Source organism: Pseudomonas sp. YeP6b, from assembly GCF_025642995.1.
Classification (GTDB): Bacteria; Pseudomonadota; Gammaproteobacteria; order Pseudomonadales; family Pseudomonadaceae; genus Aquipseudomonas.
Map to the genome: position 1 here is coordinate 1,008,247 of NZ_CP080090.1, position 56,599 is coordinate 1,064,845.

Annotated in this window: 49 protein-coding genes (2 of these 49 running past the window's edge); 21 read left to right on the forward strand and 28 right to left on the reverse strand. The window is 61.7% G+C overall.

Features of this window, described 5'->3' with window-relative positions; all coding sequences use genetic code 11:
- The 8 genes from dusB to KZH41_RS04460 form a co-directional block, all read right to left on the reverse strand.
- A protein-coding gene (gene dusB / locus KZH41_RS04425) for a tRNA dihydrouridine synthase DusB (RefSeq protein WP_242154184.1) crosses the window boundary here: on the reverse strand, positions 1-824 show its 5' portion. It extends 190 nt beyond the left edge of the window; 824 of the gene's 1,014 nt are visible here — the first part of the coding sequence; it begins with the start codon at positions 822-824; its stop codon lies off the left edge, out of view.
- A gap of 183 nt (positions 825-1,007) precedes the next feature.
- A complete protein-coding gene (locus tag KZH41_RS04430; protein WP_263274439.1) occupies positions 1,008-2,228 on the reverse strand; it encodes a DUF3426 domain-containing protein in 1,221 nt (406 codons plus the stop codon).
- A 30-nt stretch (positions 2,229-2,258) separates the two neighbouring features.
- The gene (prmA, locus tag KZH41_RS04435) at positions 2,259-3,137 is read right to left on the reverse strand and encodes a 50S ribosomal protein L11 methyltransferase (protein ID WP_263274440.1); all 879 of its coding nucleotides are present in this window, start codon (positions 3,135-3,137) and stop codon (positions 2,259-2,261) included.
- 298 nt (positions 3,138-3,435) lie between these two features.
- The gene (gene accC / locus KZH41_RS04440; protein WP_094949796.1) at positions 3,436-4,797 is read right to left on the reverse strand and encodes an acetyl-CoA carboxylase biotin carboxylase subunit; all 1,362 of its coding nucleotides are present in this window, start codon (positions 4,795-4,797) and stop codon (positions 3,436-3,438) included.
- A 17-nt stretch (positions 4,798-4,814) separates the two neighbouring features.
- Positions 4,815-5,273 carry an acetyl-CoA carboxylase biotin carboxyl carrier protein gene (gene accB, locus KZH41_RS04445; RefSeq protein ID WP_094949797.1) on the reverse strand — a complete coding sequence of 153 codons (459 nt, stop codon included), beginning with the start codon at positions 5,271-5,273 and terminating at the stop codon, positions 4,815-4,817.
- A gap of 24 nt (positions 5,274-5,297) precedes the next feature.
- Positions 5,298-5,753, reverse strand: a complete 456-nt coding sequence (aroQ, locus tag KZH41_RS04450) for a type II 3-dehydroquinate dehydratase (protein ID WP_094949798.1) — start codon at positions 5,751-5,753, stop codon at positions 5,298-5,300.
- Positions 5,754-6,049: 296 nt separating this feature from the next.
- Positions 6,050-8,011 carry a methyl-accepting chemotaxis protein gene (locus tag KZH41_RS04455; protein ID WP_094949799.1) on the reverse strand — a complete coding sequence of 654 codons (1,962 nt, stop codon included), beginning with the start codon at positions 8,009-8,011 and terminating at the stop codon, positions 6,050-6,052.
- Positions 8,012-8,064: 53 nt separating this feature from the next.
- Complete coding sequence (locus tag KZH41_RS04460) at positions 8,065-9,735, reverse strand: response regulator (protein ID WP_094949800.1); 1,671 nt, start codon at positions 9,733-9,735, stop codon at positions 8,065-8,067.
- A gap of 300 nt (positions 9,736-10,035) precedes the next feature.
- Between KZH41_RS04460 and KZH41_RS04465 the strand changes: the two genes are divergently transcribed.
- The 5 genes from KZH41_RS04465 to KZH41_RS04485 all read left to right on the forward strand — a co-directional run bounded on the left by KZH41_RS04465 (position 10,036) and on the right by KZH41_RS04485 (position 15,287).
- Entirely contained in the window at positions 10,036-11,103 is a 1,068-nt protein-coding gene (locus KZH41_RS04465; protein WP_094949801.1) for a DUF2333 family protein, read from the forward strand.
- A 2-nt stretch (positions 11,104-11,105) separates the two neighbouring features.
- On the forward strand, positions 11,106-11,642 hold the full coding sequence (locus tag KZH41_RS04470) for an NUDIX hydrolase (protein WP_094949802.1): 537 nt from the start codon (positions 11,106-11,108) through the stop codon (positions 11,640-11,642).
- A gap of 182 nt (positions 11,643-11,824) precedes the next feature.
- A complete protein-coding gene (locus KZH41_RS04475) occupies positions 11,825-12,196 on the forward strand; it encodes a translation initiation factor Sui1 (RefSeq protein WP_094949803.1) in 372 nt (123 codons plus the stop codon).
- Between the two features lie 144 nt (positions 12,197-12,340).
- Positions 12,341-14,254: an arginine decarboxylase gene (gene speA / locus KZH41_RS04480; RefSeq protein ID WP_094949804.1), complete on the forward strand. Its 1,914-nt coding sequence runs from the start codon at positions 12,341-12,343 to the stop codon at positions 14,252-14,254.
- 169 nt (positions 14,255-14,423) lie between these two features.
- On the forward strand, positions 14,424-15,287 hold the full coding sequence (locus KZH41_RS04485; protein ID WP_242154188.1) for an alpha/beta hydrolase: 864 nt from the start codon (positions 14,424-14,426) through the stop codon (positions 15,285-15,287).
- A gap of 17 nt (positions 15,288-15,304) precedes the next feature.
- On the opposite strand, the gene KZH41_RS04490 is transcribed toward KZH41_RS04485, so the two are convergent.
- Positions 15,305-15,679 carry a hypothetical protein gene (locus KZH41_RS04490; RefSeq protein WP_094949806.1) on the reverse strand — a complete coding sequence of 125 codons (375 nt, stop codon included), beginning with the start codon at positions 15,677-15,679 and terminating at the stop codon, positions 15,305-15,307.
- Between the two features lie 210 nt (positions 15,680-15,889).
- On the reverse strand, positions 15,890-17,239 hold the full coding sequence (locus tag KZH41_RS04495; RefSeq protein WP_094949807.1) for an MATE family efflux transporter: 1,350 nt from the start codon (positions 17,237-17,239) through the stop codon (positions 15,890-15,892).
- A 299-nt stretch (positions 17,240-17,538) separates the two neighbouring features.
- Between KZH41_RS04495 and KZH41_RS04500 the strand changes: the two genes are divergently transcribed.
- The gene (locus KZH41_RS04500; RefSeq protein ID WP_263274441.1) at positions 17,539-22,434 is read left to right on the forward strand and encodes an alpha-2-macroglobulin family protein; all 4,896 of its coding nucleotides are present in this window, start codon (positions 17,539-17,541) and stop codon (positions 22,432-22,434) included.
- Between the two features lie 140 nt (positions 22,435-22,574).
- On the opposite strand, the gene KZH41_RS04505 is transcribed toward KZH41_RS04500, so the two are convergent.
- Complete coding sequence (locus KZH41_RS04505) at positions 22,575-22,865, reverse strand: hypothetical protein (RefSeq protein ID WP_094949809.1); 291 nt, start codon at positions 22,863-22,865, stop codon at positions 22,575-22,577.
- 205 nt (positions 22,866-23,070) lie between these two features.
- On the opposite strand from KZH41_RS04505, the gene pbpC reads away from it, so the two are divergent.
- The 6 genes from pbpC (at position 23,071) to KZH41_RS04535 (ending at position 30,070) form a co-directional block, all read left to right on the forward strand.
- A complete protein-coding gene (gene pbpC, locus KZH41_RS04510; protein ID WP_263275079.1) occupies positions 23,071-25,383 on the forward strand; it encodes a peptidoglycan glycosyltransferase PbpC in 2,313 nt (770 codons plus the stop codon).
- A 210-nt stretch (positions 25,384-25,593) separates the two neighbouring features.
- Positions 25,594-25,902, forward strand: a complete 309-nt coding sequence (locus KZH41_RS04515) for a MazG-like family protein (RefSeq protein ID WP_083355457.1) — start codon at positions 25,594-25,596, stop codon at positions 25,900-25,902.
- Positions 25,895-26,644: a methyltransferase gene (locus KZH41_RS04520; RefSeq protein ID WP_094949811.1), complete on the forward strand. Its 750-nt coding sequence runs from the start codon at positions 25,895-25,897 to the stop codon at positions 26,642-26,644. Before KZH41_RS04515 ends, KZH41_RS04520 begins: the two co-directional genes overlap by 8 nt.
- Positions 26,645-26,668: 24 nt before the next feature.
- A complete protein-coding gene (locus KZH41_RS04525) occupies positions 26,669-27,271 on the forward strand; it encodes a DUF4136 domain-containing protein (protein WP_094949812.1) in 603 nt (200 codons plus the stop codon).
- Between the two features lie 44 nt (positions 27,272-27,315).
- Positions 27,316-27,873, forward strand: coding sequence for a DUF4136 domain-containing protein (locus KZH41_RS04530; RefSeq protein ID WP_094949813.1), 558 nt, complete (start codon positions 27,316-27,318; stop codon positions 27,871-27,873).
- 214 nt (positions 27,874-28,087) lie between these two features.
- On the forward strand, positions 28,088-30,070 hold the full coding sequence (locus KZH41_RS04535) for a pilus assembly protein TadG-related protein (RefSeq protein WP_263274442.1): 1,983 nt from the start codon (positions 28,088-28,090) through the stop codon (positions 30,068-30,070).
- Here the strand turns inward: KZH41_RS04535 and KZH41_RS04540 are convergent.
- Both KZH41_RS04540 and KZH41_RS04545 read right to left on the reverse strand, forming a co-directional pair.
- Positions 30,067-32,799 carry an ATP-binding protein gene (locus KZH41_RS04540; RefSeq protein WP_263274443.1) on the reverse strand — a complete coding sequence of 911 codons (2,733 nt, stop codon included), beginning with the start codon at positions 32,797-32,799 and terminating at the stop codon, positions 30,067-30,069. The genes KZH41_RS04535 and KZH41_RS04540 overlap by 4 nt on opposite strands.
- Positions 32,796-33,233, reverse strand: coding sequence for a TadE/TadG family type IV pilus assembly protein (locus KZH41_RS04545; RefSeq protein ID WP_094949816.1), 438 nt, complete (start codon positions 33,231-33,233; stop codon positions 32,796-32,798). The genes KZH41_RS04540 and KZH41_RS04545 overlap by 4 nt, the downstream gene beginning before the upstream one ends.
- Positions 33,234-33,307: 74 nt before the next feature.
- On the opposite strand from KZH41_RS04545, the gene KZH41_RS04550 reads away from it, so the two are divergent.
- Together KZH41_RS04550 and KZH41_RS04555 are read left to right on the forward strand one after the other, a co-directional pair.
- Positions 33,308-33,778: a prepilin peptidase gene (locus tag KZH41_RS04550; RefSeq protein ID WP_176462907.1), complete on the forward strand. Its 471-nt coding sequence runs from the start codon at positions 33,308-33,310 to the stop codon at positions 33,776-33,778.
- Between the two features lie 127 nt (positions 33,779-33,905).
- Positions 33,906-34,688, forward strand: a complete 783-nt coding sequence (locus tag KZH41_RS04555) for a response regulator transcription factor (protein ID WP_094949818.1) — start codon at positions 33,906-33,908, stop codon at positions 34,686-34,688.
- Positions 34,689-34,831: 143 nt separating this feature from the next.
- Here the strand turns inward: KZH41_RS04555 and KZH41_RS04560 are convergent, their stop codons facing one another.
- The 8 genes from KZH41_RS04560 to cpaB are packed head-to-tail and all read right to left on the reverse strand — an operon-like array spanning position 34,832 to position 42,244.
- Complete coding sequence (locus KZH41_RS04560) at positions 34,832-35,101, reverse strand: DUF3613 domain-containing protein (RefSeq protein ID WP_242154202.1); 270 nt, start codon at positions 35,099-35,101, stop codon at positions 34,832-34,834.
- Positions 35,102-35,103: 2 nt separating this feature from the next.
- Positions 35,104-35,826 carry a tetratricopeptide repeat protein gene (locus KZH41_RS04565; RefSeq protein ID WP_242154204.1) on the reverse strand — a complete coding sequence of 241 codons (723 nt, stop codon included), beginning with the start codon at positions 35,824-35,826 and terminating at the stop codon, positions 35,104-35,106.
- A 10-nt stretch (positions 35,827-35,836) separates the two neighbouring features.
- Positions 35,837-36,730, reverse strand: coding sequence for a type II secretion system F family protein (locus KZH41_RS04570; RefSeq protein ID WP_094951742.1), 894 nt, complete (start codon positions 36,728-36,730; stop codon positions 35,837-35,839).
- A gap of 1 nt (position 36,731) precedes the next feature.
- Positions 36,732-37,613: a type II secretion system F family protein gene (locus tag KZH41_RS04575; RefSeq protein WP_263274444.1), complete on the reverse strand. Its 882-nt coding sequence runs from the start codon at positions 37,611-37,613 to the stop codon at positions 36,732-36,734.
- Positions 37,614-37,626: 13 nt separating this feature from the next.
- Entirely contained in the window at positions 37,627-38,895 is a 1,269-nt protein-coding gene (locus tag KZH41_RS04580) for a CpaF family protein (protein ID WP_094951744.1), read from the reverse strand.
- Positions 38,892-40,085, reverse strand: coding sequence for an AAA family ATPase (locus KZH41_RS04585; RefSeq protein WP_094951745.1), 1,194 nt, complete (start codon positions 40,083-40,085; stop codon positions 38,892-38,894). The genes KZH41_RS04580 and KZH41_RS04585 overlap by 4 nt, the downstream gene beginning before the upstream one ends.
- Complete coding sequence (locus KZH41_RS04590; protein ID WP_094951746.1) at positions 40,082-41,302, reverse strand: type II and III secretion system protein family protein; 1,221 nt, start codon at positions 41,300-41,302, stop codon at positions 40,082-40,084. The genes KZH41_RS04585 and KZH41_RS04590 overlap by 4 nt, the downstream gene beginning before the upstream one ends.
- A gap of 15 nt (positions 41,303-41,317) precedes the next feature.
- A complete protein-coding gene (gene cpaB / locus KZH41_RS04595; RefSeq protein ID WP_263274445.1) occupies positions 41,318-42,244 on the reverse strand; it encodes a Flp pilus assembly protein CpaB in 927 nt (308 codons plus the stop codon).
- A gap of 330 nt (positions 42,245-42,574) precedes the next feature.
- Here cpaB and KZH41_RS04600 point away from each other — a divergent pair, with 330 nt between their 5' ends.
- From KZH41_RS04600 to KZH41_RS04610, 3 genes are all read left to right on the forward strand, one after another.
- Positions 42,575-42,769, forward strand: a complete 195-nt coding sequence (locus KZH41_RS04600; protein ID WP_094951748.1) for a Flp family type IVb pilin — start codon at positions 42,575-42,577, stop codon at positions 42,767-42,769.
- Positions 42,770-42,839: 70 nt separating this feature from the next.
- Complete coding sequence (locus KZH41_RS04605) at positions 42,840-43,034, forward strand: Flp family type IVb pilin (RefSeq protein ID WP_094951749.1); 195 nt, start codon at positions 42,840-42,842, stop codon at positions 43,032-43,034.
- A gap of 60 nt (positions 43,035-43,094) precedes the next feature.
- The gene (locus KZH41_RS04610) at positions 43,095-43,502 is read left to right on the forward strand and encodes a response regulator (protein WP_083355439.1); all 408 of its coding nucleotides are present in this window, start codon (positions 43,095-43,097) and stop codon (positions 43,500-43,502) included.
- Between the two features lie 480 nt (positions 43,503-43,982).
- Here the strand turns inward: KZH41_RS04610 and KZH41_RS04615 are convergent, their stop codons facing one another.
- The 4 genes from KZH41_RS04615 to KZH41_RS04630 all read right to left on the reverse strand — a co-directional run bounded on the left by KZH41_RS04615 (position 43,983) and on the right by KZH41_RS04630 (position 50,074).
- Positions 43,983-45,668, reverse strand: a complete 1,686-nt coding sequence (locus KZH41_RS04615; protein WP_094951750.1) for a ShlB/FhaC/HecB family hemolysin secretion/activation protein — start codon at positions 45,666-45,668, stop codon at positions 43,983-43,985.
- Between the two features lie 184 nt (positions 45,669-45,852).
- The gene (locus tag KZH41_RS04620) at positions 45,853-47,568 is read right to left on the reverse strand and encodes a collagen-like triple helix repeat-containing protein (RefSeq protein ID WP_263274446.1); all 1,716 of its coding nucleotides are present in this window, start codon (positions 47,566-47,568) and stop codon (positions 45,853-45,855) included.
- A 302-nt stretch (positions 47,569-47,870) separates the two neighbouring features.
- On the reverse strand, positions 47,871-48,719 hold the full coding sequence (locus KZH41_RS04625) for a MaoC family dehydratase (RefSeq protein WP_263274447.1): 849 nt from the start codon (positions 48,717-48,719) through the stop codon (positions 47,871-47,873).
- Positions 48,720-48,721: 2 nt separating this feature from the next.
- Entirely contained in the window at positions 48,722-50,074 is a 1,353-nt protein-coding gene (locus tag KZH41_RS04630) for a 3-oxoacyl-ACP reductase (protein ID WP_094951754.1), read from the reverse strand.
- 113 nt (positions 50,075-50,187) lie between these two features.
- Here KZH41_RS04630 and KZH41_RS04635 point away from each other — a divergent pair, with 113 nt between their 5' ends.
- Positions 50,188-51,465: an acetyl-CoA C-acetyltransferase gene (locus KZH41_RS04635; RefSeq protein WP_263274448.1), complete on the forward strand. Its 1,278-nt coding sequence runs from the start codon at positions 50,188-50,190 to the stop codon at positions 51,463-51,465.
- Positions 51,466-51,601: 136 nt separating this feature from the next.
- On the forward strand, positions 51,602-52,501 hold the full coding sequence (locus KZH41_RS04640; RefSeq protein ID WP_094951756.1) for a PA4780 family RIO1-like protein kinase: 900 nt from the start codon (positions 51,602-51,604) through the stop codon (positions 52,499-52,501).
- Positions 52,502-52,660: 159 nt separating this feature from the next.
- Here KZH41_RS04640 and cueR read toward each other — a convergent pair whose 3' ends face one another.
- The 3 genes from cueR to KZH41_RS04655 all read right to left on the reverse strand — a co-directional run bounded on the left by cueR (position 52,661) and on the right by KZH41_RS04655 (position 55,824).
- The gene (cueR, locus tag KZH41_RS04645) at positions 52,661-53,062 is read right to left on the reverse strand and encodes a Cu(I)-responsive transcriptional regulator (protein WP_263274449.1); all 402 of its coding nucleotides are present in this window, start codon (positions 53,060-53,062) and stop codon (positions 52,661-52,663) included.
- Entirely contained in the window at positions 53,059-55,275 is a 2,217-nt protein-coding gene (locus KZH41_RS04650) for a heavy metal translocating P-type ATPase (RefSeq protein WP_263274450.1), read from the reverse strand. Before KZH41_RS04650 ends, cueR begins: the two co-directional genes overlap by 4 nt.
- Before the next feature lie 168 nt (positions 55,276-55,443).
- On the reverse strand, positions 55,444-55,824 hold the full coding sequence (locus KZH41_RS04655; protein WP_094951759.1) for a hypothetical protein: 381 nt from the start codon (positions 55,822-55,824) through the stop codon (positions 55,444-55,446).
- Positions 55,825-55,971: 147 nt separating this feature from the next.
- Here KZH41_RS04655 and KZH41_RS04660 point away from each other — a divergent pair, with 147 nt between their 5' ends.
- Together KZH41_RS04660 and KZH41_RS04665 are read left to right on the forward strand one after the other, a co-directional pair.
- Positions 55,972-56,169, forward strand: coding sequence for a heavy-metal-associated domain-containing protein (locus tag KZH41_RS04660; protein WP_094951760.1), 198 nt, complete (start codon positions 55,972-55,974; stop codon positions 56,167-56,169).
- An 87-nt stretch (positions 56,170-56,256) separates the two neighbouring features.
- Positions 56,257-56,599, forward strand: the 5' portion of a protein-coding gene (locus KZH41_RS04665) for a multidrug effflux MFS transporter (protein ID WP_263274451.1). The gene runs 851 nt beyond the window's last position; 343 of the gene's 1,194 nt are visible here — the first part of the coding sequence; it begins with the start codon at positions 56,257-56,259; its stop codon lies off the right edge, out of view.

Sequence of the window (56,599 nt, forward strand, 5' to 3'; positions counted from 1 at the left end):
TCTCCATAGAAGGCGTGCAGGGCGGCCAGATGCTCTAGCAGAATACGTTCCACCTCGGTCAGCTCCGGTGCCGGCAAGACTTCGCCGGTACGCAGAAAATGCTCGATCTCACGAAAAATCCATGGCCGCCCCTGGGCGGCCCGGCCTATCAACAAGCCATCGGCACCGGTTGCGTGCAGCACGCGCCGGGCTTTCTCGGCTGAATCGATATCGCCATTGGCAAACACCGGAATCGACACCGCCTGCTTGATCGCGGCAATGGTGTCGTACTCGGCTTCACCGGTGTAAAGGTCGGCGCGGGTGCGGCCATGCACCGCCAGCGCTGTAATGCCTGCCTGTTCGGCGATCTTCGCCACCGTCAGGCCGTTCTTGTTGTCCCGGTCCCAGCCGGTACGAATCTTCAGGGTGACCGGCACATCCACTGCCGCGACAACGGCCTGCAGGATCTCGGCTACCAATTGCTCATCTTTCAACAGGGCGGAACCGGCGGCCTTGTTGCAGACCTTCTTGGCCGGGCAGCCCATGTTGATATCGATGATCTGTGCGCCCAACTCCACGTTGGCCCGGGCCGCAGCCGCCAGCATCTGTGCATCACCACCGGCGATCTGGACCGAGCGGGGCTCGGGATCACCTTCGTGGATCATGCGCATCCGCGATTTGCGGGTGTTCCACAAGCTCATGTCGCTGGTGACCATTTCAGAGACTACTAGACCCGCGCCCAAACGCTTGCACAGCTGACGAAAGGGCTGGTCGGTGACGCCCGCCATCGGGGCGAGGATCAAGCCGTTTGGCAATGTGTATGGGCCGATGCGTACCGCCGACATAGGACTTCCCTGTTGTGGGGCCGGATCATTAGAGTTCGAAAAAGGGTTGGCATGATACCCGCTCTCGATGACTGGATAAAGGCTGAATTGGATAAAATCTGAACAGTTATTTCTTTATCGCCGCTGGTTTGGTTGCGCAGCCCAGTCAATAATCTGCCGTCAAACCTCGACGCGTGTGGCGCCTCACTCGGGCGAGTGGAAACTCAGGCTGTAATTCACGGCTTTATTGCCTGGATCGAGGATGTCCAGGGAGATATGGATCGGTGTCTGCGAAGGCATTTCGCTCACTCCGGCAAGCTCACCACTCAGGTATTCGGCCGGTTTGAAGCGACGACTGGCAATCAGTCCGCCGTTCAAATCGGCAAAGCGCAGTTCCAGCAGCGGGAAGGGCTGGGAGAACGTCGCGCGGTTATAGAGGATTGCATCCACAACCAGCGCTCCGGCGAACTCCGGGTTGCTGCGCACCACCAGGTTGCTGCTCTTGATATGTGCGATATCGACCCGTGATGGCACGGTGCAGCCCAGTGTGGGGCACAGTTGCTGGAACCATGGGCGGTAGGCGTCCTGGCGGGCCAGTTCGTCGAATTGATAGGCGATGTACTGGCCTGCGAGGCCCGCAGCAGCCAGCAAAACCAGGATGATCCAGATAAGGCGACGGCCCCAGCCGGACGGACGTTTCTGCGCGTAAAGATGCAGTGGGTCGTCTTCCAGGTCCTGGAGGACTTCGTCGTGAAGGCCGGCATCGGGGCGCGGGCGCTTGCGACGCGGCTGAGGGCGTTCTTCAGGCTCGGGCTCGTCCACGGCATGGGTCAGGGGCGTGAACGGCGGGTCGAAGTCGTCATCGTCAGGGGAGGAGCGCAACAGCGGCTCTTTGTCGATATCGCCCGTGTGAAACGACATCGATGGCTCGGTGCGCTGCTTGGTCGCAGCCGCCGGTTCAGGCTCGTCTTCGGGCGCTTGGGGGCGTTCTTCAGGCGGTTCGCTGAACAGGCTGGCGGCCCATTTTTCTTCGTCGGCCTTAACGGTGCCGCGGGTGGCGCTGAGTGAGTCCTCAGGTTGCCGGCGGTCGACGTTTGCCTGACGGCGTTCCAGCTTGGCCAGTTCTTCGTCGAGGTCCAGGTTGTCGAGGTCCAGGTCTTCGGCGGCCCACTGTTTCTGGCTGATGGCCCTTGGTATTGCGGGGGCTGCCTTGGGCGTCGGTTGAACCGCTGGTTCAACCGCAGCTGGCTGTTCAGGTTTCGACGCTGATGCCCCGGCACGCTGCTCCAGCAACTGGCGAATCGCGTTGAACACTTGCAGGCACGAGCCGCAACGTACCACGCCACGGGCCACGTTCAATTGAGCGTGGCTGACGCGAAAACGCGCTTGGCAATGTGGGCACTGGGTGACGAAACTGTCGGTCATGCGGCCATCCGATTCAGGCAAGCGCTCATTCTAGCGCCGACGCCCACTGATGCGTACCCAGCCATCGCGGTTGGCGATCGGGTCCAGCTCGAAGTCCTTAGCATAGGCCGCCGCCACATCTTCGCCTTGCTCGGCGAGGATGCCCGACAGCGCCAGGCGGCCACCTGGCTTGACCAGGCTCGACAGCTGCGGCGCCAGGGCTATCAGTGGCCCTGCGAGGATGTTGGCCACCAACACATCGGCCTGCACCTGGGGCAGTTGCTCCGGCAGGTAGAGTGGGAATTTGCCCTCAGGGATGTGGTTGCGCCCAGCGTTATCGCGGGAGGCTTCCAGGGCTTGCACGTCGATGTCCGTGCCTACGGCTTGCTTGGCGCCCAGCAGCAGGGCGGCAATCGCCAGGATCCCTGAGCCGCAGCCGAAATCGAGCACGTTGCAGTCGGCCAGGTCCTGGCCGTCGAGCCATTCCAGGCACAGCGCGGTGGTGGGGTGGGTGCCGGTGCCGAACGCCAGGCCCGGGTCGAGCAGCAGGTTGACCGCCTCTGGCTCAGGCGCGGCGTGCCAGCTCGGCACGATCCACAGGCGCTGGCCGAAACGCATCGGCTGGAAGTTGTCCATCCAACTGCGCTCCCAGTCCTGGTCTTCGATCACTTCGCTGTGATGCTCGGGCAGCGGGCTACCGGTGAGCAGTTGCATATGGGCCAGGACGGCGGCGGCATCGGTGCCGTCTTCGAACAGGGCCAGCAAGTGGGTGTGGGACCACAGCGGCGTGGTGTTGAGTTCGGGTTCGAAGATCGGTTGGTCTTCGGCGTCCATGAAGGTCACCGACACGGCGCCCACTTCGAGGAACGCGTCTTCGTAGGTTTCGGCTTGTTCTGGGCTGATGGCGAGACGGACTTGCAGCCAAGGCATGGCGGGCACCTTTGAAAAAATGAGTGTGCGACCGGCTGGGTCGCGAAAGGGCGCAAGTTTACGCGAGCGGCGTGCAGAAGACGACTGTGCTGACTGCACACTCAGTCCAAATGTGGGAAGGGCTTATGTGGGAGCTGGCTTGCCTGCGATGCAGGCGCCTCGGTCTTTCCTGGTACCGGTGCGATGCTATCGCAGGCAAGCCAGCTCCCACACAAGCCAGCGCCCACAGGATTTTGTGCTGTTCTTGATAGCCCAGAAACAACAAAGCCGCCCGAAGGCGGCTTTGTTGGGGGAACACTTACTGGTTAGCCAGCTTGTGTTCCAGGTAGTGAATGTTCACACCACCTTCGCAGAAGCCTTCATCACGAACCAGATCCCGATGCAGTGGGATGTTGGTTTTGATGCCGTCAACCACGATTTCGTCCAGGGCGTTACGCATACGGGCCATGGCCTCGTCGCGGGTAGCGCCCCAGGTGATCAGCTTGCCGATCAGCGAGTCGTAGTTGGACGGAACCTTGTAGCCGCTGTACAGGTGCGAATCGACGCGAACGCCGTTGCCGCCTGGAGCATGGAAATGCTTGACCAGGCCTGGACTTGGGATAAAGGTTTTCGGGTCTTCGGCGTTGATCCGGCACTCCAGGGAGTGGCCGTGGATCTTTACGTCGTCCTGGGTAAAGGACAGCACATTGCCGGCGGCGATGCTCAGCATCTCCTTGACGATGTCGATACCGGTGACCATCTCCGACACCGGGTGCTCTACCTGCACACGAGTGTTCATCTCGATGAAGTAGAAACGGCCGTTCTCGTAGAGGAACTCGAAAGTACCGGCGCCACGGTAGTTGATGTCGATGCAGGCCTTGACGCAACGAGCCAGAACTTCCTGGCGCGCGGTTTCATCCAGGCCCGGTGCCGGTGCTTCTTCCAGTACCTTCTGGTGACGACGTTGCAGCGAGCAATCGCGGTCGCCCAGGTGGATGGCGTGGCCTTGGCCGTCGGACAGAACCTGCACTTCCACGTGACGTGGGTTAGTCAGGTACTTCTCCAGGTAGACCATCGGGTTGCCGAACCAGGCAGCCGCTTCAGAGCGAGTCTGTTTGGCGGCTTCGATCAGCTCTTCTTCCTTGTGCACCACGCGCATGCCGCGACCACCACCGCCACCGGCGGCCTTGATGATCACCGGGTAGCCGACTTCACGACCAATGCGCAGAGCCGTTTCTTCGTCTTCAGGCAGTGGGCCGTCGGAACCTGGAACGGTGGGTACGCCGGCGGCGATCATGGCGTCCTTGGCCGATACCTTGTCGCCCATCAGGCGAATGGTGTCGGCTTTCGGGCCGATGAAGGCAAACCCGGATTTTTCCACCTGTTCGGCGAAATCGGCGTTTTCCGCGAGGAAGCCGTAGCCCGGGTGGATGCCATCAGCGCCGGTCACTTCAGCGGCCGCGATGATGTTGGAGACTTTCAGGTACGAGTTGGTCGCCAGTGGCGGGCCGATGCAGATGCCCTCGTCGGCCAGCTTCACGTGCATCAATTCGGTGTCGGCCGTCGAGTAAACAGCGACGGTCTTGATGCCCTCTTCCTTACAGGCGCGCAGGATACGCAGCGCGATCTCGCCGCGGTTGGCGATCAGGACTTTTTGCAGTTTCTTCGCAGGTTTCAACATCGAAGGCGCTCCGCGGTTCAAACGATGGTGAACAGCGGCTGGTCGTACTCAACCGGCTGACCGTTTTCTACCAGGATGGATTCGATGACGCCGGCTTTTTCAGCTGTGATGTGGTTCATCATTTTCATCGCTTCAACGATGCAGATGGTGTCGCCCACTTTCACGGTCTTGCCGACTTCAACGAAGGCTGGCGAGGTTGGTGCCGGGGTGCGGTAGAACGTACCGACCATTGGCGACTTGACCACGAAGCCGTTCAGTACAGGCGCAGCCGGTGCGGCAGGCGCTGCAGCAGCAGGTGCGGCGGCTGGAGCAGCCGCTGGAGCCGGTGCTTGCATTTGCGGTGCGTAGAACTGTTGGGCTGGGGTCTTGCTGTGACGGCTGATCCGTACGGACTCCTCGCCTTCCTTGATTTCCAGCTCGTCGATACCGGATTCTTCCAGCAGTTCGATCAGTTTCTTAACTTTACGGATATCCATGAATCATCAACTCCCAAGGGTCGGTCAGGGGCGCTTGGCCGGTTGTTCAAGCTGTTCCAGGGCGGCCTCCAGGGCCAGTCGGTAACCGCTGGCGCCAAGGCCGCAGATCACTCCTACCGCTACGTCGGAGAAGTAAGAGTGATGGCGGAAAGGTTCGCGTTTGTACACGTTGGACAAATGCACTTCGATGAATGGGATGCTCACCGCCAGCAGCGCGTCACGTAATGCAACACTCGTGTGCGTAAAAGCGGCGGGATTGATCAGGATAAAGTCCACGCCTTCGCCGCGCGCGGCATGGATGCGATCAATCAATTCGTACTCGGCATTGCTTTGCAGGTAGAGCAAATGGTGGCCGGCATCACGAGCCCTCTGTTCCAGATCGAGGTTGATCTGTTCCAGGGTCACTGCCCCGTAGACGCCCGGTTCGCGGGTGCCGAGCAGGTTCAGGTTGGGTCCGTGAAGAACCAATAAGGTCGCCATCGGCTGTTCCTTGTTATTGATGTGGGTACGGCAGAACTCGGCGACTATGCCGCAAAGCGTTTGTGACTGTCCAGTTCTATGCAGTAGGCGGCACGATTAGCGAGGATTGCGAAAAATTTGTGACTGCGGGTCAGATTCCGGTCATTGGTAAGACGGCCCGAAATCGGCGCGGATCCACTGTGGTAGCGGGCTTGCCTGCGATAGCGGCAGGTCAGCCAGCCTATCTTGCACAGGCATACCGCTATCGCAGGCAAGCCCGCTCCCACATTTTAATCTCCGCATGACGGGCGATTGGGTCAGACGCGGAAGGCTTGCACGGCCGTGTTGAGCTGCCCGCCCAGCACCAGCAGGTGTTCGCCTTGGCGACGGCCCTGGCCAATGCGCAGCAAATTGTCCTCACCCAGCTGGTGAATCCGCTCGCTGTTATCGCGAATCTCACTGACGGCGCCACTTTGCTGTGCGGTTACATCGGCGATGCGCACCGCCGTGTCGGAAATGGTTTGGATAGCCCCGACGATTTCATCCAAGGCACCGTCCGCCGCCTGGGCTTGCTGGGCAGTGGCTTCGGCGTGTTCGACCTGGGTGCGCATGCCTTGCACCGATTGGTGGGCGGCGGTTTGCAGGCCGGCGATCAGCGTCTGGATTTCGGCCGTGGCGCCGGCGGTGCGTTGCGCCAGCGAGCGCACTTCATCGGCGACCACGGCAAACCCGCGCCCGGCCTCACCGGCACGCGCAGCTTCGATGGCGGCGTTGAGCGCCAGCAGGTTGGTCTGGTCGGCAATCGCGCGAATCACCGTCAGCACACCGCCAATGGTGGCGGATTCTTCGGCGAGTTTTTCGATCATCTGCGCGTTTTGCTGCACTTCGCCCACCAGGGCATGCAGCCCGGTCAGGCTCAGGCCGATCACGCGTTGGCCCTGTTCCACGGCCTGGCCCGCACTGCGGCTGGCACCGGCGGCCTGGCTGGCATCACCGGCCACTTGCTGGATGGTCGCCTCCAGTTCACCCAGCGAATCACGGATCTGCGCGGTGTCCCCGGCCTGGCGCTCGGCACCGTCGTGCAGACCGCTGCTCAGCTCGGCGAGGGCGCGGCTGCTACCGGCCACTTCTTCGGCATTGCCGCGAATGGTGCCGACCAAATCGACCAGATAAGCGCGCAGGCGGTTGAGCGAGGCTTCGATATCGTGCAGCTCGCGGTTGGTCTTGCCCAAGGCAATCGGTCGGCTGAAGTCGCCTTCGGCCCAGGTCGACAAGGCGGGTGCGAGGTTGGTGAGTACGCGCGCCAGCTTCCTTTGTAGCGTGTCGATCAGCAGCGCGATCAGCAGAATCAGGCCGATCATCACGCCTTGCATCAGGCGCACTTCGCCCTGGATCTTGGCGTGTTGCGCGCGCACTACCGGCTCCAGGCCAGCGATGGCTTGCTGCACGGTAGCGATTTTCACATGGGTGCTGTCGGCCAGCGCGGTGCGCAGTTGGATCTGGTCGCGGGTGCGTTTGAGTTCGGCGGGGTAGCGGGTCAGCAGGCTGTTGAGTTCGCGCTTGAGGTCGACGCCAGTGTCTTGGGCTTCGGTTTTCTCGGTGTTTTCCAGGCCCATCATGGCGGAAAAGTCATCAGTGTTGGACTCGGCACTGGCCTTAACGCCGAGCAACGGCAGCTGCGCCAAGAGGTCCGCCTGGGTGCGGATGCTGGCGACTTCGCGCTCCACATCATCCGCCAGTTCCGCGCGCCCGCTGCTCACCAGCTTGTCGCGGGCCAGGGACAGCTTGCCCAAGTGCTGGGACGCGGCCAGCAACGGCGGCAGATAACGCGAGGCCTCGGGCGAGTTGACGCCCATGGCGTACTGGCTCAGTTGCTCCAGGTTCGCGCCCAATTCGCGTTCGGCTTGCAACAGCAGGGCTTGCGGGTCGCCGGCCAGTTTGCCGGCGGCCAGCAGGTCGGTTTTGCTGAAGGTGTCGAGGTCTACCAGGCTGGGACGCAGGTTTTGCGCCAGCTCTGCGGGCAGTTCGTCCAAGTGCTGCAACAGGCTTTCGAGGCTCTGGCCGGCACTGCTCAAGCGCAGGGCATCGCCGCTGGCCAAATAGTCGTCGATGTTGCGCGCGGCTTGGTTCTGAAAGGTTTGCGACAGGCCCAGGTAGCGTTCCATCAGCAAATAAGGCCGCTCCAGCGCCCGTTGCGACCACCACAGCGTCGCCCCAAGCGCCAGGCACACGGCCACCAGAAGGAGGGTATTCAGATTGGTCAGCAGCTTCAGGCGCATGCGTGGTTTCAACCGACAGCAAAAGATAAGTGCCTGAAGTTATTGCGTTTCCATTACAGAGTTATGACGGATTCAGTGGATTCCGGTGAAAAGGTGGCACTTTGCTTTGACGTGCGCGCGGCTTGCACGCGGTTACGTCCGGCGTTCTTGGCGCGGTATAGCGCCTCATCCGCCTGGGCGGCCATCATCAAACTGTCGGAGCCGTCGCACAGCTCCACCAGCCCGGCGCTGAAGGTGCACCACAAATCCTGCGGCTGGGCCGGGTAATGAATTTCGGCAAAACGCCCGCGGATTTCGTCCAGCACCTTGCAGGCCGATTCCAGGTCGGTGTCGGGCATCACGATGGCGAATTCTTCACCGCCGTAGCGGCCGATGTAGTCGGTCTTGCGCAAACGCTGTTTGAGAAACAGCGCCAGGCTCTTGATCACACGGTCGCCCATCGGGTGGCCGTGGCTGTCATTGACCCGCTTGAAGTGGTCGATGTCGAGCATGGCAAAGCTCAACGGCTTGTTCTCGCGGCGCGCGCGGAAGCTGCAGTCTTCGAGCAATTGCAGGATATGGGTGTGGTTGTACAGCCCGGTCAGGCTGTCACGGACCATCCGCGCCTTGAGGTTGCGTGCGCGGGCGGCGCGGTTGCGCACGGTGGTGATCAAGTGGCGCGGCTTGATCGGCTTGGTGAGGAAGTCGTCGCCGCCTTCGCTCATGGCATCCAACTGCTTATCCAGGTCGTCTTCGGCCGACAGGTAGATGATTGGCACGCTGACGTAACGGTCGTTGTGGCGAATTACCTTGGCCAGCTCGGTGCCGGTACAGGCGGGCATGTACATGTCGAGGATAATCAGGTCCGGCTGGAAGTCCGCCAGCTCGGCCATCGCCTGGATCGGCTCGATCAAGGTGCGCGTGACGATGCCGGCGCTGTTGAGCAGGCGCTCGGTGTGCAGGGCCTGGGCGCGCGAGTCGTCGATGATCAGCACTCTATACGGCTCGTACTGAGCGACGCAGGTCAGCACTTCGATTTTTTCCAGCAGGCTCGAAGCCTCGAGGGTGCCGGTGAGAAATTCCTGACCGCCGGCGCGCACGGCGGCCAAGCGCGTCGGCGTGTCGGTTTCATGCAGGCTGAAAAACAGCAGCGGCAGCTTTTGTTCCAGGCCTTCCTGGGCTTCGGCGGCGAGCGTGAGGCCCAGGCCAGGGCCGCAGAAATCCACATCCATTACGATCACAGAGGGCAGGCGCTCGGCCAGGGAGGCGCGAAACGCCGCCACGCTGTCGAGGGGCTGGGCGCTCATGCCAAAGAATTCCAGCTGCTTGGCCAGGCGTTCGGCGCGGTCGTGATCGGCCAGCATCACGTAGATCGGCTTGCGCATCGGCGGCAGGAAGGTTTGTTCCAGCTGGTCGCCCTGGCGCAGGCCGGTGCGGGACAGGCGCTGCATCAGGCGGTTGAGCTCGGTGATCACTTGGCTGCTCAGGCGGCCGCGATTTTCATCGACCACCTTGAGCGATTCGCCAATATGCCGCGCCAGTTGGCCATGCTCGGGCTGTTCGAAACGCTCGGCAAAGCGCAGCAGGCGCAGGTTGGCTTCGCTGAGTTCGGACAAATCGGTGTTCGACCATTCGCTGCGTTGCAGGCGCTGCCAGATCTCAAGAATTTGACGTGCCTGATGAATTACCCGCTGGGCAAAATGGTGCTTGAGACGCTCACGGCTCGGGTCTTCTGACTCGGTCATATCCTGACTACTAGTTAGGCTGCATGCTGAGGTCGACTGATGGCTCTATGCTAGCACCTCTTTTCTCTTACATGAGTGTCATACGTCAATTAAGTACAAGTCTGTGCCATTCAATTTTTGACTTGATGGTCGCGCAGCGTAAAAAACGTGCATCCTTTATAGTCCTACTTCCTCCCATGCGCCGCTTTCGGTTAAAAGCCCCGCGCCGATGGGCACGATGGGGTAGGGTTGTGGTCGGAGTGTTTGAACGCACCCGGACAAATGACGTGCATGAACTCAAGTGATTGAAAGGATATCGCCATGCTGGACTGGAAAAACCGCGCAGGCACTGCCAAAGGCCCCGCCCCTGAGCCCAAGTCGGCCAACCGTAGCTACGTTCGCAACCTGGTGATGAGCCGAGCCGTGCTCAGCGTGCTGGGTTTGTACCTGTTGGTCACCGGCGGCCTGGGTTGGTACTGGAGCGAAGAGCCCGCGCTGTTCCCGGTCCAGCAAAATGCCCAGCTTGCCGCCGAGAAGGAAGGCAAGCAGATGGTGGTGGGCTACACCACCGTCGAAACCCTCAAGACCGTGGTCAGCACCTTGCTGAACAAGCCTGGTGGCTACATTTCCAACGACCGTTTCCCGCCAGGCTTGTGGATGGACAACATGCCGAGCTGGGAATATGGCGTGTTGGTGCAGGTGCGTGACCTGACCCGTGCGCTGCGTAAAGACTTCGCCCGTTCCCAGTCGCAGTCGGCTGAAGACGCCGACTTGGCCAAGGCCGAGCCGCGTTTCAACTTCGACAACAAGAGCTGGGTGCTGCCGTCCAGCGAGTCGGAGTACCAGGAAGGCATTAACTCCCTGAGCCGCTACGAAGCACGCCTGTCAGACCCGAACCAACGCGGCGCGCTGTTCTATGCCCGCGCCGACAACCTGAACAACTGGCTGGGGGACGTCGCTACCCGCTTAGGTTCGTTGTCGCAACGCCTGTCGGCCAGTGTTGGCCGGGTGAAACTGAACACCGCGCTGAAAACCGAAGCCCTGGCGCCGGGTGAAGTGCCGCAGCTCGATGAGGAAGTGGTGGAAACCCCATGGATGCAGATCGACAACGTGTTCTACGAAGCCCGTGGCCAGGCGTGGGCACTGTCCCACCTGTTGCGCGCCATCGAAGTCGACTTTGCCGACGTGCTGGCCAAGAAAAACGCCACCGTCAGCGTGCGCCAGATCATTCGTGAGCTGGAGGCCTCGCAGGAGCCGGTTTGGAGTCCTATGATTCTTAACGGCAGTGGCTTTGGCATCCTCGCCAACCACTCGCTGGTCATGGCCAACTATATTTCCCGGGCAAACGCCGCAGTGATCGACTTGCGTCAGCTCCTCAACCAGGGTTGATGATGGACGCTAGTCACAACGAGGCCGCGCACCGCGCGGCCTCTGATGCTGAACTGATCGATTGGGTCGACGAGCAGGACAACCTGCTCGGCACCCTCGTCAGGTCCGACCTTCGCCAGCGCGGCCTTATCGGCCGTTGCACCTTTATTTTCCTGTTCAATTCAGCCGGTGAGCTGTGTGTGCATCGGCGCACCCTGAGCAAAGCCATGTACCCCGGCTTCTGGGACACGGCGGCGGGTGGGATGGTCGCGGCAGGCGAGAGCTACGCTGATTCGGCAGCCCGCGAGCTGGAAGAAGAGCTTGGGGTGGCGGGTGTGCAATTGACCGAGCATGACCATTTCTACTTTGAGGATGGCGACAGTCGGCTCTGGTGCAAATCCTACTCGGCGGTCTGGGATGGCCCGTTGCACCTGCAGCCGGAGGAAGTCATGGAGGCGCGCTTTTTACCCATAGAAATTGTCCTACAGGAAGCTGAACAAAAGCCTTACTGCCCGGACGCTCAAGAGGGCTTGCGGCGCTATCTGGCCTCGCGTCGCTAAAGTTGCATAAATTGGCGCTATTTGGCTCTTAGCAAGTCGGCTTTTTGCCGTTACACTGCGCGACTTTTCCCCCGAACCACCTTTGCGGTTCGGTAGCGCTGCCCCTGCCTGAGTGGGGCTTCGCGGTCGGTGATCCTCATTGCGAGCACCGATCAGTCTTTGTCCTCCCAAGAGGATTGCCGGTGGCCAAAAAAGCCGCATCCTTCGCCGCCCTTGGTGGCCTGGTATTTTCCACCGACGCAGGTCGACACTGCCCGGACTGTCGTCAGCCCGTGGATTCGTGCACCTGCAAACAAACCCTGATCCCTGAAGGCGACGGCATTGCCCGCGTGCGACGCGAGAGTAAAGGCCGTGGTGGCAAGACGGTGACCACCATCACCGGCGCGCCGCTTGCAGAAGACGCTCTCAAGGAATTGGCCACCACGCTGAAAAAGCGCTGTGGCACCGGTGGCGCGTTGAAAGACGGGGTCATCGAGATTCAGGGCGATCACGTCGAGTTGCTGTTGGCCGAGCTGATCAAGCTCGGGTACAAGGCCAAGAAGTCCGGCGGCTGAAAGCCTCTTCCCAACCTGTGTCTAAACTCTGTCCTGCGAGTGAGGTCTTACCTTGCTCACAGGCAAATCGTCATTTTCATTCTTTAGACTGCGCCAGCCTCAAACCAGGGGCGGCGCCTTCGCCTTCATTTATAGGGGACTTCGATGTCCGTACGACGCACACGCAAAGACGATGGCAGCCAATGGACAGTTGCGGACAGCCGCAGTGTTTACGGGATTCGCCATTGGGGGGCCGGGTATTTCGCGATCAATGAAGCCGGTCGCGTTGAAGTCCGTCCGAACGGCCCGAACAGCACGCCTGTCGATCTGTACGAGCAAGTCGACGAGCTGCGCAAGAGCGGCCTGTCCTTGCCGTTGCTGGTGCGCTTCCCCGATATCCTGCAAGACCGCGTGCGCCAGCTGACCGGTGCATTCGACGCCAACATCGAGCGCCTGGAATACCAGAGCAAGTACACCGCGCTGTACCCGATCAAGGTGAACCAGCAGGAAGCGGTGATCGAGAACATCATTGCCACCCAAGACGTGTCCATCGGCCTGGAAGCCGGCTCCAAGCCTGAGCTGCTGGCCGTGCTGGCCCTGGCGCCGAAGGGCGGCACCATCGTTTGCAACGGTTACAAAGACCGTGAGTTCATCCGCCTCGCGCTGATGGGCCAGAAGCTCGGCCACAACGTGTTCATCGTGATCGAGAAAGAATCCGAAGTGGCGTTGGTGATCGAAGAGGCCGCCAACCTCAAGGTCAAGCCACAGGTCGGCCTGCGCGTGCGCTTGTCGTCCCTGGCGTCGAGCAAATGGGCGGACACCGGTGGTGAGAAGTCCAAGTTCGGTTTGTCGGCGGCGCAACTGCTGTCGGTGGTCGAGCGCTTCCGCGACGCCGGCCTCGACCAGGGCATCCGCCTGCTGCACTTCCACATGGGCTCGCAGATCGCCAACCTGGCCGACTACCAGCACGGGTTCAAGGAAGCCATTCGTTACTACGGCGAACTGCGCAACCTCGGCCTGCCGGTGGACCACATCGACGTCGGTGGCGGCTTGGGCGTGGACTACGACGGTACGCACTCGCGTAACGCCAGCTCGATCAACTACGACATGGACGACTACGCCGGTGTGGTCGTGGGCATGCTCAAGGAATTCTGCGACGCGCAGAGCCTGCCGCACCCGAACATTTTCTCCGAAAGCGGCCGCTCCCTGACCGCCCACCACGCCATGCTGGTGGTGCAAGTCACCGACGTCGAGAAGCACAACGACGAAATCCCGCTGATCGAGAACAAGGAAAACCTGCCGGAAACCGTGCAATGGCTGGTGGACCTGCTGGGCCCGACCGACATTGAAATGGTCACCGAGACCTACTGGCGCGCCACGCACTACATGAGCGACGTGGCCACCCAGTACGCCGACGGCAAACTGACCCTGGCGGAAAAAGCCCTCGCCGAACAGTGCTACTTCGCCGTGTGCCGCCGCCTGCACAACTCGTTGAAAGCCCGCCAGCGCTCGCACCGCCAGGTGCTGGACGAACTCAATGACAAGCTGGCCGACAAGTACATCTGCAACTTCTCGGTGTTCCAGAGCCTGCCGGACACCTGGGCCATCGGCCAGGTATTGCCTATTCTGCCGTTGCACCGTCTCGACGAAGAGCCGCTGCGCCGTGCGGTATTGCAGGACCTGACCTGCGACTCCGACGGCAAGATCAAGCAATACGTCGACGAGCAGAGCATCGAGACCAGCCTGCCGGTACACGCCTTGAACGACGGTGAAGACTACTTGCTGGGCATCTTCCTGGTCGGCGCTTACCAGGAAATCCTCGGCGACATGCACAACCTGTTCGGTGACACCGACTCGGTGAACATCTACCAGCGTGAAGACGGGTCTGTGTACAGTGCCGGGATCGAAACCCACGACACCATCGAAGACATGCTGCGCTATGTGCACTTGTCGCCGGAGGAGTTGATGACGCATTACCGTGACAAGTGCGCGAGCGCGAAGATCAGTGCGGCGGAGCGTACGCAGTTTCTGGATGCGTTGCGGTTGGGTTTGACGCGGTCTTCGTACCTGTCGTCGTAACTGAAGTGACCCGGCTCTAATGTTGGAGCCGGGCTTGTGTGGGAGCTGGCTTGCCTGCGATAGCATCACCGCGGACTGTTTGATCGATCGCGGTGATGCTATCGAGGGCAAGCCCGGCTCCCACATGTTGACCTTCGTTTGGTAGTACCTTCTGTGTGAGGTCTGAACGATGTCGAGTAAATTCCTGCAAGCCTTCACCCTGGCATTCGCCGCGCTGCTTGCCGCGTGCTCCCCAATCAAAGTGCTCAATGCACTGACGCCCTCCAGCACCTTCACCAAAACCGCCTCCATTGCCTACGGCGATGACCCGCGCCAAAAACTCGATATCTACCGTCCGATCAAGGCCTCGCCCAACGCCCCTGTCGTGGTGTTTTTCTACGGCGGCAGCTGGAACAGCGGCGCCAAGGATGACTACGGTTTTGTCGGCGAAGCCCTGGCTTCACGCGGCATCGTGGTGGTGATTGCCGATTACCGGCTCTACCCGCAAGTGCGTTACCCACTGTTCCTACAGGACAACGCCCAGGCCGTCGCCTGGACCTATCAGCACATCGCCGACTACGGCGCCGACCCCAAGCAGCTCTACCTGATGGGCCACAGCTCGGGTGCTTACAACGCGTCGATGTTGGCGCTGGATGCGCGCTGGCTTGGCGAAGTGAATATGTCGCCATCGATGCTCAAGGGCTGGGTCGGCCTGGCCGGGCCGTATGACTTCCTGCCGATTGACAACCCTGACGTGAAACCGGTGTTTTTCTTTCCCGACTCACCGCCCGATTCCCAGCCGATCAACCATGTCAGTGCCGGAGCACCGCCGAGCCTGTTGATTGCCTCGACGTCCGACAGCCTGGTCAACCCCACGCGCAATACCGGCGGGCTGGCGAAGAAGTTGCGCGCGGCAGATGTGCCGGTTGAAGAGTTTTACTTCACCAAGACCAACCACGCGACGTTGGTGGCGTCGATCTCCCGGCCCTTACGCTGGCTGGCGCCGGTGCTGGATCGGGTAACCGCATTTATCAGGTTCACGCCGGGCGATTGATCCGATAACGCCAAGGCTTATTGTAACGTCAGGCAGTTTTCCTGTTGGCAGGCACCGGTTTTGCCTGACAGTGTTATGAACTTCACGGCGTCCGTTTTGGTTGTGGTGGACAGCGTGATGACGCCATTGCTCAAGTCCATGGTCAATATGCCGTTAGGCTGGAGGGTTTCCTTCTTGCCTTTTTGGAATACAGAGACCACGAACGTGCTGTTATTTCGTACTTCCACCGGTTTGAGGACAACGGTTGTAGCAGGGGTTTCGGGTGCCTGTACGGGCGCTATGAAAACTTGCCCATCGGGCACGTTTTGCGTCGGTGCGGAGTCGGCGTTGGCCACTTGCATGAAAACGCTGACCAAAACGGCGGTGAAAACGGCGGGGCTTTTGCGATCCATGTCGGGTCCTTCCTGAAAGGATAGATGTCTGCGTTGCTTATTTTTCTCGATATTTTTGACGGTACAGGCTGTACACCGTTGAGGTCTCGGTGCTATTGCCGCCCATGTGGGTTCGTCCCTGGGTTGCAAGAAGGTTGGGGCCTGAATTTATCGCTCTTCAGGGCCCACCTCCATTCAACGCCGATGACGGGCTTTTGTAACCTGTGAGAACTAACAGGTCGAAGCGCCAAGCCATTCGTTCCTTTTGCTCAATCGCCAAGCGATCACCCACAGCGTAAGACTGCGCAAGGCCATGAACAGCAGAAAGGTTATCCACAGGCCGTGGTTGCCCAGGCTCTGCAACGCCCAGGCAAACGGCAGCACCAACAGCACCGTCAGCAGCATGCCGTTGCGCATTTCCCGCGCGCGAGTGGCGCCGATGAACAGGCCGTCCAACAGGTAACTCCACACCGCAATCAAAGGCAGCACGGCCAGATAGGGCAAGTACATGTCGGCGGTTTCGCGCACGCTGGGGATGTCGGTTTGCATGGCGATAAACAGGTGGCCGGCGAAGGTGAACAACAGCGCGAAGCCGACACTGGCGATCAGCGACCAGCCGCACGCGACCACCAATGAACGGCGCAGCGCCTGGCGGTCATGGGCGCCGATGGCATGCCCGCACAGCGCCTCAACGGCGTGGGCCAAACCGTCCAGAGCGTGGGCAGTCAGCAGCAGGCCGTTGAGTAGCAGCGCATTGGCCGCCACGGTGGCATCGCCCAGGCGTGCGCCCTGCACCGTGATCATGAAAAACACCGATTGCAGGGCAAGGCTGCGGATAAAAATGTCGCGGTTCACCGCCAGCAGCGGGCGCCAGCTTTGCCACAGCGTTAAGGCCGCCCAGGCGATGTGCCCGGGATAGGCGCGCAGGGCTTTTTGTGTGAGCGCCAGGCCGAGCAGGGCGCCGGTCCATTCGGCGATGACGGAGGCGCGCGCGGAGCCGACCACCCCCCAATCCAGGCCGAGGACGAACCACAGGTTCAAGGCGATGTTGACCAGGTTGGTGGTCAGCAGAATCGCCAGCGGCGCGCGGGCGTTTTGTGTGCCCAGGAACCAGCCGACCAAGGCGTAGCTGGCCAAGGCGGCGGGCAAGCCGAACAGGCGCGTGTGGAAAAAATCGCGGGTCAGTTGATTCAGTTCGGGGGAAGGCTGCATCCACTCCAGGGCCAGATGGCTCAGGGGGATGCCGACCGTGCCCAGCAACATCGCCAGGCCCAGCGCCAGCAGCAAACCTTGCAGCAGGATTTGCCGCAGTGCGGCGCCATCATCTCGCCCGGCGGCTTGGGCGGCGAACCCGGTGGAGCCCATGCGCAGAAAGCCCATGGCCCAGGCGAGGAAGGTATACAGGCTGGCACCGACGGCCACGGCACCCAGTTGGTGGGCGTGGGGCAGGTGGCCGATGACCATGCTGTCCACCAGGGCTACCAGCGGCACCGAGATGTTGGACAGGATCATCGGCGCGGCCAGGGCCCAGACGCGGCGGTGGGTGGGGCGGTGGCGCCAGTCGGTGAGCAGGGTTGTCATTTGGGCTCCTTTGGGGAGCGGCATTGTACCCACCCATCAGCCACGCAGCAGAATCAATGTGGGAGCTGGCTTGCCTGCGATGGCGGCCGTTCAGTCAACGTTGTGATAGCTGATACACCGCTATCGCAGGCAAGCCAGCTCCCACATGTTGATCTCCAATGGCTGTGGGATTTGGCTGGGATAAGAGAGGGCCCAGAACCAAACCACCCTCCGTCGGTCAATGTGACCAGTACCCCATCGGCCCCACTCGGGCTGATATATAGTTCACCCCTCGGATCCCTCTCACTACGAGTGCCCCAATGCTTAACAAAGGACTGTTCCTTGCCTGTGCGCTGGCGCTGCTGAGCGCTTGCGATTCCTCCGACAAACCGGCTGCACCGCCTACTCCAACGGTGTCGAGCGCGCCGAAACCGGTCAAGGCGGCGGTGGATGTGGCGGCGTTGAAGCAGCGTTATGCCGGCCGTGAGTTGAGCGTGGTGGACGTGTCCGAAGTCCAGTTGGACGGGGCCAGCACCTTGTCGGTGAGTTTTTCCATTCCGTTGAGTCCCGATCAAAAGTTCGCCGATAAACTCCATCTGGTCGACAGCAAGTCCGGCAAGGTCGATGGCGCCTGGGAGCTTTCCGATAACTTGATGGAATTGCGCCTGCGCCACCTCGAACCGCAGCGCAAGCTGGTGCTGACCGTCGACGCCGGTGTGAAGGCGGTCAACGATAATAAGCTTGCCGCCGAATACAGCACGCGCCTGGAAACCCGCGACCTGCAAGCCACCGTCGGCTTTGCCAGCCGCGGCACCTTGCTGCCGACGCGTCTGGCTGAAGGCTTGCCGGTGATCGCGCTGAACGTCGACAAGATCGACGTCGAATTCTTCCGGATCAAACCCGAATCCCTGCCGTCATTCCTCGCTCAGTGGGGGCGCAATACCAGCCTGCAAAGCTACGAATCCCGCGAGCTGCTGCCGATGGCTGACCTGGTCTACGGCGGCCGTTTCGACCTGAACCCGGCGCGCAACACGCGCGAAACCCTGTTGCTGCCGATCGCCGGCCTCAAGCAATTGCAACAGCCGGGCGTGTACCTGGCGGTGATGCGCGCCTCGGGCACCTACAATTATTCGCAACCGGCCACGCTGTTCACCTTGAGTGATATCGGCCTGTCGGTGCACCGTTACGCCAATCGCCTGGATGTGTTTACCCAGGCGCTTGAAGGCGGCAAAGCGCTGGATGGCGTTGACCTCGAAGTGCTGGATGCCGAAGGCCGTGTGCTGGGCCAGGGCAAGACTGAGAAGGGCGGCCATGCTGAGTTGCCGCTACCGAAAAAAGCCCAGGTGTTGCTGGCAAAACTTGGCGACCAAACCAGCATGCTGCGCCTGGACAGTGCGGCGCTGGATTTGGCCGAGTTCGATATCGGCGGCCAGCCGGCGCACCCGCTGCAGTTCTTTGTGTTCGGCCCACGTGACCTGTATCGCCCCGGCGAAACCGTGCTGCTCAACGCCCTGCTGCGCGACAAGGATGGCAACGCCGTCAAGCCGCAGCCGGTGAGCGTCGAAGTGCGTCGCCCGGATGAGCAAGTAAGCCGTAAGTTCGTGTGGGATGCCGATGCGTCCGGCCTCTATCAATATCAATTGCAACTGGCCGCTGAAGCCCCGACCGGGCGCTGGCAGTTGGTGTTCGACCTGGGCGATGGCAAACCACAGCTGTATGAATTCCTCGTCGAAGACTTCCTGCCCGAGCGCCTGGCGCTGGAACTCAAGGGCAGCGACACGGCTTTGAGCCCGGCGGATAACCCGGTGATCCACGTCAACGGCCGCTACCTCTACGGTGCGCCGGCGTCGGGTAACCGGGTCAGTGGGCAAGTCTACGTGCGCCCGTTGCGTGAAGCGGTCAAATCACTGCCGGGTTATCAGTTCGGCTCCGTGACCGAAGAAGAGCTGAGCCAGGATTTCGAGCTGGACGAAAGCGTACTCGACGCCAAGGGCCAGGAAGCACTGACCCTGGAAAGCAAATGGGCCGACGCCAAATCACCGCTGCAATTGATCGTGCAAGCCAGCCTGCAAGAGTCGGGCGGGCGGCCGATCACTCGGCGCCTGGTGCAGCCGATCTGGCCGGCTGAGCAACTGCCGGGCTTGCGTGGCTTGTTCGACGGCAAGGAAACCAATGGCGACGGCCCGGCGGAGTTCGAAGTGCTGGTGGCCAACCAGGACGGGCAAAAACTCGCCGCGCAGAACCTCAAAGTGCGCCTGGTGCGTGAGCGCCGCGACTACTACTGGAACTACTCGGAGAGTGATGGCTGGAGCTATCACTTCAACGAAAAATTCCTCAACCTCGACGAACAGACCCTGAACATCAAGGCCGGCGACACTGCCAAGGTCAGCTTCCAGGTGGAGTGGGGCCCGTACCGCGTCGAGGTCGAAGACCCGCAAACCGGGTTGGTCAGCAGCCTGCGGTTCTGGGCCGGTTACCAGGCCCAGGACAACACCGAAGGCGGCGCCGTGCGCCCGGATCAGGTCAAGCTGGCGTTGGATAAACCTGCCTATGGCGACGGCGACACCGCCAACGTCACCGTCACGCCGCCTGCAGCCGGTAAAGGCTACTTGCTGGTGGAATCCAGCGAAGGGCCGCTGTGGTGGCAGGAAATCGAGGTGCCGGCCGAAGGCAAAAGCTTCGCCGTGAAGCTCGACCCGAAATGGTCGCGCCATGACCTGTACGTCAGCGCCCTGGTGATTCGCCCGGGTGAGCGCAAAGGCAATATCACCCCAAAACGTGCCGTGGGCCTGCTGCACCTGCCGTTGGACCGTACCCAGCGCAAACTTGGCCTGACCCTTACCGCGCCGGAAAAGATGCGCCCCAAACAACCGCTGACGGTGAAGATCGTCGCCAAGAATGCCGACGGCAGCGTGCCGAAACAGGTGCATGTGCTGTTGGCGGCCGTAGACGTGGGCATCCTCAATATCACCGAATACCCCACGCCGGACCCGTACTCCAGCCTGTTTGGCCGCAAGGCGTATGGCGTTGATCAATTCGATATCTACGGCCAGTTGATCGAAGCCGGCCAGGGCCGTTTGGCCAGCCTGGCTTTCGGTGGTGATGCTGCGCTGGCCAAGGGCGGTAAACGCCCGGATACCAGCGTGACTATTGTTGCGCTGCAAAGCGCGCCGGTGACACTCAATGAACAGGGCGAGGGCGAAGTCAGCGTCAATATCCCGGACTTCAATGGCGAATTGCGCCTGATGGCCCAGGCCTGGAGTGATGATCGTTATGGCATGGCCGAAGGCAAGACGGTAATTGCCGCGCCGCTGATTGCCGAGCTGTCGGCGCCGCGCTTCCTGGCCGGTGGTGACCAGACGACGTTAGCGCTGGACCTGTCCAACCTATCGGGCAAAGCACAGAAACTCGACGTGCAACTGAGCGCCGAAGGGCAGTTGGAGTTGGTCAACAGTGGTGCGCAATCCGTTGAGTTGAAACAAGGCCAGCGCACCACCTTGCGCATCCCCGTCAAGGCCTGGGGCGGGCTGGGGCAGGGCAAGGTCAAGGTCACGGTGAATGGCCTGGACTTGCCGGGTGAAAACCTGCCGCCGTTCAGCCGCGAATGGACCTTGGGCGTGCGCCCGGCCTACCCGGCGTTGCTCAAGCATTACCGCGCGGTACTCAAGGATCAGCCGTGGAGCCTGCCGGTCGGCACCTTGGATCAGTTCGATACCTCGGGGCGTGAAGCGCTGCTGAGCCTGTCGAGCCGGCCACCGCTGAACCTCGGCGCGCAGATCAGTGCGCTCAAGGCTTACCCTTATGGTTGCCTGGAGCAGACCGCCAGCGGCCTGTACCCGTCGTTGTATGCCGACGCTGCATTGCTCAAGCGCCTGGGCGTCAAGGGCGAGTCGGACAGCGAGCGCAAACGCAAGATCGAACTGGGCATCGAACGCTTGCTGGGTATGCAGCGCTACAACGGCAGCTTTGGTTTGTGGGGCGCCGATGGCGAAGAGGAATATTGGCTGACTGCCTACGTCACCGACTTCCTGCTGCGCGCCCGTGACCAAGGCTTTGCCGTGCCGCCCGAGGCGCTGAAGAAAGCCAGTGAGCGCCTGCTGCGTTACGTGCAGGAGCGCAACCTGATCGAGGTGGATTACAGCGACAACGCCGACCACACCCGCTTTGCCGTGCAGGCCTACGCCGGCATGGTGTTGGCGCGCAGTCAGCAGGCGCCACTGGGGGCGTTGCGCAGTATTTTCGAGCGTCGCAGCGATGCGCGTTCCGGGTTGCCGTTGGTGCAGCTGTCCATCGCCCTGCAAAAAATGGGCGACCAGCCACGTGCTGATCAAGCCTTGCTCGCTGGGCTCGCGGCGCAGCGCAACGCCAAAGAGTGGCTGGCCGACTACGGCAGCCCGTTGCGCGATCAGGCGATGATCCTGGCACTGCTTGAAGAGAACGACTTGGCCAAGGGTAAGCGCGAGGATCGTTTGTTCACGCTGTCGGACCAGTTGGCGGCCAGCCCGTATCTCTCGACTCAAGAGCGCAACTCGCTGTTCCTGGCCGGGCGTCTTGGGTTTGCGCAGCCTGAGGCCGATTGGAAGGTGCTGCTCGATGGCAGCGGCGGTGTGCATGAGTTGAATAACCAACAGTCGACGCTGGCGCTGGAAGGCAAGTTGCTGTCCAGCGACCTGACCTTGAGCAATCAAAGCGAGGCGCCGGTGTACCAGCAGCTGACGATCTCGGGTTATCCACAGGTGCCACCGGCAGCTGGCGGTGACAACCTGAGCATTCGGCGCGAATACCTGGGCATGAACGGCCAGCCGCTGAACCTGCGTAACGTCAATAGCGGTGATTTGGTACTGGTGCATTTGGCCGTCAGCGCCAAGCAGCGTGTGCCGGATGCCTTGGTGGTGGACCTGTTGCCTGCGGGCTTGGAATTGGAAAACCAGAACCTGGCGCAAAGCGCGGCCAGCCTGGAAAACGCCAGCAGCCAGGTGAAGGAATGGCGCGAGTCGATGCAGAACGCCTCGCTCAAGCACCAGGAGTTTCGCGATGATCGGTATGTGGCGGCGATGAATCTGGATGGCTCTGGCACCACGCACCTGTTGTACCTGGCGCGGGCGGTGACGCCGGGCACTTATCGGGTACCGCCGCCGCAGGTGGAGTCGATGTACCGGCCGAACTGGCAGGCGGTGGGGGAGACGCCGGCGGATTTGGTGATTAAAGGCCGCTGAGGTCTGGCTGAAGGAACTGGGTTCAAATGTGGGCGCTGGCTTGCCGGCGATAGTGGTGGGCCAGCCAGCACATTGGGTTCCTGATGTACCGCTATCGCAGGCAAGCCAGCTCCCACAGGGGATCGGGGTGGGTTGTGAGGTTAGTGGACTACCCAGCTGAGTAGCCACAGGCCGAGCATTAGCCAGATGACGCCTGCGATGATCGAGGCGCGCATGAAGGCGCGTACGGCTGAGTACAGGAAGAGCAGGCCAACGATCAAGGTGATGATGCTGATGATCGAGGTGTCCATGCCCAGTGCGCGGGACATGCCTTCGACGAAGTTGCCGCCAGCGTTGGTGAGCATGTTGAACAGCCCGCTGAAGAACTCGACGATGTAGTGGATGATCAAGCCGATAGTGTTACCCAGCCATCCGAAAAAGTCTGCTTGCATAGGTGTGTCTCGATGAATAAGTGGACGAAATTGCCAACACTGAGCCTTTGGTCGCGATGGGTCGCGGCTAGTTCCATGAAGCATAGAGGTTTGCGGTGTTGAATTTGCGATTTGTTGTGGCCGTGGCGGGGCAGTTGTGAGTGAGTTGACTGATAGGCCGTCATCGCAGCGATGCGGCGACCCGACAAGCCAGCTCCCACACTTACTGCGCGTGGCCGTGGGTTTTGTGTTGTTGCTGATTGCGCTGTTGTGGCTGGCTGATCGGATTTGGCCGTTGCCGCTGCCCAAGGATGATTTGGCTCGGGTGGTGCTGGCTGAGGATGGCACGCCGTTGTGGCGCTTTGCTGATGCCAATGGTGTGTGGCGCTACCCGGTGCAGACGAGTGAGGTGTCGCCGTATTACCTGGATGCGCTGCTCACTTACGAGGATCGTTGGTTCTATGAGCACCCCGGCGTGAACCCGCTGGCGCTGGTGCGGGCGACGTGGCAGAACCTGACCGGCGCGCGCGTGGTGTCGGGTGGCAGTACCTTGTCGATGCAGGTGGCGCGGTTGCTCGACCCGCATTCGCGGACCTTTCACGGCAAGCTGCGTCAGCTGTGGCGCACCGCGCAGTTGGAATGGCATTTGTCCAAGGACGAGATTCTTAACCTGTACCTGAACCGCGCGCCGTTTGGTGGCACGTTGCAAGGCGTGGCGGCGGCCAGTTGGGCGTATTTGGGCAAGTCTCCAGCCCAACTGACCCACGCCGAAGCCGCGTTGCTCGCCGTGTTGCCCCAGGCGCCGAGCCGCCTGCGCCCGGATCGCCACCCGCAACGCGCCCAACAGGCCCGCGACAAAGTGTTGCGCCGCCTTGCTGAATTTCAGGTGTGGCCGCAATCGGCCGTGGATGAAGCCCTGGAAGAACCGTTGTTGCTGGCCCCGCGCCTGGAACCGAGCCTGGCGCCCTTGCTCGCCCGCCGTCTGAACCGCCCCGACAGCCCGCCGCTGATCCGCACCACCCTGGATGCCACCCTGCAACGCCGTCTTGAAGACTTGCTGCTGGGCTGGCGCGCGCGGCTGCCGGAACACACCTCCGCTGCCATTCTGGTGGTGGAGGAAGAAACCATGGCCGTGCGCGCCTACCTCGGTTCGGTGGATATCAATGACGCCAAGCGCTTCGGCCATGTGGACATGATCAGTGCGCTGCGCTCGCCCGGCTCCACCTTGAAACCCTTTCTTTATGGCATGGCGCTGGACGATGGGTTGATCCACTCCGAGTCGCTGTTGCAGGACGTGCCCCGGCGCTATGGCGATTATCGGCCGGGCAACTTTTCGATGGGCTTCAGCGGCGCGGTGCCGGCGAGCACGGCGCTGTCCAGTTCGCTGAATCTGCCGGCGGTGCAGCTGCTGGAAGCCTACGGGCCGAAGCGGTTTGCCGCTGAGATGCGCATCGGCGGCGTGCCCTTGGCGCTGCCCGCGCTGGCCGAACCGAACCTGGCGCTGATTCTGGGCGGCGCGGGCAGCCGCCTGGAAGACTTGGTCAGCGGTTACAGCGCGTTTGCCCGCGACGGCAGGAGTGCTGCTATTCGATTACAGCCGGACGATACGCTTAAAGAACGGCCTTTACTGTCGCCAGGGTCCGCCTGGATTGTGCGGCGCATCCTCAGCGGGCAAGCGCGGCCCGACCGCGACCCGCGCGCCGAGTTGGTGCAGCGCCCGGTGCTGGCCTGGAAAACCGGCACCAGCTACGGCTTTCGCGATGCCTGGGCAATTGGCGTAGGGCCGCGCTACTTGATCGGCGTGTGGATCGGCCGACCTGACGGCACGCCGGTGCCGGGGCAGTTCGGCCTGGCCTCGGCGGCGCCGTTGATGTTGCAGGTGCACGACGTGCTGACCAACCGCGACAGCCAGCGCGGGATCAGCGCGCCCGTCAAACCGGTGCCCGCCAATGTCGGCGTGGCGGCGATCTGTTGGCCGCTGGGCCAGCCCATGAGCCGCAGCGACCCCAATTGCCGTCGTCAACGCTTTGCCTGGACGCTGGACAACACCACGCCACCGACCTTGCAGGCATTGGATCAGCCGTTAAGTGTGGGCTTGATGGAAAGCGTGTGGGTCAATGCCAAAGGCCTGCGGGTGGACGCGCATTGCCCTGGCGCCGTGTCAAAAAACATCGCCCTGTGGCCTGCACCGCTGGAGCCCTGGCTGCCAAGGGTGGAGCGCCGTGAAGCACGCATTCCGCCCGCCGACCCTGATTGCCCACCGCCGGCGCTGGCCGCCTCATCACCACTGTCCATCGTCGGCGTACGCGAAGGCGATCAACTGCGCCTGCCCGCCGCCAGCCAACAAACCCTGCGCCTGAAAATCTCCGCCCTCGGCGGCAGTGGCCGACGTTGGTGGTTCCTCAACGGCGCGCCACTGGGCGACAGCGCCAACCAGGACAGCATCAACGCCAGCTTCGAACAGCTCGGCCGCTACCAGCTCAGCGTCCTCGACGAAGCCGGCCAAACCGCCCGCCTCGAATTCAGCGTCGTCGACTAGCCAAGCATCGCCCCTGCCTGCGAACACATATCAAATGTGGGAGCTGGCTTGCCTGCGATAGCGCCCGTAGCAACTCCTCCCCAATTTGATCTGCACCTATTCAAAGGTGGGAGGGGGCTTGCTCCCGAAGGCGTCCTCAAACACACCACCGGGATTCACTTGCCTTCATCCCTGATCCCCCCGAAGCTATACACCTTCAGGAGCCCCCGCATGAACCTCGAACACCTCACCGAACGCCTGCACCGCATCCGCGATAACAACGACTGGAAGCAGTTCCACAGCCCGAAAAACCTGGCCATGGCTGCCAGCGTGGAAATGTCCGAGCTGGTGGAAATCTTCCAATGGCTGACCGAAGACCAATCGCGCCAGCTGCCCGCCGACACACTCGCCCACGCCGGGCAGGAAGTCGGCGATATCGTGTTGTACCTGCTGTTGCTGTGCAGTGAGCTGGGCCTGGACATGAACGAGGTGGTGCGCGCCAAACTGGCCGACAGCGAACGGCGGTTTGCCCATGAGTGACCGTCATTTTGACCAGTTGGCCACGCGCTTCGCTGAAAAAATCTACGGCGGTGCCAAAGGTGCAATCCGCCTGGCAGTGCTGCAGGCCGACCTCGCCGAAGCCCTGCCAGACCGCCCGTTGCGTGTGCTGGATATCGGCGCGGGCCTGGGGCATATGTCGCTGTGGCTGGCCGAACGCGGCCATCAGGTGACCCTGGCCGAGCCCGCCGAGCCAATGCTCGACGGCGCGCGCCAACGCTTCGCCGACGCCGGCCAGACCGCGACCTTTATCCATGCGCCCTGGCAAGAGCTGCTCGGCCAACTCACCGAACCTTACGACCTGGTGCTGTGCCACGCCGTGCTGGAATGGCTGGCCGAACCCCATGCGATCCTGCCGGTGCTGCACCAGCTCACGGTGCCCGGTGGCTGGCTGTCGCTGGCGTTTTACAACCGCGATGCGCTGATTTACCGCAACCTGCTCAAAGGCCACTTCCGCAAAATGCGCAAGAACGACATGGCCGGGGAGAAACAGAGCCTCACCCCGCAACAGCCGCTCGACCCACGTGAGTTGGCGGCGCAACTCGAGGGGCTTTGGCAGGTCGAAAGCCAAAGTGGCGTTCGGGTGTTCCACGACTATATGCCGGTGGAATTCCAGGCCCGCGTCGATTTACAGGACTTGTTGGAGATGGAACTTGCTCACCGTCGTCACCCAAGCTTTGCCGGACTTGGGCGTTATTTGCACTGGATCTGCCGTCCGGTTTAAGCGGCCCAGTCTGCGGAGGTCGAAATGCGTCGTCTCTGTTTGATCTTGTTTTCAGTAGGCTTGAGCGCCTGCTCCAGCCCCAATCCCTACGTGGCCGCCTCGGCCCCGATGCCGCCGGCTCCGGCCCAGGCGGCCAGCACCTTTGACGCCAGCGCCTACCCGGCGCCGGTGCGCGACTATGGCGCGTACCGCAGCTGGGGCTGGCTCAACGGCCAACTACCGCCGGGCACCGCCTGGGCCGACTCGGCGCAGATCGCCGAAGCGGTCAGCGGCGCCCTCGACCAGCGTGGCTTGCGCCCCTTGCATGACAACCGCCCACCCGACCTGCTGGTGAGTGCGGATGTGCGCCTGGAAAAGCGCCTGCGCCAAGTGCAGGAAGACTATCGCAACGGTTACGGCGGCTATAACCGCTATGGCAACGGCTACGGCATGTACAACACGGTGCCGGTGGTGCGCACCTATGAAGTGACGGTCGCGGTGGCGCGTATCAGCCTGTTCGACGCCCGCACCCGCCAGCCGGTCTGGAGTACCAGCGCCGAAACCGCCAGCCAGGGCAGCCTGAGCGAACGGGCCGATGCATTGCGCGCGGCGATGCAAAAAGCAATGAGCGCTTACCCACCCAGTTAGCCGCTATTCTCATCTCAGGCTGAATTGTCTTTTGGAGATAGACCATGTTTCGTCGCATTGCTGCACTTGCTGTTGTCGTGTTGCTGGGCGGTTGCCAGACCAACCAGGTCAACCACGATTTTGACGCCAGCCGCGACTTTGGCGCCTACCGCAACTGGGCCTGGAAAGACCCGGCGCTGCAATACCGCCCGGATGATCCACGCATCAAGAGTGACCTCACCGAGCAGCGCATCCGCCAGGCCGTGGGCGAACAACTTGACCAGCGCGGCCTGCGCCCTGCAGCGGCCGGCACCAAGGCCGACCTGAATGTGCAGGCCTACCTGATCGTCGAAGACCGCCAGCAACAAGTCACCACCAACTACGGCGGCGCCTGGGGTGGCCCCTGGAATGGCTATTGGGGCGGGCCGATGTACAACGAAACGCGCAACATCACCTACAAAGTGGCAACACTCCAGATTGACCTGCTGGACGGCAAAGACGGCAAGCTGGTATGGCGTGGCAGTGACGAGCAAATGATGGCCAGCAGCCCAAACCCACAAGACCGCAACAACGCCATCCGCACCACCGTCAGCAAAATCCTCTCCAACTACCCACCGCACTAACCCAAGTCCACTCCCAATCCCCACCCAAAAACCACTGTGGGAGGGGGCTTGCCCCCGATAGCGGAGTGTCAGTCAATTATGCTGTGACTGACCCACCGCCATCGCGGGCAAGCCCGCTCCCACATTTGATCTTCATCACCTTCAGCCCTTGTCTACACTCATCTACACCCCAGGAGAGTAAGCGCTCGGCAACTCGCCGGCACAGGAGTGCTCGATGTCTCCCCGATTTCAGTGCAAGCAGCGTGGCGCTATCGGCTTGATGGCCGTCGGCGTATTGGCGGTGGTCTTAGCCTTTACCTTATTGGTGATCGACAGCGGCCGCTTGTACCTGGAAAAGCGCAAGCTGCAAGGCGTGGCCGACACCGCGGCACTGGAAGCCGTCAGCCGCAACGGCACCTGCCTGACCGGCTTGAGCGCGGCGGCTTACGCGGGGCAAAGTGTGGCGCGCAACCATTTCGTGGTAGGTAACGGCAACACCCTGGTCACCACCTGTGGCACCGTCACCACTCCCGCCTCGGGCCGGCGCACCTTTAGCGCAAACCCTGCGGTCTCGACAGCCATCCAAGTGGTGGCCAGCAAAACCGTTACCACCAGCGTGGCCGGTGGCGTCTGGTCGTTGTTTTCCGGCAACTCGGTCAGCCTCAACACCGTATTGACGGCCACGGCAGTGGCGGCCAAACCCACGCCAACCTTGGCCCAGCTGACCATCAACAGCACCCTGGCCAGCGTCGACACCGCGAGTGCCAGCCTGTTGAACCCGCTGTTCAGCGGCTTGCTCGGCGGCAACCTCAACCTGACGCTCGCCGGCTGGAATGGCCTGCTCAATACCAACATCAGCCTGCTCAGTTACCTCGACCAACTGGCGATCAACCTGGGCGTGACCGCCGGTAACTACACCCAACTGCTCAGCACCAACGTCACCGCCTCGCAATTGATCCAGGCCGCGATCACCGTGCTCACCGCCAACGGCGCAACAGCCGACGTATTAACCGCCTTGGGCAACCTGAAAATCGCCGCGATCAACCCGACCCCGCTGACCCTTGGGCAGATCCTGCAACTGCAAACCGGCACCACCGCTGCGGCGTTGAATGCCAACTTGCAGGTGTTCCAGCTGATTCAGGGTGTGGTGCAACTCTCCAACAGCCAGAGTGCGGCGGCAGCGACCTTGCCCGTGAGCCTGCTGGGCCTGGCCAATATCACCACCCAAGTGAAGGTGATCCAGCCGCCGCAGCTGTCAGCCATCGGCAATCCGGCGCTGGCTGTTGCCAACCCTACCGGGCCGAATGCGATTTACGTGCGTACCGCCCAGGTGCGCACCCAGGTGACGGTCAGCCTGCCGGTGTTGAGCAGCTTGTCGGGGCTGACGACGGCAGTAAATGACCTGTTGGGGCCGTTGACGCCAGTAGTCAGCGGCCTGCTGAGCCTAAACCTGGTGACCACGATCAACTCGACCTTGTGTTTGCTCGGCGCCGGTTGCCAGCAGTTGGATCTGCTGGTGTTGCCGGGCAACCTGCCGCTCAATGTTGTGTTGGATGCCGGGGGCGCCAGCAGTTATATCACTGCCTACAGCTGCCCGACGGGCACTGCGGGCACTAAGCGCGTGACGGCCCACACTACTACCTCGCTGGCTTCGCTGAACGTGGGCAACATCACCAATGCTTTTTCCTCGACGCAGCCGATGTCCGTGGCGCCTATGGCGCTGGTAGATCTTGGCATCAAGACCTGCCACAAAATCCTCGGCATCGGCTCGTGTGACCCCCGTGTGCCGTTTGGAGCTGGCGGTATTGCGATCCAGGTGCAAAGCAAAATCGCGGGTAGCAACAGCATCCAGGATCTGGTGTTCTCCAGCACCACGCCGTTTGCGACGCCACCTAACGTGGGGCTCACACCGACCTATCAGGCAGCTGCGCCGGCTACCAACCTGGTGAGCGGACTTACCACTGCGGTTAACGGAGTGAGCATCACCGCTTACCAGCCGTCGGGGGGTAATTCATTGGGCCTTCTGGCGCCGACCGTGGTGTCGCTGCTCGGCAGCGTCAGCGCCATCGTCACACCAGTGGTGGATAACCTACTGGGCCCGCTGCTCAACCCGATCCTCAACAACTTGCTGAACATGCTCGGCGTCAGCCTGGCGAATGTGAATGTCGGCGCCAACCTGACCTGCGGCCAGACCGGCGAAGCCTACTTGGTGATCTAAGCGTCGATGGCCCTGGGCAGTTCCACACAAAACCGTGCGCCGTGTTCGCCGTTGCTGACACTGAGGCGCCCGCCCATGTTTTCCACAATGCCGTAGCTCACCGACAGGCCCAGCCCGGTGCCCACGCCAATCGGCTTAGTGGTGAAAAACGGTTCGAAGATGCGCTCCAGCAAGCGTGGGTCGATGCCGCCGCCGTTGTCCTCGACCCAGATGCGCACGTGACGGCTGTCGTGTTCGGTGTGTACGGCGATCCACGGGCGCAGCTCTGGGTTTTTTTCACGTTGGCCCAGCAGTGCGTCGCGGGCGTTGACCATCAGGTTGATCAACACTTGCTCAAGCTGGTCGACATAGCCTTTGACCTGCACGGGAATGTCCGCCTGGGTCAGGCGCACGTCCACGCCTTTACCGCGCAAGCCTTCGCTGAGCAACGACAAGGTGCCCTCGACCGCCTGCGCCGGGTCGAAAGGTTGCTGCTCGACCTCCGAGCGGCGGCCGAACACGCGCATATGGTCCACCACACGGGCCGCGCGTTGGACCTGGGCGTCGATGCGCTGGAGTTTCTCGGTCAGGTAATCGATCTGCGCATCACCGTTGCCCAGGCGCTTGAGCACATTGACGATGGCCATGCGCATCACGTTCAGCGGCTGGTTGATCTCGTGGGCCAGGCCTGTGGCCATTTCGCCGAGGGTGGCCATTTTTGCGCTTTGCGTCAGTTGCTGCTGGGAGCGGCGCACTTCGGTGTTGTCGCGGCCCACGGCCTGCACCTCGACCAACGCACCGTGCTCATCGAATACGCCACGGTCCGACCACACCCACCAGGCATGTTCGCGCCCAGGCAGTTGCAGGCTGATCTCGGCGGTGCTGACCGGAAACTCCGGCGTCAGTTGCCGGATGCGCTGCACAAACGCTTCGCGCTGTTCGGCTGACAGCCAGTCGCCCAGGTTCAGCCCGCGCAACTGTGCGGGCCGGCATTCGAGGTAGTTGGCCAACGGTGTGTTGCCGAACGTCAGGGTCAGGTCCGGGCGGTAGCGGCAGATCATCGCCGGGGAGTCTTCCACCAGGATGCGGTAGCGCTCTTCGCTGTCTTTGACCTGTTGTGCGGCCAGCGTCGCGTCGGTCACGTCCAGCCATAGGCCAATTGCTTCCACCGGCACACCGAGGTCATCGCGCAGCAGTTTGGCTTCGTCGAGCAGCCAGTGGTAATCGCCCTGTTTGTCTTGCACACGGTAACGGCTGCGCACGCTGCCTTCGCGCAGCAGTTGGCGCGTGCGCTGGAAGTACAGGTCGCGGTCGTCGGGATGTACCCACTGCACCAGGCTGTCGTGGCTGCATTCGGCCAGGGTACGGCCCAGCAGCGGCAGCAGGCTGTCACTGAAAAACACCGGCAGCAAGGCGCCGTTTACGTAGCGTTGCACGTAGATGACCGCCGGTGAGCTGGCAATCAGGTTATCCAGGCGCGCGTGGGCGGCGTCGGCCTGTAGTTGCTGGTTTTTGATGTCGCTGATGTCGAGCATGAAGCCGACCCAGCGCCGTTGTTCACCGCTTTCTAGCACTTGGCCTTGTACGCGGTACCAGGTCGGCGGCTGGGCGCTGTCGCCACGGTTGAGGCGTACGCTGGCGAGCAGCGGTTTGCCGAGGGCTTGCAGGTCGCGTAGGCGGCTGTGCAGTTCCTGGCGGTCGGCGGGGTGGATGAGCGCCAGCCACGTGTCGAGGGCTAGGCGGGTGGGGCCTTCCTCCGGGCCGAGGTTGCGCATCAGTTGCGGCGCCAGTTGGATCTCGCCGCTGGCGGGCAACAACTCAAACCAGCCGGTGCCCAGCAAGCCTTGCAGGGCTTCCAGGCGCTCCAGTTGTTGATGGTGGCGTTGTTCGCGCAGGCGGCTGAGCAGGGGCGCTGCGAGGGCGGCGGCGAGGTTCAGCCAGTCGCGCTCGCGGGTGTGTGGTTGGCCGTTATAGGCGCCGCACAATAGCCACGCCGCCACGCCTTGGCCGTCGCGATACGGCACCAGAAAACCGTCGGCATTGCCGAACACACTGTGCAAACGCGGATGCTCTCCGCGTCCATAAGGCGCTTGCAGGCTCAGCGCGGTGGTGCCGTTGAGGCTGTCCAGGCAGGTGCCGAGGCGCTGCCCGGTGTGCCAGAACAGCGGCGCGTCGTGGTTGGCGTACTGGCTGTAGATCACCCAGGCCTGGTCCTCTTGATCAAGCAACGCAAGGGCCACACACGGGATGCGCCAGCGCTGCGCCACGCTGCACAGCTGTTCGTTGAACACCTCGGGCAGTCGGCTGAGGCTGCACACGCGCAGGTGTTCACTCACCAGGCTGACCAATTGCTGATTCTGTTCACGCTGCTCGGCCAGGTGCCGGCCGCTGAGCAAGTCGCCGATGTCCACGGCATGCAGCAGCCAGCCGTTATCCTCCGCCTCAAGGGTGCCGCGGGTGTGCAGGATTTGCCCGGCGGTGCCTTGGAAATCCAGGTCCAGGCTGTGGCGCTGCCAATCGGCCGGCACGCCTTCAACCGTCACCGCGCTGTGCGCGCACAGCAGGTCTTGCAGGGGCGCCGAATCAGCGTATTGCGCCAGTTGTGGGCGTAGCCTGCCGCTGATGTCGAGCACGCGGCCTTGCGCGTCCAAGTGCACGTGCAGCCCGGCGCAAGGCGCTGCCGGCCTGTCGATGGCCAGCGCGCTGCTTCTGCCGAGCAGGCGCCCGAAGAGTTTGTCCCCCGAGGTCAAAACTGCAGGCTCGAGGTGGCCTGCAGTGTCGCCGGCAGCTGCGGCACGGTGCCGATGCCGGGCAGCACAATAAGCGGCATCACCGCCTGGAGATTGGCCGTGGGGTAGTTGATCTGTACTGACAGCAGGCCACCGACGAAGGTGGTGCTGACTTGGCTGGCGTTGAAGTTGTACGCCGGGGGAATCCACACCAAGCGGTTGGTGACGGCGGCTTTGGCGGTGCTTTGCACGGCGGCTGTATAGCCGGCCATGTTGGGGTCCAGCGCTACACTCAGGCGCACGGCTTCAGCCGTCGCCTGGTTGAACGACTGCAACAGCAGCAACGGCAGGCTATAACTGACCATGCCGTAGAACACCGCGAAAAAAATCACGAACACGGCAATGAACTCGAGGGCTGCCGCGCCTTTTTGCTTATTCGGGAGGCTTGTTTTCATCACCGCGTCTACCCTGACGGCTACTACTTAATATCAGCATAGAATCAATCAGCAAAAAGGGATGTTTTTTAGTGATCCATGGCGCAGTGGTGTTGGTGTGGTTAGGGCTGTGTGCGGTGCAGGACGTTCGGCAGCGGCTGCTCGCCAATCGCCTGACACTGGGCGCGGCCCTGTTGGCGTTGATCTACCTGTTCTGGACCGGCACCACGTGGCTCGGTGCGCCGGCCGGGCAGGGGTTGCTAGCGTTTTTACTGGCGCTGCTGCTGACTTTGCCCGGTTACGCCCTTGGCCGCCTGGGTGCAGGCGATGTGAAGCTGCTCGCGGCGTTGGCGTTGGCCTCGGATGCCGAGTACTTACTGGGGTCGTTTGTAGGGGCTGCGATCGCCAATGTGCTCTGGCTCATCATCGCGCCAAAGCTTTGGCCGCATATGAATCAAGGCCTTAGAGAGCATATGGTGTATCTGGCGCCGGGAGAGTCAAAAAAGATGCCATTTGCTCCGTTTTTGCTGGTAGGTTTCGCCCTTGCTTGGCGTTGGATCCACTAGTCGTATGAGTGTATTAACGCTATGTACATAGTCATAAAGTACGTCTACGTTTAATAAACGGATGTACAGGAAACATGTGTCGTAAAGGGATGGTCAATCTTTTGGCTTGCAATGCATGGAGTAGCGCGTGAACAAGCTTATCTCTGCGGTAAAAGTGCTCGTTGTCGATGATCAACCGCTGATCGTAGAAGAGCTCTGTGAATTTCTTGAAAGCAGCGGTTTCCGCTGTGTCCCCTGTGAATCCAGCCAACAGGCCCTGAAGCGCTTCAGCGAAGAACCCGAGATCGGCCTGGTGCTGTGCGACCTGCACATGCCGGACATGGATGGCATTGAGTTGGTGCAGGCCCTGCAAAAGGTCGCCGGTAAGCAGCGGGTCTTTGAGGCGATCATGTTGACCGGCCGCGCCGACAAGCAGGACGTGATCAAGGCCCTGCGCGCCGGGATCGCCGACTACTACCAGAAACCCATCAACCTCGACGAGTTGCTCGAAGGCTTGCTGCGCCAGGAAGCTGCGTTGCAAGAACGCAAAAAGGATCTGCAACTGGGCGACCTGAACCAGAAGCTGCAATTTCTTTCCGAGTCCATCAACGACCTGTACCAGGACCTCGACAAAGTGCGCAGCAGTCGGCCAGGCCTGGACGGCGAAGAAGTGTCGGCCGAGGAGGCCGGGCCGGTTGAAATTCCGGCGATCTTCAACCAGCTTTCCCCGCGCCAATTGGATGTCGCACGGCTGGTGGGGAAGGGGCAGACCAACTATCAGATCGCCTGCGAATTGGGCATCACAGAAAACACCGTGAAGCTGTACGTGTCCCAAGTGCTGCGCCTGACGCACATGCACAACCGTACGCAACTGGCGTTGGCGTTGTCGCCGAACAACTCGGTGATGCGTCAGCGCGTGACGGCGCACTGATCTGTCTGTTTGGATGCAGTCAAACATGTGGGAGCGGGCTTGCTCGCGATAGCGGTGTATCAGTCACCGATGTATTGGCTGACACTCCGTCATCGCGGGCAAGCCCGCTCCCACATTTTGATAGAGACCTGGCGGGTATTTTCTTAATTACTCCCTCCAGTTTTCCCCCCCACCTTCTGCTCAAAATACTCCGGAATCGGGTACTTGTAGCTTTCCAACAACCGCTGATGAGCTTTGTCGCGTTCGGCCGCTGAGGCCTTCTGTGGGGTCTTAGACGCGGCGCTGCCGGTGGACTGCAGCGTCAGCCATTGTTCGGTCTGCGCCTGCTGCGGTGACGAGGGGCCGGGTTCGATGGCCATGACGCCCATGGGCAGCGCCAGCATGGCCAGGCTTGCGAGATAAGGCATTTTCATCATCAATTCCTCGGGTTGCTTGCGGCATCACTGACCGTGGCGATCTGGTCTTTGGCTTTGGTGGCGGCTGCACTTGAGCCTTTGAGTTTCTCGGCCCGCGCCTGGGCTTCGGTGACTTGCTCAGGGCTCAGGCCCATCTGGCTGACCAGTTGCGCGGCTTGTTTCCAGTTGTCCTGATAGATCAACAGCGTCACCAGGTTGACTGCCGCCAGCGGGTCGCTCTGCTTGAGCTCCATGGCGGTCATGAACTCGAAACGCGCGTCTTCCAGGCGCAGTTGGTTGAGGTACACCACGCCCAGGTCATTGCGGATTTTCTCATCGGTGGGTGCCAGCCGCGCCGCGCGTTGCAAGTGGGCCACGGCTTGCGCGTTATCGCCCTTGGCCGAGGCGATTTGCCCCAGGCCGTGCTCACCTTCGGCGGCCATGCAGGTGCCGAGCAGGCTGCGGAACAACGGCTCGGCTTCACTGCGCCCGAGCAGGCGATAAGCCTTGGCCTGCCGCAGGCGCACCTGGGGCAAATTGGCCGGCAAGCTTTGCAGGTTGGCGAGGCTGGCGTGCAGCTTGCCGTCGCCGGCCATTTCATCGGCCAGGTTCAACGCCAGCTCCTGGTCGGAGCTGGGTTTGGCGCAACTGCCGGTGCCCGTCAACGCGCCCCACGGGGTTTGGCCGTTGGTGGCGCAACCGCCCAGCAGCAACAGGCTAAAACCGGCTATCAAGGCTTTCATCGGGCGCTCCTCATAAGTTACTCAAGGCCCGGGTGATGCCGATAAAGGCAGGCCCCCCGAGCACGATCAGCAAGGCTGGAAACAAAAACACCATCATCACCACCGACATTTTTGCCGACATCTTCGACACGAATTCCTGGATCCGCGTGAGGCGTCGGTCGTCGAGCAATTGCTTGAGCGACAGCAGCGATTTCATCGCGCCGCCGCCTTGCTGTACCAACTGCTGGAGGATGGTGCAGGTGTCGGTGAACTCATCCACGGCCAACAGCCTGGCGGTCTTGCCCATTTCCTCGCTCAGCTCCAGGCCGGAGTCGACGCGGGTCAGGATCAGGCGCAGTTCATGAGTCAGCGCCGGCAGCAGGCGCTGCGCTTCAATGCTCAGCACGCGCAGCGCTTGTTCGACCGCCATGCCGGACTCGAACAGAATGCGCAGCAGCGGAATGAAGGTCGATACCTCGTGGGAGATGCGTTGCTGGCGAGCCTTGGCGGCCCTGGCGAGGATGCGCTTGGGCAACAGATAGCCGATGCCCAGGGCCAGCAAAGGCGCCAGCCACGGCGAGCCTACGTTAGGAAACAGGAACTCTTGGGCCACTAAGGTAATGACCAACAGCAACAACGGCGTGCCGACCTGGAAGGCGGCGAACATCGAGCGCTGGTTGGCTTTGCGCCAGCCGACCCGGTTGAGCAGGATTTGGGTTTCGTTGTCCAGGCTCACCGAGCGTTGCGCGAGTGGGCTGCTGCCCAGTTGCCGCATCAGCGTGCCGAATGTGTGTTCGCGCGCCATCTGGCCCTGCAAGCGTTGGGCAACCAGGCGCTGGCCGCGCCGGTGCTTCATCAGGTTGGCCAGCACCAACCCCAGGGCGGCGATGAACAGTACAGCGCTGATCAGCAGTGCAATCGCCATCTCATACGCTCCGCAACATGCGCCACAAGGTGAAGCAGCCCAACAGCTGCATCACCAGCGCTACGAACAACAGGATGCGCCCGGTGCCGTCGCTCCACATGGTCATCAGGTACGCGGGGTTCACGGCCAGGAAGTAGCCGATCATCGAGATCGGCAGGGCGGTGAGCACATAGGCGGTCACCCGGGTTTCGCCGGTCAAGGCACGCAGTTGGCGGGCGGCTTGCTCGCGCTCGCGGATCATCTTGATCAGGTTTTCCAGCAGTTCGCTGGCGTTGCCGCCGTAGCGGTGGTTGACCTTCAAGCCCAGGGCGAACAGGCGAAACTCGTCACGCTCATAGAACTCGGCAAAGTCGTGGGCCGACTCCGGCAGGCTCACGCCCAACTGCACGTTACGGCGGATACGGCCCATGGCTTGTTGCAGCGGGTCTTCGGTGATCTCGATGCCGCCCAGCACCGCGTCAGCCAGCGTGCGCCCGGCCTTGAGGCTGCGCACGGTGTGGTCGAGCAATTGCGGCAGTTGTTCGATCATGCGCTTGATGCGCCGTTGATAGCGCCAGGCGATGTATAGGCGCAGCACCAAGGGCGGCAATACCAGCATCACCAGCAGGCCAATCCAACTGGCAACCAGCAACCCCAGCACCGCGCCGAGGGCCCAGGCTGCAAGCCATAGGCCGAGGTGGTCACTGGGTTTGCCCAGGCCTGCGCGCAGGAACATGCGTTCCATGCCGCTCCACTGGCTGTTCGCCTCGACGAGCTGCGGCTGGCCTTCGGCAAGGCGGCCTAGCACACGCTCGGTCTGGGCGCGGCGCAAACCGTTCTGGAAGGAGCGAATCGACAGGCCGATCAGGATCAGGCAGATGAGCAGCAGAATAGCCCCGGTCATGCTTGCGTCTCCTTCAAGGCAGTAACGGTTCGCGGCGCAGTTTTTCACCGGCCGGGTTGACCGCCTCGCGCAGAAAGCCGAAGCCGGTACGTCGGTCGTGTCGGAACAGGGTGTTGGTCACGTACACGTCTTCACGGATGCCTACCACCTCGACCACTTCGCTCACGCAGCGACGGCCGTCCGGCAGGCGCGTCAGTTGAATCACCACGTCCAGCGCCGCGCAGATCATTTGCCGCAAGGTTTTTTCCGCCACCACGCGGCCGGTCAAGCCCACCAGGGTTTCCAGGCGCAGCAGCGCATCGGCGGCGTTGTTGGCGTGCACGGTACTCATGGAGCCGTCGTGGCCGGTGTTCATTGCGGTGAGCACATCGAGTACTTCCACGCCTCGGATCTCGCCGAGAATGATGCGGTCCGGGCGCATCCGCAGGGCGTTGCGGATCAGGTCGCTGGCCTTGACCTCACCATGGCCCTCGGCATTCGGCGGGCGGGTTTCCAGGCGCACGACGTGAGGGTGGCCCAGTTGCAGTTCGGCCACGTCTTCGATGGTCACCAGACGCTCATGCGGGTTGATCAATTGGCTGAGGATATTCAGCAGCGTGGTTTTACCGGTGCCGGTGCCGCCGCTGATGAGGATGTTGCAACGCTTGCCCACCGCTTCCTGGAAGAAATCGAAGATGTTCTGGTCGATGGTCTGCATCGCCACCAGGTCGCTGCTTTTGAGCATGTCCTTGCGAAACTTTCGGATCGACAGGCATGGCCCATCCAAAGCAATTGGCGGAATGATCGCGTTGACCCGGCTGCCATCCGGCAGGCGCGCATCGACCATCGGCGACGACTCGTCCAGGCGCCGGCCCAGCGGCGCCAGAATGCGTTGCATCACGCGCTCCACGTGGTGAGCATCGATAAAACGCAGGTCACTTTGGTGCAGAAGACCATCACGTTCGATAAACACCCGGTGCGGGCCGTTGACCAGAATCTCCGTCACCGACGGGTCGCGCAGCAGCACTTCCAGCGGGCCGAAACCGGTCAGCTCGTCGACGATTTCTTCGGCCAGGCGCTCCATCTCGTAACGGGAAATCGCCAGGTGCATGCGGTTGATGTATTCGGCGACTTTGTCGATGACAAATTGCGCCAGCAGCGGGCGCGAACCTTCCAGCAAGTTCTTTCCCGACTCTTCGATGGCATCGATGATGTAGCGATGCAGCACCAGCTTCAGCCCATCGTGGTCGGTGTTACCACCGACACTGCGCGCGGGTGCGCCAAAGAGTTTTTCGCCGTTCATTTGCCGCTTCCCAGCAGGCGTTCAAACCAGGTGTGAGAAGGTTTTTTCATGCCTTCCGAGCGTTTTGCCAGGCGTTCGCCCAGGGTTTTCATGCCTTGCGTGAGAGCTTCCCGCGGGGCCAGGCTGAACAAGGTCTGCCCTTGGTTTTTTGCATTCAGGCGCACCTCCGGGCTCAACGGCAACACGGCAATCACCTCCAGCCCAAAGCTCTTGCCCAAGGCCTCGGCGTCGGGCGCGCAGCCTTTGATGTAGCGATCGACCAACAGCTTGGCGTGCTCCAGCTTCATGCCTTTTTCGCGCCACTGGTTCAGCACCGCGAGGTTGCGGCGGCAGTCCAGCACGCTTTGATCGGTGCACCACAGCAGCTTGTCGCAATGGCTGACAAAGGTGCGCAGCGCTTCGCTGTCCGGCTGGCCGGCGAGGTTCACCACGATGTGCTGGAAGTGCTGGCGCAAGGCGCTGAGCAGCATGTACAGCTCGGCGGCGCTGGTCTGCTCCAAGGGCTCATCGCTGGAAGCGTAGGCGAGGATGCGCAGGCCATCCTCGGCAGAGGTAAAGGCACTGTTGATCAGGGTCGCGTCGAGCCGGCGCAGGTGACGCAGGGCATCACCGAAATTGAATGAGCTTTCAAGCCCCAGCAGTGCCAGGCTGTCACCCCGTGGCAGGCCCAGGTCCAGCAGCAGGGTTTGCTGGCCGCTTTTTTGTACGACCAGCGCCAGGTGGCTGGCGAGCAGTGCGCCGTCGGCATTGCTTTGAGTGCCGAACAGCACGGTGAGGCCGCCGAGCTGGGTGTTGGTGGTCACCGGCGGCAGGCGTTTGCTCAGGCGGCGCACCAGCCCGGCCACTTCGCTGGAGCGCGAGCCGTAGGCGACAAAATCCCGCGCCCCGGCGCGCATTGCATTGAGTACCAGCTGGTTGTCCATGCCGTCACCGAGGGCGACGATGGCCAGCATCGGCTTGGCTTCCAGCGCGCCTTCGATCAACGCGCTTTGGGCCACCACATGCTCGCGGTCGAGGCCGACAAACACTAGGGTGGCGAAGGTCACATCGACCAACGCCAGCAACTCATCCAGCGTGCCGCTGCCGGCGCTGACGACTTGGCCAAGCGGTGCCAGCGCGCCCTGTAGCCACTCAAGGTCAGTGGTATTACGGGTGATTGCCAGGTAGGTCTGGCTCAGGCTATCGCTCATTGGGATAACCCGTTGTTGCGGTCGAAATTGCCGTTTTCCAGGAAGTACAGGCGGTACCAATTCGGGTCATAGTTGCGCAGGTTCTCGCCGGGCAACGACGGCAGCTGGGCGTTGGCGGCCAGCGGCTGCACCAGGTGCGGCGTGACGATCATCAACAGTTCTTTGTCTTGGCGGTTGACCGAGGAATCGCGAAAGAACGCGCCCAGGATCGGGATGTCCCCCAGGCCTGGAAACTTGCTGATGCTGGTGGTGTTGTTGCTGCTGATCAGGCCGCTGATCACAAAGCTTTCGCCATCGGCCAGGGACACGCTGGTGTCAGTGCGGCGGATGGTCAGGGCCGGCACCTGGATGTTTTGAATCACCACGGCGTTGGTGTAGTCCAGCTCACTGACTTCCGGTGCCACCTTGAGGGAGATGCGATTGCGGTCGATCACGGTGGGGGTCAGGGTCAGGCGAATGCCGAACTCTTTGTACTCGATGGAAATAGTGTCACTGCCGCTGCTGGGCACCGGGATCGGTATCTCGCCACCGGCCAGGAAGGTCGCGCTTTGCCCGCTCATGGCGACCAGGCTTGGACGCGCCAGGGTGTAGGCAAAACCGCTGCTTTCCAGGGCGTTGATCATCGCGGAAACACGTCCGCCGCCGAAGCCGATATTGAACTGCTCAGCGCTCACCGGCAGCTTGAAGGTGCTGGGTGTGGGGAACAACAGGTTGGGGCTGCCAAGGAAAAAGTTCTTACCCATGCCGAGGATTTTGGTGCTGGCTTCTTTCAACTTGGTGCGGCTGACCTCGACAAAGCGGATGTCGGTCTGCACCTGGCTGGGCAGTGAAGGGTCATCCGCTGGCGCCAAGGACAGGCTGGTCAGGGCTGACGTGGCCTTGCCCTTGACGAACACCATGCTCTGGCGCGGCGTGGTGGAGCAGGCAGTCCAGACCATCAGGCTTGTCGTACCGGAAGCGATGCCGGTCAGCAGGAAGCCGCGGTCGCCATTGAGGTGGACGTCGGCGATTTTTGGGTCGCCGATTGCCAGTCGCGTGATCGCTACCGGCGATTGCAGCTCCTGTTGCAGGCCTTCGCCTACCGAGAGCGCTGCGGGCAATTGGCCCAAGCTGGCGCAGTTGCCGGTGGCGGCCACGGCCAGGCCCACGGGCAGGTTCGACAGCAGCAGGGCACAGGCAATTTTCAGCGTGAACACCGGTGCGAAACGTCGGCTCATGCACAGCATCCTTGTTCAGTCGGGCGTTTGTTGGGTGGCTTGGTTGCCGCGTATCACCTCGACACCGGCGCGGCGCGGCGCGCTCTGGGCGAGCTTTTTCGGGGCTTGGGCGAAGGCCAGATGGGTGAACTGGTAGAGGTCGCGGTTGGCGCTTTGCAGCTTGCCCTGCGTATCGCGTTCGCCGGCCCAATAGTGGCTCAACAGGCGTTCGTCGCTGCTGCGCACCGCCAGGCGCAAAGTACCGGCCTGGGAGGCGAGCATCAGCCGGCTCAGCAGTTGTTCGGGCACCGCCAGTACCACGGTGCGCGAGGGCGCGCGGCGTTGGGCTTTTTCTTCAGCGGTCATCGCGGGAGGGGAGGCGGGGGTGCCGTCGTTGGTCAGGCCCATTTGATCGCCGACACTGAGCAGGCGCATGGCGGGGACGACCACTTGGGCGGATTGTTCGAGGTTGGCGGTGTCCTGGCGCAGGTACAAAAGCACGTCCACATAATCGCCGGGGCTCAACTGCCCGGCCGCGCCGATCACTTCATCCACGGCCACGGCCAGGGCGCGCTCGTCCGGGCGAATCATGCGCGCCAGGGGGCCACCGGGGGTGAAGCTTTCTTCGTTTAGCCAGGTGCCGGCTTGCAGGGCGCGCCACGGTGTACGGCCGATGGCCTGGTCGACACTGGTCATGCTGCCGGCCGGCACGGTGCGTAATTTTTCGACGCTAAGGTCAGCAGCATTCAGCGCAACAAACGGCGGCACATCGTGAGCCAGCACCACCACGGGTTGGCGGGTTTGGTCTTCCACCACGGCGACGGCTTTTTCGACAGGAGCAGCCTGTGGCGGCGGTGGCGGCGCCGGAGCAGGTTCACGGCTGAGGACAAGCCCCCAATAACCGGCAAACAGCGCACCGATCAACAGCACACCAGCCAGAATCATGCTCAGACGCGTGTTCATGACGGCTCTCCTTTTCCTGTTGCACTACAACCCGTCTTCCGAACAGGCCAATTACGCAACCCGGCTGCTATGAACAGTGGACTAACTATTTCGCTATTTGAAGGTAGTTCAGCTAGGACGAAATGCCATTACTGACAGAAAAATTTCTTCGTGAAGCCCCAAGTACCCTCTGAAATCACGGATCTGAGGCACTGGAAATGCACCCACTACTTTGTGATTAATCCGTTCTTACAGTTGTGAGTGTGGGGTTTGTTGACAATGCTCAAGTGGCACATCGCAATTACTGTGCAGCACCGAGCTAGGGCGCCTGGCCGCCCAGGGAGCAGTACGATGATTCTTGATTTCCTGATTAGACTTCACGTCCAACTTCAATTGCTTTTCCAGCGCAAAGAAGGCGCGACAGCCATTGAATATCTCATTCTCGTGGCAATTGTAGCGTTGGTGATACTGGCAGCTGGCACTACCTTAAAACCACAGATCACCGCCTTCTTCACAAAAATCACCACCGCCGTCACGCCACCGTAAATTCGCAGGGCATTCGACGACTGTGCAGTACCTTGTTGATCAGGCGCTGAGGCGCCAGAGGAGCCGTATTATGATCCTTGATATGTTGATGAGATGTTGCGTTCAACTTCAGTTGCTCTTTCGTCGTAAAGACGGTGCAACGGCGATTGAGTACCTCATTCTGGTGGCCATTGTAGCGCTGGTGATACTGGCAGCAGGCACTACGCTGTCGCCTCAGATCAGCGCGTTGTTTACAAAAATCACGACAGCCATTACGCCAACGTGACCTTGTAGACGGCATTCTGTGAGTACTTTTGTTATTGATTAGCAACGCCAGGTAGTACCCATGAATGCTGCAGCTGCACCTTTTCGCCAACAAATCCTGTTGGTGGACGACGAAGAAGATGCCCTCGTAGAACTGGCGGAGTCGCTGGAGAACGAGGGCTTCGTTTGTTTTACCGCCACCTCCGTCACCTACGCGTTGCAGGAACTGACCCTGAACCCCGACATCGCATTGGTCATCACCGACCTGCGTATGCCCGAGGAAAGTGGTATCTCGCTGATCAAGCGCCTGCGCGAACACACCGATCGCCAACACTTGCCGGTGATCGTGATGTCGGGTCATGCCGAGATGGATGACGTCAGCGACATGCTGCGCCTGCAGGTGCTGGACCTGTTTCGCAAGCCCATCTATCTGGTGCGGTTAATCGACACCCTCAACAGCCTGTTCCCCCTGGCCAAACATAGATTTTAGGCGCGAGCTTTCTGTGGCAAGCGAGTTTGTTGTGGGCGCTGGCTTGTCTGTGGTCGGCGGGCTTACGTGTGGACACTGGGCTTCCTGTGGCGAGCGGGCTTGCCCTAATGCCGTTCAGTTAAGCGCAGACCCCCTGTGGGAGCGGCGGTGCGACGATTCGACTTGCCCGCGAAAGCAGTGGGTCAGTCAACATCAATGTTTGCTGGGCCGACGTCATCGCGGGCAAGTCGAATCGTCGCACCGCCGCTCCCACATTTAATTTTCGCTGCTTTGGGCATTGCGTTCGCTTAACTGAACGGCATTAGGGCTTGCCCCGCGTTGGGGCGCCGGCCCTGATCCAGGCACCGCGTTTTTCCAGTCAGAACGCATTGGCAGGTTTTCGCGCTGCTTCGCAACGCAGCGCGGGGCAAGCCCGCTCGCCACAGAAAGCCGCTCGTTACAGGAGACTGCCTTCCCTAACAAACGAGCTGCCACAAACACTCAGAGTTGATAGCTGAAGCTCAGCGTATACCGTGGCCGCCGATTGAAACTGTCCAGGGCGATGTCCGACATTGGCTTGGCCGCTTCAAGGGCAATGTTGTAGTACTTGTTGTCACCAAAGCGCAGGCCGACAGCCGCCGATGACATGTCGTTGCCTTTGACCGGCAGCTCGTTGAACCAGGTCTTGGCGCGGTCGAGCACCACGTAGGGTTGCAGGACCTTCACCCAATCGCCGGCGCGGTTGAAGCTGTAGTTGACCTCATACGCCACGCCCCAGCCCTTGTCGCCCGAGCCTTGGTCATCAGGGTAGCCACGGCCGAAGTTCTGCCCGCCAAAGGTCGCGCGTTCACTGTCGGGCAAGGTGTTATCGCTCCAGTAGAACGCCCCCGACAGCACGCCTTGCCAGTTATCGAAGAACTTGTCGCTCTGCACGCCGGACAGGCGCAGGCGGAAGAAGTCCAGGTCAGGTTTTGTCCCTTCCAGGTCACTGCGAGTCGTGGCGCCCAAACCGTTGATGCCTTGGTACAAACCGGCGCTGAGAATACGCAATTGCCGAGTGTCGGACTTGCGCCAGTCGCCCTCGAACGCGAGCGCGCGCAAGTTGGTTTCGATGTCGAAACGGTTGGGGTAGCCCACCAGTTGATATCGCGTGGTCTGGTCCACCGTGTACAGGCGTGTGCCCAGGGTCAGCGATTCATTCGGTGAGGCAATCAGTGGGTGGGTGAAGCCGATGGTGTAGCGGTCGATTGCCTGGTGCGGTTTGAGTTGGAAGCCGCCATCGAGTTGCACGTTGGTGCCGGGGTCTGCGCGATAACGCTCGGCCGCCAGCGCCAACTGGGTGCCCTCGGCGTTGATGAATTGGCTGTAGCCCACGCGGTAGTAGTGCTCTTTGTCATCGCCCGGTGGAAACAGGCCGCTGATGTTGAGCTGTTCGCCCATGGATGTCTGCGAATTGCTGGTCGCGGTCAGCAACGCTTGCGTGCCGCCGCGGTTTTTTTCGACCAGGCTCATGCTGGTGGTGAACGGCTTGCGGCTGGCCTGGATGACCATGTGCGTGGCGCCATCGGTGGTACCCGGCGGCGGCACTTGTGCTTGCAGCGTCACCCCAGGAATGCGGCCCATGAGTGTGGTGTAGCGCTCGAAGGTCTTGCGTGTGAGCGGGCGTTCTCCCAGCAGCTTATTCGCCAATTTGTCGACGTAGGCCGACACGGAACCGATGTCGCCACTCTGTTGATAATCCTTGATATAGCCCTCCACCAATACCACGCGCACCAGGCCGTTTTCGAAGGTCTGTTGTGGCAGGAATGCGTAGGACAGCAGGTAGCCGTCCTGTTGGTAGCGACGGGTGATATTGCGGGTGGCGTCGATCAGCTGTGCGAGGTTGGTCTCATGCCCGATCAACGCCGCGTAGGCCTTGGCCGTCTCGTCCAGCGGGTAGATCGTGCCGCCCTCGATCTGCAGTTTGCGGATGGTGACTTTAGTGTCCATCAGCAAGGGCTGGTTCTGGGTCGGCGACGCTTCCGGCACCTGGGTCTGTGGTGTGACCGGCCGATAGGCGTCTGCGGGCAGGTTGGGCACCGGCAGGGTGCGGATAGTGTCGTTGCTATTGAGGAAGCTGGGAAGGGTTTCGGCCTGGACGTAGGAGGCACTGAGGGTAAGCACTAACAACGGCGTTAACACGCGCATAGGACACTCCATGGTCAAACTGCAGCAGCGTTTCTGGCCCGCCGGGTTCTGGGACGCGGTTCGGGAGAGCCAAGCATTGTTCTTTGAAACAAACCCCATAAAAAAGACGAGAGACTTATAGGGTCTCTCGTCTCAACCAAGCGTAGGCGCTGTAGGGGAGGCCGTCTAATCGGCCAGGTGCAATTTATTTTTTGCCGGTAAGGCCGTTCAATACACCGCCCAGGCCGCCGCTTGTGCCAGTGCTTGCGCTGCCGCTGGCCGAGGCACTGGCGCCTACGTTCAAGCCGCCGAGCAAGCCACCACCGCTGCTGCTGGTACCGCCGGTGACCAAACCACCGACTGCGCCCACGGTATTGCCAACTGCCGTTACGGTGGTGCCCAAGGTGTTAGTGATCGGGTTGGCGTTGGCGGCGGTCAGGTTGGTACCCAAGCCGCTGACAGCGCCACCCACTTGTGTCACCAGGCCGTTGACCGGCGCACCGATACCGGTGGTGGTGCCGATGTTTTGTGTCAGGCTGCTGACACCGGAGGTCACAGGGTTCAGCGCTGCGCCGACGTTAGTGGCCAAGCCTGCCACCGGTGCTGTGGCGGCGGTGTTGGCAACGCCGGTGCCGCCGATGATAGTGCCGAGGGAGGCGACGGTGTTGCCCAGTGCGCCACCGGTGACACCTGCTGCACTGACAGTGCCGTTGGTGTTGCCGGCGTTCAAGCCGTTACCCACATTGGCCACCAGGCCACCCACCAGTTCCGGCAGGCCGGAAGCCGAAGCGCCGCCGGCAGGTGCGACATAGCCGCCCGACTTGTCGAGCGCGCCGCCGACGCCAGCCAATGCACCGCCGACAATACCAGTGACAGGGTTGCCGGTGCCGCCGGCGCCAGCCACTTGACCGCCCAGGCCGGTAACGGTGGAGCCGACTTTATCCAGCAGGCCATTGACTGGATTGCCAAGGCCCGTGGCTTTGCCGAGGTTGCCGGTGGTGTTTTCCACCAGGGACACCACAGGCACCAGCACCTTGCCGCCGAGGGTGTTGGTCACGGAGCCCAGCGGGCCAGTGGTACTGGCGGTGCTGAAGGTGTCACCGAGCATAGTCACGGTTTGGCCGACCTTGTCCACCAGGCCGCCCGCTGCACCGCCTACGCCGCCGGTCAACCCGCCGACGACCGGAATGCCGCCTAATGTAGTGCCCAAGGACTTGCCGGTGTTCGATACGCCGGTGCCCAGGTCGGAGACGCCGTCACCTACGCCAGCGACGGTGATGCCCAGTGAATTGCTGTTGGTGCCCAGCGAGCCCAGGCCCGCGGTGACGCCGGTGCCAATGCTGGTAACGGCTTTGCCGGTCGCAGTGACCAAGCCTCCAGCGGTTACGCCGACGATGGGCACGGTGGTCAGGGTCGAACCCAGGTCGCCCACTGCTGCGCCGACATTACCCACGGTGGTGCCCACGGTGCCGACAATTTGGCCTGTGACCAGAGGCGTAGTGGTCGAGCCGGTGCCGCCACCTGTTCCACCACCGGTGCCGCCGCCAGTGCCGCCACCTGTTCCACCGCCGGTGCCGCCGCCAGTACCGCCACCTGTTCCACCGCCGGTGCCACCGCCAGTACCGCCACCTGTTCCGCCACCGGTGCCGCCACCTGTTCCACCGCCGGTGCCGCCACCTGTTCCACCGCCGGTGCCACCGCCAGTACCGCCACCTGTTCCACCGCCGGTGCCGCCGCCAGTACCGCCACCTGTTCCACCGCCAGTACCACCACCGGTCCCTGCCCCTGAGTCAGGGGAAGATGCCGCCACGCTACTGTGATGTCCGCCACCACCGCTGCTGCAGCCGCCGAGGCTCATCGCCATGATCAGAGCCAGCGCGGTACTTGCTTTCCATAGCACTACTTGAGTTTGAGTTTTCATGATTGAGTTCCCTTGCACCTGTACAACCTTGGTTGTTTCAAACGCTCGTCATTTCTAGGGATAGCGATACGTTTGTCCGTGTGGTCATCACAGACCCGGGGGCTCTTTCTGGCAACGCTCAACTTGGTATTAACGATTTATATACTGGCCGCTTGGCAGCGCTTAGCGACTAATTCCAAGGGTATAAAGAGAGGGTGTGTCGGAATATATATATGTTTTATATCAGTAGCTTAAATAAAATAAAGCGGACTGCTCAGGTCCGCTATAACTTAAGGTGTATATATACAATTAATCAGTGTTTTTCAGGTGATGGGTTGCCACTTCCCTACCATATGTTCAATGTCACTCGAGCCCTTTAACAGAAACTCACCGCTCGAACCCGGCGCACTGGCCAGCAACGTAACTTCACTGGGCAGGCGTACCGGCTTCTTGAACTCGACGTGTATTTCAATGTTGGCGGCCGGCAAGTGGTCGCACAGCGCGGCGAGGGTATGCGCCTTATTCCATAACCCGTGGGCGATGGCCTGGGGAAAACCGAATAACTTGGCGGTCAGCGCGCTCAAGTGGATCGGGTTGTAGTCCCCGGACACTCGGGCATAGCGGCGGCCGATATCGGCGGGGGCTTTCCAGCGAGTCAGCTCGTTGACCTGCGTGGGGCTGGGCAAGGTGTCATCCGCCGGCTCGCCTTCAAGCTTCACGCCCCGGCAGAGCAATTGGCTTTCGGCTTCCCACAGCAGGCCGAGGGAGTCCTCGACGGTGGTGATCACATTAAAGGTTGCGCCCTTGGCGTGCGGCTTGAGATTTTGCGCGTGCACGGCCACCGTCAGCTCACTGACAGCGCCCAGTGGGCGGTGAATGCGGATACGGTTGCTCAGGTGAATCAGCCCCAGCAACGGAAACGGAAAGTTTTTCGCCGTCAGCAATTGCATCTGCAGGCCGAACGCCAGGATATGCGGGTAAGTCGCCGGCAGGATGGGGCTGTCGGCAAAACCGCAGACGTTGCGATAAGCGGCCACGGCCTTGGGGTTGACGCTCACCCGGCAGCGCAGCCCCTGCTCGGGCAAGGTGCTGCCGGTGATCTTGCGTTTGAGCGCCGCACGCCAATACAGCGGCGGCAGAAACGGGGTATTGCCTAAGGTCAGCCACTCCATGTTTATGCTCCCAGCAGGCTTTGCCCACAGACCCGCAGTGCTTGGCCGCTGACCGCGCCGGAGCCCGGCTGGCCGAGCCAGGCCACCGCCTCGGCGACGTCCTGCGGCAGGCCGCCCTGGCCCAGCGAACTCATGCGCCGCCCAGCTTCACGCAGGGCGAAAGGAATGTGCGCGGTCATCTGGGTTTCGATAAACCCCGGCGCCACGGCGTTGATGCTGATCCCACGCTCACCCAGCAACGGCGCCCAGGCCTGGGCCAGGCCGATCAGCCCAGCCTTGCTCGCGGCATAGTTGGTTTGCCCGCGATTGCCGGCGATGCCGCTGATGGACGCCAGCAACACCACACGGCCGTTGTCGTGCAGGGTGCCGCTGTCGAGCAGCGCCTTGGTCAGCACTTGCGGCGCGTTGAGGTTGACCGCCAGCACCGCGTCCCAGTATTCCGGGGTCATATTGGCCAAGGTTTTGTCGCGGGTGATGCCTGCGTTGTGCACCACGATGTCGATGCCGTCTGGCAAGTGCTCGATCAACTGCGCGGCAGCGTCTTCGGCGCAGATGTCCAGCACCACGGTGCGTGCGCCCAAGCGTGCCGCCAAGGCTTCGAGATCGGCCTTGGCCTGGGGCACGTCGAGCACGATCACCTCGGCACCGTCGCGCGCCAGGGTTTCGGCGATGGAGGCGCCAATGCCACGGGCGGCGCCAGTGACCAACGCTTTGCGCCCGGCCAATGGGCGGGTCCAATCCTCAACCGGTGTGGCGCAGGCTTGCAGGCGAATCACCTGGCCTGAGATGTAGGCGCTTTTAGGCGACAGGAAAAACCGCAGCGCACCCTCCAGCTGGTCTTCGGCGCCTTCGCCCACGTACAACAATTGCAACACGCCGCCGCTGCGCAGCTCTTTTGCCAGGGAGCGACTGAAACCTTCCAGGGCTCGCTGCGCACTGGCGGCGAAGGGGTCGCTGAGGCTTTCCGGCGCCCGGCCAAGAATCACCACATGCGCGCTGTGGTCGAGATTTTTCAGCAATGGCTGAAAGAATTCGCGCAGCTGCTTGAGTTGGTCGGTGTGCTGCAAGTCGCTGGCATCGAACACCACGGCCTTGAGCTTGGGGCCATGCCCGGGAATCCACGCTGCTGCCCCCAATGGCTCAGCGCCGTAGCTGTAAGTGGCATCGGTGAGCTTGTTGGCAAACGCCAGCACCTTGGCGGCCAGGGCGCCGCCGCCTAGCAGCAGCGCACCCTCCACCGGGCGCAGGCGCCCGGCCTGCCAGCGCTCCAGGCGTACCGGTGACGGCAGGCCAATGGCGGCGACCAGGCGATGGCCGAGGCTTGAGTTGGCGAAGTCGATATAACGGTCAGACATGGAACGCTCTCCAAAGGCTGGGGTTCAAACGGTTGACCACCCCGGAGTGGTAGTCGTTCGATCAGCCTAGGCTAGGCTTGATGATTCCACCCACAACTATCAGGGAGCTTTCCATGACTCAATTGCGCCGTGTAGCGATCATTGGCGGTAATCGCATCCCCTTCGCCCGATCCAACGGTCCTTATGCTACGGCGAGTAACCAGGCGATGTTGACCGCTGCCCTGGAGGGCCTGATCGAACGCTACAATCTGCACGGCCTGCGCATTGGCGAGGTGGCGGCGGGGGCCGTGCTCAAGCATTCCCGCGACTTCAACCTCACCCGCGAATGTGTGCTGGGCTCGCGGCTGTCGCCGCAAACCCCGGCTTACGATATTCAGCAGGCGTGCGGCACTGGGCTTGAGGCGGCGTTGCTGGTGGCGAATAAAATTGCCTTGGGGCAGATTGAGTGCGGCATTGCCGGGGGCGTCGACACCACCTCTGACGCGCCTATCGGTGTGAACGAAGGGCTGCGTAAGATCTTGTTGCAAGCCAATCGCAGCAAATCCATGGCGGATAAATTAAAAGTCCTGTTACAACTTCGTCCCCATCATCTTAAGCCGGAGCTGCCACGCAATGGCGAGCCGCGCACCGGTCTGTCCATGGGCCAGCACTGCGAGTTGATGGCGCAGACCTGGCAGATTCCCCGCGCCGAGCAGGATCAGTTGGCGCTGGAAAGCCATCAGAAAATGGCCGCGTCCTACGCCGAAGGCTGGCACAACGATTTGCTTACGCCGTTTCTCGGCCTGACCCGCGACAACAACCTGCGCCCCGACCTGACCCTGGAAAAACTCGCCAGCCTCAAGCCGGCGTTCGAGCGCAGCGAAAAGGGCACCCTCACCGCCGGCAACTCCACGCCGCTCACCGATGGTGCATCGCTGGTACTGCTGGGCAGTGAAGCCTGGGCCAAGGAACGCGGCTTGCCGATCCTGGCGTACCTGCGCGATGGCGAAGCGGCGGCGGTGGATTTCGTCAACGGCGCCGAAGGCCTGTTGATGGCGCCGGTATACGCAGTGCCGCGCTTGTTGGCTAGGAATGGTCTGACGCTGCAGGACTTCGATTACTACGAGATTCACGAAGCCTTCGCTGCCCAAGTGTTGTGCACGCTCAAAGCCTGGGAAGACCCGCAATACTGCAAGACCCGCCTGGGGCTGGACGCGCCGCTGGGCTCCATCGACCGCAGCCGGCTCAACGTCAAGGGCAGTTCATTGGCCGCCGGGCATCCGTTTGCGGCCACCGGTGGGCGTATTGTCGCCAACTTGGCCAAGCTGTTGGACGCGGCGGGCAAGGGCCGTGGGCTGATTTCGATCTGCGCCGCCGGCGGCCAAGGTGTGACGGCGATTATCGAACGTTAAAAATGTACAAAAAAATTGGCATATTGGATGCATTCTTAAGTGCCAAAGGTCGGTAGCCTCTCCCCGAGGCGAGCCGATTGCCGTATAACGAGTGCCATACGCGTGTTTGGTAATAAAGGACCCACAATAAAAGCTGATGAAGACTCCTAAACGCATTGAACCCCTGATCGAAGACGGTCTGGTCGACGAAGTGCTGCGCCCACTTATGAGTGGTAAAGAAGCAGCTGTTTATGTGGTGCGCTGCGGCAACGAATTGCGTTGCGCCAAGGTTTACAAGGAGGCGAATAAACGAAGTTTTCGTCAGGCGGCCGAGTACCAGGAAGGCCGTAAGGTCCGTAACAGCCGCCAGGCCCGGGCCATGGCCAAGGGTTCCAAATTCGGTAAGAAAGAAACCGAAGATGCCTGGCAGAACGCCGAAGTAGCGGCGTTGTTCCGCTTGGCCGGTGCAGGCGTTCGCGTGCCTAAGCCGTACGACTTCCTCGAAGGCGTGCTGTTGATGGAACTGGTGGCCGACGAGTACGGCGATGCGGCGCCGCGTCTGAATGACGTAACGCTGGACCCGGACCAGGCACGTGAATATCACGCCTTCCTGATTTCCCAGATCGTGCTGATGCTGTGTACCGGTCTGGTGCACGGTGACTTGTCCGAGTTCAACGTGCTGCTTACGCCGACCGGCCCGGTGATTATCGACCTGCCTCAGGCGGTGGATGCGGCAGGTAACAACCATGCGTTCAGCATGTTGGAACGGGATGTGGGCAACATGGCTTCCTACTTCGGGCGCTTTGCTCCGGAGTTGAAGAAGACCAAGTACGCTAAGGAAATGTGGGCTTTGTACGAAGCCGGCACGCTGCATCCGGCCAGTGCATTGACTGGTGAGTTTGACGAACCGGAAGAGTTGGCGGATGTGGGCGGTGTGATCCGCGAGATCGAAGCGGCGCGGTTGGATGAAGAGCGTAAGCAAGCGATTCGGGCCGCGGATGATGCGCCACCGAGCAAAGCGTCGGAAGAACCTCCGCCGCCGCCTTGGATGCAATGATCTTCAGGCCCATGAAGCGCTAAAAATATGGGAGCTGGCTTCCTGTGGGAGTTGGCTTGCCTGCGATACAGACACCTCGGTGTATCAGGCATCACCCGTTGATGCTATCGCAGGCAAGCCAGCTCCCACAGTTGGTTTGGGGTTGAATCAGTTTAAGCGTCAGGCGCAACAGCTGCCCGACGCCAACTCCTTGAGAATCGGGCAATCCGGCCGATGATCGCCTTGGCAGTGTTCCACCAGGTCCTGCAACGTATCGCGCAGTTGCCCAAGCTCCAGGATTTTCTGATTCAGCTCATCGATGTGCTGGCGCGCCAAGGCTTTTACGTCGGCGCTGGCTCGCTGCCGGTCTTGCCACAGTGTCAGCAACTTGCCGACTTCCTCCAGGGAAAACCCCAGATCCCGCGAGCGCTTGATAAACGCCAGCGTGTGCAAGTCGTCGGCGCCATACACGCGGTAGCCGCTGTTGGTGCGATGGGCGGCTTTGAGCAGGCCGATGGACTCGTAGTAACGAATCATCTTCGCGCTCAGCCCGCTCTGGCGGGCGGCTTGGCCGATGTTCATGGGCGTTTATCCTCCAAATGCTCCGGTTTCCAAGTGCTCGGCTTCCAGGTTTTTAACAGTAACGCATTGCTCACCACACTGACGCTGGACAACGCCATGGCGGCGCCCGCCAATACCGGGTTGAGCAGGCCGAACGCCGCCAGGGGAATACCGATCAAGTTATACACAAAGGCCCAGAACAGGTTCTGGCGGATTTTGGCGTAGGTCTTGCGGCTGATCTCCAGCGCCGCGGGCACCAAACGTGGATCGCCGCGCATCAGGGTGATACCGGCGGCGTGCATTGCCACATCGGTGCCGCCGCCCATGGCGATGCCGATATCGGCGGCGGCCAGGGCCGGGGCGTCGTTGATACCGTCGCCGACCATCGCCACCACCCCGGTCTTTTTCAACTCGGCGACGGTGGCGGCTTTGTCGGCTGGCAGTACTTCGGCGTGTACATCGTCAATGCCCAGCGCCTCGGCCACCACGCGGGCGCTGCCGCGATTGTCGCCGGTGAGCAAGTGGCTGCTGATGTGCTGGGCCTTGAGCCGTTCCACGGCCTCCAGTGCGCCGGGCTTGAGCGTGTCGCCAAAGGCAAATAACCCCAGCACACGCGGTTGCGCACCTTGTTCGATCAGCCAGGACAAGGTGCGGCCTTCGGCTTCCCAGGCGTTGGCGGAATCAGCCAAGTCACCCACGCTCAAGCCGTTCTCTTCCAGCATGCGACGGTTGCCCAAAGCCAGTTGCCGGCCATCGAGCGTGCCCGCGATGCCGCGCCCGGTGAGGGATTGGCTAGCAGTCACATCCGCCACGTTTAGGCCTTGTTCGCTGCAGGCATCCAGCACCGCCTTGGCCAACGGGTGTTCGCTGCCGCGTTGCAGTGCACCGGCCTGTTGTAACAGTAGGGCTTCATTGCCATCCACTGCCGCCAAGTGCGCAATTTTTGGCGCGCCGGAGGTGAGGGTGCCGGTCTTGTCGAACACCACGGCGCTGACGGCATGGGCGCGTTCCAAGGCTTCAGCGTCTTTGATCAGGATGCCGTAGCGCGCGGCGACGCCGGTGCCGGCCATGATCGCGGTCGGCGTGGCCAGGCCCAAGGCACAGGGGCAAGCAATCACCAGCACCGCGACCGCATTGATGATCGCGGTTTCCAGCGATGCACCGTACAGCCACCAGCCCACCAGCGTGATCAACGCCAGCACCAGCACGGCGGGCACAAATACCTGGCTGACTTTATCCACCAGTTTCTGGATCGGTGCTTTCGCCGCCTGGGCGTCTTCCACCAGGCGGATGATGCGCGCCAACACACTTTCGGCGCCCAAGGCCTGGGTGCGCACCAGCAAGCGGCCTTCACCGTTGATGGCGCCGCCGGTGACCTTATCCCCCGGTTGTTTCGGCACCGGCAGGCTTTCGCCGCTGATCAAGGCTTCGTCGGCATGGCTTTGGCCGTCCACCACTTCACCGTCGACCGGGAAGCGTTCGCCGGGTTTGACCAGCACCAGGTCATCGAGCTTCAACGCGCTGATGGCAACGTCTTCTTCGCGGCCATCAAACACGCGAATCGCCCGCTCCGGGCGCAAGGCTTCCAAGGCACGAATGGCGCTGGCGGTCTGGCGCTTGGCGCGGCTTTCCAGGTATTTACCCAGCAGCACCAGGGCGATCACCACCGCTGAGGCTTCGAAATACAAGTGCGGCATGCTGCCTGCGGGCGCGGTGAGCCATTCGTAGATACTCAGGCCGTAACCGGCGCTGGTGCCGATAGCTACCAGCAGGTCCATGTTGCCGGCGCCGGCGCGGACGGCTTTCCACGCGGCTATATAGAAGCGCGCGCCAAAGATGAACTGCACGGGGGTGGCCAGGGCGAACTGCACCCAGGCGGGGAGCATCCAGTGCAGGCCGAAGGGCTCCACCAGCATCGGCAGCACCAGGGGCAGCGCCAGCAAGATCGCCAGCAGCAGCGACCAACGCTCGTGGTGCAGGCGCTGGGCTTGGTTGGCATCGGTGACGGTTTCACTTTGCGGCAGGGTGGCGGTGTAGCCAGCTTTGTCGACGGCGGCGATCAAGACGCTGGGGTCCATCTGGCCCAGCACTTCGACATGGGCACGTTCGTTGGCCAGGTTGACGCTGACGCTTTGCACCCCCGGCACCTTGCCCAGCGCGCGCTCGACACGGCCGGCACAGCTGGCGCAGGTCATGCCGCTGATGGGCAGGTCAAACGTGGTGGATCCATTCATGGGGCAGTCCTCCAGGAGACGTTGCCCCTAGAATCAACCTTGACCTGTGGGGAAGGTCAAGCGCGATCGTTCCCACGCCCTGCGTCGCAAGGCCGCTCTTAAGGTTTGTGACGCGGCGCGTCACGGGATGCGTTCCCACGCGGAGCGTGGGAACGATCAGGCGCGGGTTTAATATTCCAATGCGGCAGGTTTCAGGTACATGCCATCCGGGCCCTGGGCGATACGCAATTTGCGCACGTCACCGGCCTTCAGTGTGATGTTCTGCGCTGGCGGCGCCAGCATGCCCGGCAGGCAACCGGCGGCTTGGCCCGGCAACAGCTTCAGGCGCAGCGACACATTGCCTGCCGGCAAGTTGAACGAGGTGGCTTGTTCCTGGAACAGGCGCCCGGCCAACTGGTCCTGAATGTACAGGCCAATCTCGCAATTGGTCAGCACTTCCAAGCGTTCGCGGGAAATGATCAGCACGGCGTAGTCTTGATCGGCGCTGGCCTGGGGCGCAACGGCAGACAAGCTCAACAGGCTGACAAGGGCAAAAAGCGACCAGCGCATGGCGAATGCTCCGTGGTTCATAGCTAAGATGCATGAAGCTTGGCCGACGCGGCGGCCGAATACCAGCCCGGCCGGTATTTATGAAACTTGACCTTGCCATCGTGGCAAGGTCGAGACTCAATTCACCCTCAATACAGGAGTCATATCATGCAAATATTCAGCGTTGAAGGAATGACCTGCGGCCATTGCGTTCGAGCGGTAACCCAGGCAGTGCAAAGCCAGGACCCGGCGGCGAGCGTCAACGTCAACCTGGCGGCCAAAGAAGTGGGCGTTGAAAGCCACTTGTCGGCCGAGCAGGTCATCGAGCTGATCACCGAAGAAGGCTACAGCGCCAAGCTCGCGTAAGTTTTCTGATAGTTAGCGAGCTAACGTAATGTTCATGGCACCCAAGCGCGGCTAGACTGTCGAGCTGCCGACTCACTTGGGTGTCTGATGAACCTCCGCATAATCCTGATTCTGGGCGCCTTGAGCGCCTTCGCGCCGTTGGCGATCGACTTCTACCTGCCGGGCTTCCCCGCCATGGCCACGGCGTTCGCCACCGACGAAAAACATATCCAGCTGACCCTAGCGGTGTATTTCGGCGGCCTGGCCATCGGCCAACTGATCTACGGCCCGCTGGCCGACCGCTTTGGTCGGCGTGTGCCGCTGCTCAGCGGCGTGACCCTGTTTACGGTGGCATCCTTTGCCTGCGCCTATGCGCCGTCGCTGGATTGGCTGATCGGCGCGCGCTTCGTGCAAGCCCTCGGCGGCTGCGCGGGCATGGTGATTTCGCGCG

What these genes read in the sequence shown, in the direction of transcription:
- KZH41_RS04635 (WP_263274448.1), top strand. Translation starts at nt 50,188, where the DNA reads ATGACTCAATTGCGCCGTGTAGCGATCATTGGCGGTAATCGCATCCCC.
- KZH41_RS04525 (WP_094949812.1), top strand. Translation starts at nt 26,669, where the DNA reads ATGCGTCGTCTCTGTTTGATCTTGTTTTCAGTAGGCTTGAGCGCCTGC.
- KZH41_RS04515 (WP_083355457.1), top strand. Translation starts at nt 25,594, where the DNA reads ATGAACCTCGAACACCTCACCGAACGCCTGCACCGCATCCGCGATAAC.
- KZH41_RS04600 (WP_094951748.1), top strand. Translation starts at nt 42,575, where the DNA reads ATGATTCTTGATTTCCTGATTAGACTTCACGTCCAACTTCAATTGCTT.
- KZH41_RS04590 (WP_094951746.1), bottom strand. Translation starts at nt 41,302, where the DNA reads ATGAGCCGACGTTTCGCACCGGTGTTCACGCTGAAAATTGCCTGTGCC.
- KZH41_RS04470 (WP_094949802.1), top strand. Translation starts at nt 11,106, where the DNA reads ATGGACGCTAGTCACAACGAGGCCGCGCACCGCGCGGCCTCTGATGCT.
- KZH41_RS04520 (WP_094949811.1), top strand. Translation starts at nt 25,895, where the DNA reads ATGAGTGACCGTCATTTTGACCAGTTGGCCACGCGCTTCGCTGAAAAA.
- KZH41_RS04565 (WP_242154204.1), bottom strand. Translation starts at nt 35,826, where the DNA reads ATGAAAGCCTTGATAGCCGGTTTTAGCCTGTTGCTGCTGGGCGGTTGC.
- KZH41_RS04455 (WP_094949799.1), bottom strand. Translation starts at nt 8,011, where the DNA reads ATGCGCCTGAAGCTGCTGACCAATCTGAATACCCTCCTTCTGGTGGCC.
- cpaB (WP_263274445.1), bottom strand. Translation starts at nt 42,244, where the DNA reads ATGAACACGCGTCTGAGCATGATTCTGGCTGGTGTGCTGTTGATCGGT.
- KZH41_RS04490 (WP_094949806.1), bottom strand. Translation starts at nt 15,679, where the DNA reads ATGGATCGCAAAAGCCCCGCCGTTTTCACCGCCGTTTTGGTCAGCGTT.
- KZH41_RS04530 (WP_094949813.1), top strand. Translation starts at nt 27,316, where the DNA reads ATGTTTCGTCGCATTGCTGCACTTGCTGTTGTCGTGTTGCTGGGCGGT.
- KZH41_RS04545 (WP_094949816.1), bottom strand. Translation starts at nt 33,233, where the DNA reads ATGAAAACAAGCCTCCCGAATAAGCAAAAAGGCGCGGCAGCCCTCGAG.
- speA (WP_094949804.1), top strand. Translation starts at nt 12,341, where the DNA reads ATGTCCGTACGACGCACACGCAAAGACGATGGCAGCCAATGGACAGTT.
- KZH41_RS04640 (WP_094951756.1), top strand. Translation starts at nt 51,602, where the DNA reads ATGAAGACTCCTAAACGCATTGAACCCCTGATCGAAGACGGTCTGGTC.
- KZH41_RS04575 (WP_263274444.1), bottom strand. Translation starts at nt 37,613, where the DNA reads ATGACCGGGGCTATTCTGCTGCTCATCTGCCTGATCCTGATCGGCCTG.
- KZH41_RS04570 (WP_094951742.1), bottom strand. Translation starts at nt 36,730, where the DNA reads ATGGCGATTGCACTGCTGATCAGCGCTGTACTGTTCATCGCCGCCCTG.
- KZH41_RS04605 (WP_094951749.1), top strand. Translation starts at nt 42,840, where the DNA reads ATGATCCTTGATATGTTGATGAGATGTTGCGTTCAACTTCAGTTGCTC.
- KZH41_RS04650 (WP_263274450.1), bottom strand. Translation starts at nt 55,275, where the DNA reads ATGAATGGATCCACCACGTTTGACCTGCCCATCAGCGGCATGACCTGC.
- KZH41_RS04495 (WP_094949807.1), bottom strand. Translation starts at nt 17,239, where the DNA reads ATGACAACCCTGCTCACCGACTGGCGCCACCGCCCCACCCACCGCCGC.
- KZH41_RS04655 (WP_094951759.1), bottom strand. Translation starts at nt 55,824, where the DNA reads ATGCGCTGGTCGCTTTTTGCCCTTGTCAGCCTGTTGAGCTTGTCTGCC.
- KZH41_RS04535 (WP_263274442.1), top strand. Translation starts at nt 28,088, where the DNA reads ATGTCTCCCCGATTTCAGTGCAAGCAGCGTGGCGCTATCGGCTTGATG.
- KZH41_RS04560 (WP_242154202.1), bottom strand. Translation starts at nt 35,101, where the DNA reads ATGAAAATGCCTTATCTCGCAAGCCTGGCCATGCTGGCGCTGCCCATG.
- KZH41_RS04620 (WP_263274446.1), bottom strand. Translation starts at nt 47,568, where the DNA reads ATGAAAACTCAAACTCAAGTAGTGCTATGGAAAGCAAGTACCGCGCTG.
- KZH41_RS04465 (WP_094949801.1), top strand. Translation starts at nt 10,036, where the DNA reads ATGCTGGACTGGAAAAACCGCGCAGGCACTGCCAAAGGCCCCGCCCCT.
- KZH41_RS04630 (WP_094951754.1), bottom strand. Translation starts at nt 50,074, where the DNA reads ATGTCTGACCGTTATATCGACTTCGCCAACTCAAGCCTCGGCCATCGC.
- KZH41_RS04610 (WP_083355439.1), top strand. Translation starts at nt 43,095, where the DNA reads ATGAATGCTGCAGCTGCACCTTTTCGCCAACAAATCCTGTTGGTGGAC.
- prmA (WP_263274440.1), bottom strand. Translation starts at nt 3,137, where the DNA reads ATGCCTTGGCTGCAAGTCCGTCTCGCCATCAGCCCAGAACAAGCCGAA.
- aroQ (WP_094949798.1), bottom strand. Translation starts at nt 5,753, where the DNA reads ATGGCGACCTTATTGGTTCTTCACGGACCCAACCTGAACCTGCTCGGC.
- KZH41_RS04660 (WP_094951760.1), top strand. Translation starts at nt 55,972, where the DNA reads ATGCAAATATTCAGCGTTGAAGGAATGACCTGCGGCCATTGCGTTCGA.
- KZH41_RS04580 (WP_094951744.1), bottom strand. Translation starts at nt 38,895, where the DNA reads ATGAACGGCGAAAAACTCTTTGGCGCACCCGCGCGCAGTGTCGGTGGT.
- KZH41_RS04500 (WP_263274441.1), top strand. Translation starts at nt 17,539, where the DNA reads ATGCTTAACAAAGGACTGTTCCTTGCCTGTGCGCTGGCGCTGCTGAGC.
- KZH41_RS04460 (WP_094949800.1), bottom strand. Translation starts at nt 9,735, where the DNA reads ATGACCGAGTCAGAAGACCCGAGCCGTGAGCGTCTCAAGCACCATTTT.
- cueR (WP_263274449.1), bottom strand. Translation starts at nt 53,062, where the DNA reads ATGAACATCGGCCAAGCCGCCCGCCAGAGCGGGCTGAGCGCGAAGATG.
- KZH41_RS04430 (WP_263274439.1), bottom strand. Translation starts at nt 2,228, where the DNA reads ATGACCGACAGTTTCGTCACCCAGTGCCCACATTGCCAAGCGCGTTTT.
- KZH41_RS04585 (WP_094951745.1), bottom strand. Translation starts at nt 40,085, where the DNA reads ATGAGCGATAGCCTGAGCCAGACCTACCTGGCAATCACCCGTAATACC.
- accB (WP_094949797.1), bottom strand. Translation starts at nt 5,273, where the DNA reads ATGGATATCCGTAAAGTTAAGAAACTGATCGAACTGCTGGAAGAATCC.
- accC (WP_094949796.1), bottom strand. Translation starts at nt 4,797, where the DNA reads ATGTTGAAACCTGCGAAGAAACTGCAAAAAGTCCTGATCGCCAACCGC.
- KZH41_RS04625 (WP_263274447.1), bottom strand. Translation starts at nt 48,719, where the DNA reads ATGGAGTGGCTGACCTTAGGCAATACCCCGTTTCTGCCGCCGCTGTAT.
- KZH41_RS04615 (WP_094951750.1), bottom strand. Translation starts at nt 45,668, where the DNA reads ATGCGCGTGTTAACGCCGTTGTTAGTGCTTACCCTCAGTGCCTCCTAC.
- KZH41_RS04505 (WP_094949809.1), bottom strand. Translation starts at nt 22,865, where the DNA reads ATGCAAGCAGACTTTTTCGGATGGCTGGGTAACACTATCGGCTTGATC.
- KZH41_RS04485 (WP_242154188.1), top strand. Translation starts at nt 14,424, where the DNA reads ATGTCGAGTAAATTCCTGCAAGCCTTCACCCTGGCATTCGCCGCGCTG.